Source organism: Sporosalibacterium faouarense (assembly GCF_016765695.1).
Lineage (GTDB): Bacteria > Bacillota > Clostridia > Tissierellales > VENL01 > Sporosalibacterium > Sporosalibacterium faouarense.
Genome location: NZ_JAETGO010000015.1, coordinates 1 through 55,786, shown reverse-complemented (window position 1 = coordinate 55,786; position 55,786 = coordinate 1). Strand labels below are relative to the sequence as shown.

The window sequence follows — 55,786 nt, the reverse complement described above, 5'->3', positions numbered from 1 at the left end:
TTTTTTCTTACTAGATATGATGGTACAGAGGTATATAAGCAAACTAATAAAGGTATAAATACAACATATAAAAAGGATGCTGAAGAAGTATCTCCAGGAGTATTTTATGACCAATTTTCAGTTGAAATACCAGAAACCTTAGAAGTTGGACAGGATTATTTGATTGTGTTTACTAATAAGGTGGAAGATGATAAAGATCCTGAAAGGGTAATAACAAAGGAAAAGCTCTTAGAAGGAAGGACCTTTACAGTTATAAGTAGAGATGACAATGTTCAGATATATAATATTGAGCCAGATCAAGGTCCAGATACTGGACAAAGTGTAGAAATAAATGGTAAGTATTTTGGAACGATTAATATTAATGACTTAATTATTGATGATATAGATTCGAGAGCCTTAAGCTCTGAAAATAATAAGACTGAGCTTGTTATGAATTATGGAACAGGCGAGTATAATGGAAAGACAGTTAATAATATAAAGAAAACCATAAGTGTATTTATTGCATCAGATGCAACCTTTGAAGATGGAAAAAACGATTTAGGTAACTTCTCAACCCACTCAGACACAATATTTGTAAAGACTCCATCTTTAACTCTTTATGACGATCTTCGAAGAGAAAATGTTATTGTAACAACGATTACAACATTTACAGAAGATGGAACGGGAGTTCCATATAGATTTGAGGAAAGGGAAGAATTCGATGGATTTACATTTATTCCAAGTAGAATAACACCAACCATAGATGAAATAAACCCAAATAAGATTATGGTTAAGGAAAAATCAGCTGTAGATGGCACGTTTGAAGTTAGTGAAGATATATATTTAGCTATTCATGGTAGAGACTTCTTAATTCATAGTTATAAGGATGAATCTAATCAGCAACATACTAGATATCCAGTAATTAATATTGAAGATGAACTAATAATAAACAAAAACGATAATACTATTACAGACCATGATGGAGTATCTAATGTAGATGTAGAACTTCTCGTATTGAATGATGAAGGTAGAATACTAGACGGGTCAATCGGTAATGAGATTGGATCTAAAATCATAGTAAAGATACCAAAGGGAAGTGTAATATCTGATTCAATTGTGTCGGAGGAATATGTTATAAAGGATATAAGGCTTAGGGTAACAAACCCAATAAGAAATACTGAAGATATAGAGCCTTGGGATGAAGGAACAGTTAACTTTATAAGAGTTGATGATGAAGATGCTCCTAAGATTGCAACTGTAGAGCCTTATATAGTTACGATAAATGGAGATGAAGAAATCATAGTAACTGGTAGTAACTTCAGAGAAGGAATTAAGGTATATATAGATGGTGAAGAAGTAAATGGAGTACAAAGAGAAGGAAATGGTAGGGGTCTAAACTTTATCTGCCCACCAGGTAGAGAAGGTAAAACTCAGCTTTTATTAATGAATGATGATGGTGGGATCGCAGTACATGACTTCATATATGTTAAAACCTATACTGACCCAGAGGTTATAGGCATATCTCCTGAAAAAGGTATGGCCAATACTCTAGTTATTATCGACGGAGATAATTTCTTGAAGCCAGATCCAACAGCTAATCCCCAAACAGAAATGGGAATGTATAAGCTGATAGGTACCAGAGTACTATTTGATGGAGAAGAAATAAATAAATATAATCGAGATGATATGACCGATAAAATAGTTCTAAAAGATTATATCGCTCCATCCGCTGAAAAACAATTGGTAACAGTTGAGGACGGTCATGTAAAGCTTGCTGACTATTATCATAGTATTGTTTTACAAGAGGAAGATGGGACAGGCACTCTAATTAATAATTTCTATACTATAGATGTAGAGGATGGACAAACACCTGTATTAACCGATGGAGTAGACAATAATTTCACAATTTTAGTTGAGAGTGGAAATCTTAAATTGAAGAAAGAATCTGAATCTAGTCAAGATGTAACTATAACTAATTCTCATATTGAACTTAATGATGGAACAAAGTTACGTATAAGAACACCATACGAGATAGCTCAGAATGAAGATGGTGATGATGTAATCATTGGTAATAGAGTTAAAGTAAAAAGTAAGAAACAAATATATGTTACAGTACCTATATTACCTGGTGAAGGATGGTATGATGTAACAGTAGTTAACCCTGACATTAAAAGGGTTGAAGTGGAAGATGGATTTTATTTTTCTGAAAGACCTTTAAACAAACCAGTAATAAATGAAATATCACCTTCAGAAGGGTCAGTGAATGGTGGATATGATATTGATATTTATGGTGAGAATTTTGAATATAAGGAAAAAGACGATACAGAAATAATTCAAAGTAAGGTTATTATCGATGGTATGGAAGTGCCTCAAGAAAACATTACAGTATGGTCAAGTGGAGATAGGATAACTGTTACAGTGCCCGAGTATCCCATTGATATAAAAGAGGAACTAGGATTAGACAGATTGACAGTTCCTGTAGTGGTTCTGAACTCTGATGGTGGTAGTGACAGTAAAGAAGATGGATTTACTTATGTGACGCCAACCAGTCACCCTGAAATTTGGAGTATAAATGAAATAGATAGAGGTAGTGTAGATGAAAGATATCTTCAAGTAATAGGGGATGATTTTAGATATAAAGAACCCTTTGATGATAAAAATGGAAATGCTAAATATGATAGTGATATATCTGCAAATGAGACTTATATAGATGTAAATGGCAATGGTCAATATGACGATTATAGCGATAGAATAGATCCAACTATATTAAACCCAGGAGAGACTTTAGAGGATATATTAGCTGTTTTACCTAAAGTATATATAGGTGAAACTGTTGCAGAAATAGTTGAATATCAAGAGGGATATATCCTTGTTAAAATTCCAACCGACTTGAGAGAGGATGCAGATGTTTATTTAACAAATAATGACCATGGAGTTTCAAATACAGTGAAATATACTTATATACCAAAGTTTCCTAAAATAAATAGAGTTGATCCATCTACAGGTACTAAGAAGGGGAAAACATATATGGAAATTCATGGTGAAAACTTTAATAATAGTGCTCTAGATATTTTAGAGGATGATGGATCGGGGAATATAGTAACCACAAGAAAGGAAATGGTACAGGTTAGATTTGATGAAATATCTGAAGAAGAGGATATTATGGTATCTCGTACAACGGAAATGACTGTTAGTGGTGGATTAACAGTTAACTATAATGGGCAGACACAACAGTTGACCATGAATATATCTGAAAAGATATCTGGAGAAACTGTGGAGTATGAAAGAAACTTTGATCTTAGTCATACAACAAACAAGATAACCAGATATATAGATGTAAGTACCTTGAAAAACACAGATGACCCAACAGAATACTATAATGGATACGAGTTAATTAAGGTTGTAGTTGATGATAAGGATAAGGCGATCTTTGTTGAGAGGGGTTATTCTCCTTCAACAGAGCTATTGAGGGCTGGACAACTTCAAGTTTGGTCACCTTCATACTATACAATATCACCAACGGGAGTAACAATTACAGTTATAAATCCAGATGGTAATACTGCAATTGCAAACCAAAAGTTCCAATATACAAATCCTATAGTAGAGCTTAGAATGGATGATATAACCGATGTTATAGAGAAGAAAGAGATTGATGATGGAGTAAATAGTTATTATATAATTGAATCTACAGTTGACGGTGGGATGACATTTACTATTGAAGGTAGCGGATTCCAAGAGCCATTAACAGTTAAAATCGGAGGACAGGAAGCAGAAATACTTCCTAATGGGATTTCAAGTGATAGTATTAGAGTGAGGTCAAAAGGAATTCCAGCTAACGTAGAACCAGACCAACCATTATTAATAACTGTGGAGGTTAGTGATGTAGGTTCAGTTACATCGGCAGACCCTACATTAGATAAACCAATATATTATGTATATAGGGATATTGGAGGAAGTACTCCTGAAATAGAAGAAGTTAAGCCAAATAAAGGTAGTGTAGAAGGTGGAGACATAATAACCATTACAGGTAAGAACTTTGCAGTAAATAATGGATTAAGCAATGTAATAGTTAAGATTGGTGATAAAGTAGCATCAGTAAGACGTGGTTCTACAATAGATGAATTATCAGTTAGATTACCATCCAGTGATGTACTAGGGCCAGTGGACGTATATATTATGAACAAAGAACCTTTAGGTGAAACGACCCTTGAAGGTGGATTCACATACTACTCAAGTCCAACAATCACTGATGTTTCTCCTAACCATATACATACAACAGGTGGAGAAGAACTAGTTATTAGGGGTACAATGTTTATGGAAGGAGTACAGGTAACTATTGACGATGAGACTGTACAAGAAGTAAATAGGATAAGTGATACAAGGATAGAAATAATAACTCTTCCTAATGAAGAGGAAGGACCTCAGACTCTAAAAGTAGAAAATACAGATGGTGGAAGTGCAACCTATAATATTAGATACATTTTTCCTTACCCAGATGTACCAACGGGCTTTAAGGCTGTAGCGGGAAATGAGCGTTCTATTATTCTTAAATGGAATGAATCGGAAAGGGCTCACAGATATAAGATATTTGCAGTTAAGGCTATAGAGGATAAGGATAGCTATTATAGGTATGATGATGAAGAATTTACATTCCTTGGAGAAACCTCAGGAACAGAGTATAGAGTAAAGGATTTAGAAGTAGATACAAAGTATTATTTTAGACTCTGGGCTGTAAATGACTATGGCGAGTCACCAAGATATGACTGGGCATATACAACCACATTAACAGCGTATCAAGACCAAGGTGATGGAAAGTATTCTGAGAGCAGAGAAACTAAAACGAAGATAGACTATTCAAATAATAACGTATCTGTAATACTTCCTAACTTCTATACTGAGGAGCAATATACTATAGACCTTAGGGATTCCAAATATAATGAATATGGAAATATAGAAGTAACCCTTCCTCTGGCAGTTACTAGAAGGATAAATGGAAATGTAGTTATTAAAACCCAATATATAGATGCTGAGGTATCTTTGCATAATATAGAAAACAGTGTTTTCTATAAGGGAGATGATTTAGAGGATACAAATGTTAAGATTAGGATAAATAGACTTAGTGATGCAGAGACTGATAGGATAGCAAAGAATATCAGTAGAAAGGAAGAAGCTGTGTCCTATGCTTATAGCATAGAATTTATTTTCCAGCAAAGGAAAACAGAAGAGGTATTTAATTTAAAAAATAGCATGGATTTCCAAATTCAGATTGATAAAGGAAATATAACAAGTGATAATCTATATATGGGTAGATATAATGTAGAAACCAATAAGATGGATGAAGAAAGCTCAACGGCGGATACTTTCTTCGACTACAAGCTAGTTAAATATATGCATAAGGTAAAGGCGACTATATTTAATTCAGGCAAATATGTAATTCTTAATAAAAAATAAAATATTAGATAGAAAGGGTGAATCAGATGAAAAAGGCCATATCAATAATAATGATTGTAACAGTTGTTTTAACTTTATTCCCAACATCTATATTTGTTCAAGGAGCGGTAGCAGAGGAAACCTATTATGGAATATCCACCTATAGGGATTTATATGGAAATATTAATTTTCCAGATATAGATGGACATTGGGCTCAAGACTCAATTTCAAGAATGAGTGCCCTTTCTATCATCAAGGGGATGGGAGACGGCTTTTATCCCAATACTCCCCTTACTAGGGACCAGGGAATTGCTTTATTAGTACGACTTATGGGTCTAGAAGAAGAGGCCCAAAAGTTAGGAGAAGAAAGCATTGCCAATGAAGATACAGGTGGATATGTGATTCTAAACCATTTTGACCAGTGGACTAAAGGATATACCACAGAGGCTCAAAATCAAAATATAATAACTCCTGAAGAAGTAGATTATATAACTACTTTAACCCCTGAAGAACAAGATGAAATTGATTATGAAGTGGAAGAGTCCTATGGTCAATATTTAGACGATGAAAATTTAACATTTAATCAATTAGATGCCATTAGAGCTGAATTGGAAGAAAAGACAGAAAAAAAATATACTTGGGAAAAGCCAGTAACAAGGGAGCAAATGGCCATGTGGATATATAGGGTACTAAATCTTGAGCCTATATATGGAGAAGATCAGCATAGCATATATAACTTAAATGACTACGAAGAGATTAAAACCACCAATATTCCTGCTATAGAAGCCATACTTCAAAAAGGAATTATGGATGGGAATGCTCAAGGGAATTTTAAACCTAATGGTACGATATCAAGGGGAGAGATGGCAAGGTTATTAGATAATATATATGAAAGCTTCCTACTAGACAGAGGATTTAAAATTGGGACTGGAATCGTTGAAGATAAAGATAAGTCAATTAAATCTCAAGATGGAGTAAAAATAGAAGAAATAGTATTGTCAATAGGGTCTGACGATGATACTTACATAAACGTAATAGCTCAAGCATCTGATGACTCACTTTATGATAATGGGTTTGTAGGTATAAAAAATAAAGAGCCAATATGGCCAGATGGGATAGAATCCCATGACTATGTAAAATATTATATCAATCCTGATAATCAAGCAGTATTTTTAGAGGTGTTGAATAAGCCTGAGACACAAATAGAGGGATTTGTTGAAAAAATTGATGAAGAAAATAATACCATAACTATTATGGATTATGATGACAATACATATTTGTATAAAATAAATCCTGCAGCAAAGATGAGTATAAATGGGTTACCTGTTGGATTAAAAGATATGATCTATGGACTTGAAGTTACTTTAGATATACGCAATGGTAATATAGAAAGCATAAGGGGAGAATTAGACACAGGAACTCCAGGATATATTGAACCTGGAGGTAGGATATATATAGGCAAGGTGTTGGAAACAGATCTAAATAATGATAGTATTATAATCATGGATGAGGACACAAGATTGGAGTTTGAAATATCTCCAAGCACATCAATCATTAAAGAAAATGAATATCTAAGTCTAAGAAGCATTAGAGAAGGAGACATGGTTAGACTAGAATTTGATTCATACAATGGAAATAGTCCTAGTAAAGTATACATTGCTAGTCCCGATAGACAAATGGAGAATTTTATTAAGGCAAGGCTAAATAGATATAATCCCAGTAGAGATGAACTACTTTTGACAGATATAGCTTACTTTAATTATTCTCAATGGAGTGATAGGGTTGGAGATATGAAGATGTCTTTAGGGGGCAATGCTGAAATCTATATTGATGGAAGAAAGGTTTCTGAGAATGATTTGAGTAATAATATCGGTAAAGAAATATATATAGTTACCAATAATAGGTTTGGCGAAGAGGAAGCATCAAAGATAGTATTTAAGAATGGATATGAGAAGCAGTTTTACAATAAGCTTCAAAGAATAACCTATGGTGATAATAAACTAAGGGTTGATTATAACAATATGGCCTTTGATGAAAGTACCATTATCGAAAAGAATGGAAGGTTAATTGACCCATATAACTTGAGATTAGATGAGGAGCTGTTTGTAATTACCCAAGGTAGCAATAATACCGCAGCTTTTATCTCAGTAGAGACTCCAAATGACATGGCTGCAAAGATATACAAGGGCGAAATTAAAGATATCTATAACTATGCCTTTGATTTAAAGAAATATGATATTTTAGAAAATAATAAATGGACAAGTAAATCTAATTATGCTAAGCTTCAAATCAGTGAGGAGACGAAAATCGTTGATACAAGAGATGAAGAACTTATAGAGGTTTCAGTTAATACCTTTAACAATAATAGATTTTATACAGGAGGCAATACAAGATTTGGTTATGATATGGAAAGAGATAATTTTCTAGAAGAGAACGCTTATGTTATAGAGTATGATAATATGGTATCAGCAATAGATATTGTTGATGACTTTAATGGAGAAGAAATAATTACATCTGCAAGGGTAGATAGTGTAGATTCAAGTAACAGTACAATAGCTATAAAGGAATTAAAGGATTGGAGTGACTTTAGACAGAAATGGAATATAAATACTTCAGAATTTGATTTAAAGGTAGAAAATGCTATACTCATTAAAAATGGCAGAAAAACAACCTTAGATAATATAGAGGACGATGATAGTCTATATATTATAAGAAAAGATAATGAGGGACATATAATAATAGCTGAGTAAAATATCATTGAAAGGAGGTTGACATATGAAAAGAAAATTTAGTGTAATACTGATTGCTTTAATGCTCATAATTCCAGTAACTGCAAATGCCACGATTAATAATGCTGGATTCGAAGGCGGAATTCATAAGAATGAACAGGATTATAATGATGTAAAACAATATAAGGAAGTGATATTTCTAACTGGACAACCTGTTTTACTAGAAGGTACAGTTGAAATAGATGTAGATGATGATGACCTTACCTATGAATATATACTATCTAATGATGATGGAACTGTTACGTTAGAAAGGGAAATAGAACTTGAGAGAATCATAGATGACACTTCTCATAGTAAGCAAATAGTGGAAACAAATAATATAGTTGATTATGATGAAGAGATAGTAACGAATGGACAAACCTATACATTAAATGATTATCAGTTCCATAATTCTTCAATAGATGATAAGCAACCTGTTGTTGACTATTATGCAGGAAACTGGTTAGGAACTAAAACCTACTCTGTAAACGAAAATCAAGGAAAAATCGTAGTTGAGATAACTGGAGAAATATATGGGTATGACCATTATTGGGGAGCAACAGAAGGACAAAAGCTCCATAAAGACATCTCATACCAACAGACTACTGGAGATGAGCCTGTTGAATGGTTTGGATATGCCGATGTAGATGTAGCTTTTAATAGAACCAAGAGAATGGAGTACTTCAACAACCTACCTTTTCAAACTAGCTTTAGTAGTGGATATACATTAACAGAGCAGGAAGAGACGATTATGTCCTATGATTATAATTTACCTACCTTTGATGAAGAAGGACTACCTACCATTTCAAGGGAACGGGGAAATGGTCAAGGGAAATTTGAGACCTTACCAACTCAGCAAAAACTATTTATACCTAAATATAACGATGTAAATGGTCATTGGGCAGAGAGTGATATAAATAGAATAGCTGGATTAAAAATAACAGATCAAAATCAACAATATTTTGGACCAGACACACCAACAAAGAGAATAGATTTCGCAAAATGGATTGCCAGTGCTATGAATTTAGTAGAGGAAGAAAAAGAGGTTAAAAGATCCTATACTAAGCCTAATGACGATATGGCTGTATTTAGTGATGTTAGTAAGGATGATCCAAATTATAAATATGTAAAAGCCATAAAAGAGAATGGCATTATGAATGGTGATGGTAGTAAGCTATATCCTGATAAGGAATTAACAAGAGGCGAAGCAATCACTATTGTAATTAGGGCTTTAGGCTTAGAAAATTTAGCTCCAAATCTCCCTTTTGAAACCAAGTTTAAAGACGATGCTAATATTCCAGTATGGGCTAAAAAATCAGTTTATGTTGCAGAAAAGCTAGGTATAGCTGAAGGGTATGATGGGTATATTCATGCCAATGATATTATGACGAAGGCAGAGGCTGCAACATTTGTTAATAGATTTATAAGCTACTTACAAGAGGATTTGAAGAAGGACTATGTAGACAATATTATTAAATACTATTAAGGGGGCAATTAAATGAAATTTGGTAAAAATTTTAAGAAAATATCAGCATTATTACTTACACTTATCCTGGTATCTCTAATTATAAGTCCTGTATATGGAGATGGAGAAGCTGATAATCCCGACGCTGAATTAGATAAACATATGATATATATTAAATCCATGATTAAAACTATGGAATCAAAATACGTAGATGATATAGATTTAGATGAATTGACTGAAGCGGCTATTAGGGGTATGTTTGATTCCCTTGATGAACATAGTAGCTACTATAACGAAGAAGAATTTAATGAACTCTTTGAGAATGTATCAGGAGATTTCGATGGTATAGGTGTTTATATTGTTGAAGAAGATGATTTTGTAACTGTGGTTACACCTATACAAGGATCACCAGCTGATAAAGCAGGACTAAAGGCAGGAGATAAATTAGCATCAGTTGATGGTCAGTATATAGAGGGCTATACCACTGATCAGGCTGCCAAATTAATCAAAGGTCCTTCAGGTACTGCTGTAAGGATTGGAGTTATAAGAAAAGGCTATGACAGTATGTTATACTTTGATATAACTAGAGAAACTATAAAAATTAATCCAGTATCCTATGAAATCAAGGAAGGAGACATTGGATATATTCAGATAACTCAATTTAACTCTCATACTGTATCCAATATGAAGAAAGCTCTAAAAGAGATGGACAATAAAGAAATAACAAAGCTAGTAATTGATTTAAGAAACAATCCTGGTGGATATTTAGATGAAGTTGTCGAGCTACTTGGATACTTCATAACAGAAGGTCCAGTAGTACATATAAAATATGCTGATGATGAAATAGAAACTCGAGAGTCTCATTTAAAGAAAGCAAAATATGATGTAGCTGTATTAGTAAATGAAGGTAGTGCCAGTGCATCTGAGATCTTTGCAGGTGCCATTCAAGATACGGGAGTGGGAACAATCATAGGAACTACTTCTTATGGTAAAGGAACAGTTCAAACTATATATCCATTATATAGTCTTCAAGGGATGAGCGGAATGAAGATAACTGTTGCGGAATATTTGACTCCTAAAATGCGCTCTATAGATGGTAAAGGAATAATCCCTGATATAGTGGTAGAAAACAAACCAGCTGAATTTGAAATAGACTTAAGTGACATACCTAAATATAGTAAGAAAAGCAAGCCAGAGCTTAATAGTGTAAGCTTAGATGTATTAGCGACTGAACAGATTCTTACTATATTAGGCTATGAATTGGAAGAGCCAGATGGAGTAATGGATCAGGAAAGCTTAAATGCTGTTAAGGAGTTCCAAAAAGAGCAAGGGTTATTTGCATATGGAATAGTTGATTATACAACTCAAGATGCCCTTGTAAAGGCCTTAGAAACTCATATAATTGACAATACTAAAGATATGCAATTAGAAAAAGCCCTAGAAGTATTAAAAAAATAAATAGATATTAAATAAATAAGCTAGAGACCTAAAATAAGAATATTTTGGGTCTCTTTTGTTGAAGATAGAAATATGATTGGGATACAACTTTTGACACCAGTTTTTGATTATTGACATGTGAGTATATTTGATATAAAGTATTATAAGTTGTGGAATTTGAAATCGGGAACAAAGAATTAATTATAATATAGATAATTTTTAAATTATATGAGAGGAGAGATGGCTTTGTCTACGAAGTATATTTTTATTACTGGTGGTGTGGTTTCATCACTTGGGAAGGGTATTACTGCAGCTTCCTTAGGACAGTTATTAAAGAGTAGAGGGTTAAAAGTTACTATTCAGAAGTTCGATCCTTACATAAATGTTGATCCAGGAACTATGAGTCCTTATCAACATGGTGAGGTATTTGTTACAGACGATGGAGCGGAGACAGATTTAGACTTAGGGCATTATGAAAGATTTACAGATATAAATCTAAGTAAAAATAGCAATGTAACAACAGGCAAGATATACTGGTCGGTTATTAATAAGGAAAGAAAAGGAGTATATCTTGGAGGAACTGTACAAGTAATTCCTCATATTACTAATGAAATAAAGGATAGAGTATTTAGAGTTGCAAAGGAAAAGGAAGTAGATGTAGTTATTACTGAGATAGGTGGAACAGTAGGAGATATTGAGAGTCTTCCCTTCTTAGAAGCTATTAGACAGATTAAGTATGATGCTGGTAAGGAAAATGTAATGTATATACATGTAACTTTAGTTCCTTATCTTACAAAGGCAGGAGAATTAAAGACAAAGCCAACTCAACATAGTGTTAAAGAGCTTAGAAGTATAGGTATTCAGCCTGATTTACTAGTATGTAGAACTGAGCATTCACTATCTCAAGAGCTTAAAGAAAAAATAGCGTTATTCTGTGACCTAGATAAAGGAGATGTAATTCAAAATCCCGATGCAGATACATTATATGAAGTGCCATTAATATTAGAAAAAGAAGGCTTGCCTCAAATGGTTATAAACCATTTAGACCTTAAATGTAAGGAAAAGGATATAAGTGAATGGGAAAGTATAGTTGAAAAGGTTAAAAATCCTAAGGGCAAAGTAAAGATAGCATTAGTTGGTAAATATGTAGAGCTTAAGGATGCATATTTATCAGTTGCAGAGTCATTAAGACATGCAGGAATATCTAATGAAGTTGATATAGATATTGATTGGATTCACTCAGAAAAAATTAATGAGAAAAACTGTGGAGATAAACTTAAAGGTGCAGATGGCATATTAGTTCCAGGTGGATTTGGAGATAGAGGTATTGATGGGAAACTATGTACTATCAAATATGCTAGGGAAAACAAAGTGCCTTTCCTTGGAATATGCTTGGGTATGCAAATGGCTGTTGTTGAGTTTGCTAGAAATGTTATAGGATTAAAGGGAGCGCATAGTTCGGAACTAGACCCAGAAACTCCATATCCAGTTATAGATTTAATGCCAGAACAAAGAGATATAGAAGATATGGGTGGAACTATGAGGTTAGGTTTATTCCCATGTAAGATAGCAGAAGGTTCGAAGTCGAAGGAAGCTTACGAAGAAGAATTAGTTTATGAAAGACATAGACATAGATATGAATTTAATAACGAATTTAGGGATAAAGCACTAGAAAACGGATTAATTATAAGTGGAATATCTCCGGATGAAAGACTAGTTGAAATTATAGAGTTACAAGATCATCCTTGGTTTGTTGCATCTCAATTTCATCCAGAATTCAAATCTAGACCAACTAGAAGTCATCCATTATTTAGAGAATTTATAAAGGCATCAAAGGAAAATAAGAAAAAATAAATAGAAAAATAACAAAAAATAATAAATTTAAACAATGTATATAGAGTGATAAAAGGCCCTGAAAATCCCATAATGGTAGGATTTTCAGGGCCTTTCCTTTTAGTGCTAAGGGAGTGTAATGTTATAGAAAAGAAATTGTAATACTACTGTAATGGTATTTTCATATCTTATCCTATATAATTACATATGTAATGAACGTGAAGGCAAGTTATATTACATTTTCATTACAATGAGGCTTGTCACGTTGACTGTTTAAGCAGTCAATGCTATAATATAGCGTAGGATGCAGATTTAGCCTTCAAAATCGGTCCTTTTCTTTTAGGCTGGTAGGAAGGGGTACGGCCTAGGAGAACATATTATTAACTCCTTCAAAAATTAAAACACACATTTCAAAAGGAGGTCTTTGAAAAATGAAGAAAGTATTGTCATTAGTACTTGTGATATCACTAGTACTAGGAAGTTTCGCGCCTGTTTTCGCAGCAGCAGATGAAAATGACTATGCGAACCAAGCAGAACTTCTTAAAAGCCTTGGTGTATTAAAAGGCGACGAAAATGGTAATTTAGATTTAAATGCTACATTAGACAGACAAACGTTAATGGTATTAACTGCTCGTCTAATGGGCGAAGAGCAAGTGGCTGAGAACTTTAAGTTCGAATCTCCTTTCTCAGACGTAGACCACCCTTACTTTGAGTCTTTCATTTCTTGGGCTTATAACAAGGGATTAACTAACGGTTATGGAGACGGAACATTTGGCCCTACTGACTTAGTAACAGTAGAGCAACTTCAAATATTCATGTTAAGAGCTTTAGGATATGACCCACAATGGGGAGTAGATAATATTCCTGAAATGGCTATCGAAGCTGGAATCATGGGTGACGTTGAAGCAGAAGGTAATGCGTCAAGAGGCATAATGGCTGCTATAGTTTATAACACTTTAGAAGCTGATATGGCTGACGGAAGCGGTACATTAGCTGCTTCATTAAACGTTGATATGCCAAAAACTGCTGTTTCAGTAGCAGCTGTTGAATTAGGAACTGTAGCTAATGGAGATGAATTAGATCTTCCAGAAACAGTAGAAGTTACTTTTGACAACGGAACTACTGAAGAATTAGCTGTTGATTGGGCAGACTATGATACAACTGTAGCTGGAGATTTAACAATTGAAGGTGTAGTTGAAGGAATTGAGTTAACTGCATTAGCTACAGCTATAGTTGATGAAGCTGATTTAGCTGTAGCATCAGTAACTGCACTTAACTTAAAGCAAATAGAAATCGTTTATACAACAAAAGTTGATGAAGATTCAGCAGAAGACGCTGATAATTATTCATTAGCTGGAACATATGAGCTTCAAGAAGATGGAATAACTGTTATCGGTACTTTAGATACTAAGGTTGATAATCAAACATCTAAAGAGCTTACTATTGAAAAAATATTAGATTTAAATGAAAATGAAATTGAAGAAGTTACAATTGAAGGAATTGACTTCCTTGATATGACTATTCCAGAAGTTGTAGACGCTGAAATAGTTGGCGTTGACACTGTTAAGGTTACTTTCACAGAGCCTGTTAACGTTGATGGATTATCAAGATCTGAACTAAGAAAAGGATTCTCACTTGAAAAATCTAACGGTAAAACTGTATACGTTAGTGATGTTACTTTCGAAAACAACAACAAAGTAGCAAAAGTTGAATTCTATTCAGATTTCGAAGATGGCGAAGTTTATTCATTCACTGTAAATAACGAGTATAAAGACTATGCTGGTTATACAGTTGTTAAAGAAGAATTTGAATTAGATGTAGTTATTGATGAAGAAGCTCCAGAAGTTATTGACTTCAAAGATGCTAAACCATACTCAGTAACATTAGTATTCAATGAAGATATTGCTCTTGAAGAGACTGATGAGGAAAACTACTATCACACTAATTCAAAGAACAAAGTAGAAGCTACACCTACAATAGAAGAGAATGAGCTTAAATTATCATTCAATCCTGCTGACAAAATGCCTTCAGGTACAGTATACGTTTACATTGCTAAAGAAGCTGTAAAAGACCTATGGGGCAATGAAAATGCACAACAAATTAGAGTAGAAATAGAAGTAGAGGGAGATACAGAAGCTCCATCAATCGTAAAGGTTGAAGCTACTTCACAAGACGAATTAAAAGTTACTTTCAGCGAAGAAGTATTAGGCGGAGCAGAAACTGAAGCTAACTATACACTTCTTGATAGTGACGGAGACGAAATAAAGAGCATTATCAGAAGAGCTACAATTACTGGAGAAGATAATGATCAAGTTAAATTAACTCTTAGAGATGATATCTCAGGAGTACACGCTTTAGTGATTGAAGATGTTGAAGATATTTATGAAAATGCTATGGGCGAAGAAACATATGAATTTGATGTTGATGATGTAACTAGTCCATTATTCGCTGATTTCTCAGCTACTTTATATGGAGATAAAGAGCAAACATTAGTTATAAACTTTGATGAGGCTATGTCAACTGATGGTGAATACTCAGTGCTTGACCTTGAAAAATATAGAGTAGAAGTATATGAAGCAGATGGTTCCGGATGGTCAGCAGTTAGAGAATGGGTATCACTTTCTGATATTGAAGATGGAATATCTATCTCAGCTACAGATGACGGTAAGAAAGTAGAAATCGTACTTGATACTGAAGATGCTGAATATAAATTTGCAGGTGGAGACGACAGCTTAGAAATAGCAAGAGTAGCAGATGCTTTTGATAATAAGACTGTAGAGCTTATGGATACATTAGATATTGGTAGTACTGGTACAATAGGCGTTGATACATTCGAAGCAGTATCATCAACTGAGTTAGAATTAACTCTAGAGGGAACACTTGATGATTTTGCAGAAGAAGACTATGTAATTGAAACAAGTGGTACTTTTGACCTTGGTGAAATTGCAATAGACGAAACTATTAATGATGATGGTGACAGTGTAATCATCTTCACATTATTAGACGAAGAGTTAAACCCAGAAGGTACAGTTGGTACTGATAATGAGACTATAACTATCTCAGTTAATGATGATTCAGATTATGAAGTAGTAAGTATGAATGATTATGGTGAAAAAATTGTATTTAATAACATAGGACTTGACGATGCAATTGCACCTGAGCTTAACCCAATCGACGATGAAGATGGAGTAGCTAATGACGGTCTTGTTGATAATGGTGATAACACAATCACAATCAACTTCAATGAAGAAATTTATGCTAAAAATGATAGTTACGCAGCATCTGACTTAATAGTAGAAGCAGATGGTGAAGAACTTGATGCTGGTATTGACTATTTACTTGCTTTAGAAGATGTTAATCAAGATGGTTCTGTTACAGAAGCGACATTAACGTTAATTGGTGACTATACTGGATTCGATGGTATGATTACTGTAAGTACAATTTCTGACGTGAAATACATTAAAGATATGTCAGATAATACTCTTGCAGAGATTGATGCAGAAGAAATCGAAGTTAATATGGTTTCAACAGTTGTAGATGCGGTTTATGGCGACTATGATGGAGTTACTAAAATAGTAATAACTATGGATGAAGAAATAGATGATGTAGTTATTGATACTAATGCATTTACTGTAAATGGTGTTGTTTCAAATCCAAATGTAGTTGATGTAGATGTTAATGATGATGAAGTAATATTAACTCTTGACGGTGATATATTAGATTCAGACGCACCTACATTGGATTATGATAATTCAGTAGCTAATCCTATGGTTGACTTATTTGGTAATGAAGCTAAAAGCTTCAGTAATCTTACTGTAAGTCCGAAGTAACAATAAGTTTTAATAATAAGAGGAACCAACCTATAAGGTTGGTTCTTTTTTTGGCTCTATATTAATAGTTTGGGCAGGTATTCTTTAGAATATCTGCTCAAATCTTGTTTCTGGACATTTTTTGCTTATGTAGAAAAAATGTAGAATTCTTTGAACTGTATGGGTAGAGAGATTGAGTCTATTAGCAACAGACTTTATATTATGATTTTGTTCAAGCTCTATAATAACTGAAGATACAAATCTAGAAGTTATTCTGTGGTAACGAAGGAGAAAGTTTAATTTTTCATGAAATCTCTTGCCACAAGAACAAGCATATCTTTGTTTTCTAAGAACAATAAAGGTATATTTCATTTGGATCGGTAAATCTTTAAAACGTTGAGTCCTGTAATCATGTATTTTGTCGTAATTTCACCACAGACTGAACAAGAATGAGGTTTTACCTTAGTAGATATGTAGATTTCAACATGATCATCAAAATGGTTAACTCTTTCTGTAAATACATATTTTAAATTTAGTAATTTATTGATATGATATTTATGCACTTGTGGCAAGCTTCCTCTAGGGTATTTGTCTAGTTAATAGTATTTTAGCAGCTTTTATAATGATTACATCTTTTTTTGTAAAGAATAAAATGCTGAAATTTTCACCAAAATGTTTGTTATAGAATCTCTTTTAATATAAAATTATATAGTATTAACTGCTGAAATATAAGAATGGAAGGTCTCGAAAAATAAATCTTTAAATGTTACCTCTTATTAATATTAAGAAAGTAAAGAGATTAAGCAGTCTATAAGAAAATTTTACATGTTTAAGTTGACGGATACCAAGTTATAATATATAATTTTTATTATCGACTGACCAGTCAGTCTTAAACTAATAGTGGCAAATCTTTATTAGCAGATGCAATATAAAATAGAGAAAGGATGAATATAATGAATAGAAAAAAGACTCTTATAGCATTAATTATTATGATTGCTCTAGTAGCCAGCATGAGTACATATGCTGAAGATGATAATGTGGTCTATGATCTTAAACAATTGACAGATAGATTACATGAAGAAAATTTAGATATATTAAAGATGAATAATAATACAAAAGTTATGAAGTTAAAATATGATAAGTCGCTAGATGATTATGATGATTTAGAAGAGGCCGTTGAAGATGTTGGAGATAGCTTAGAAATAGCCAAGATAAATAAAGAACAAGCTAGAGAAATTTATCTTAAAGCTAAGAAATCTGATAGACAATTTGAGCTTGCTAAACTAGATATGAGAGAGCAAATTTATGAGAGCACTTTAGATGCGTATAAGGATGTTGTTAAACAAGAAATGGGAGTAATTGGTACTATGGAGCAACTTAAGCTTCAGATAGAACAAGGAGATAGACAACAGGAAGTATTAAAGCTTACAGAAGAAAATGAGCTTAAAAATAGCTACTATAACTTATACATATTAAATCGAGAGATAGAGCTATTAAAAACAGATATTGAAAATATAAATAAACAGAAAGAAATAGAAAAGACAAGGCAAGAGCTTGATATGTCAACGGATGAGGAGTTACAAAGCATTAAAGATACTATCAACACAATGCAATTGACATTACAACAACTTGAAAATCAAAAAGAGCTGGCTAAGGAAAGCTTAAAGACTAAAATTAATATGCCAGTGGAGGAAGAGTTAAATATTGAATGGGAAATAAGCGATGTAGATGAAAGTGTGGATTATTCGTTAGCTGATTTAATTAGTGAGTTTAAAGAAAACAGTTTAGAATTAGCTTCCCTTGAAAAGAATATAGAAATTAAAGATATAATCTTAGAAAAAAGTCATGAAGCCTATGATGATGTTGAAGGAAATGAAGTTAATCTAGCACTATTAGAGTTAAAAAATTCTGAATTAGACAAGCAAATAAATGAGAGAGATATGGAGCTATATGTAAAACAAGCATATTTTGATTTTAAAACTAAAAAACTAGACTTATTTGTCAAAAAGGTAAGCAATCAGTACTATATAGAAAAAGAAAAAAATCTAGAAGCTAGATATGAACAAGGTTCTATCAGTGAACTCCAATATGATATGGAGATGCAACAATTAAAAAGGGATAAATTTGAATCAGATAAAGCCAAAATAAACTATTTACTTGCTAAGAGTAAATTAGAATTAATAAGTGAAGGTATAATGCTTATGGGAGGTTCAATGTAATAAAGTATCAGATGTATTTTAACTTAGGGAGGTCATGAATGTGGTAAAGAGACTAATAAAATTTCTAATTTTAATAACAGCAGTACTTACGCTTACTGTGGGTTGTAGTAGTGAAAGCAATAATGATGGAGCAAAGGAAGTTGAAAAAGAAGATTATGTTCCAGTTGAGATTGAAAGTGTAAAGACAGATACAATATTCCGTGAAGTTACGATAAGCGGTCAGGTACACCCTAACAAAGATATTATGATATTACCTAAAACACCGGGCAAAGTAGCCGATATAAGGGTAGAGCTAGGTGATAAAGTTTCTAAGGGGCAAGTGCTATTTACATTAGATAGAGAAGATATCCAAAAGCAGATTAATCAAGCAGAAGCAGCTTTAAATGCGGCGAAGAAAAGCTATGCTATTAATGAAGAACAGATTGAAAATGCAAAGACAAATCTTGAGAGAACACAAACATTATATGAACAAGGAGCAGTATCTAAGAGTCAGTATGAACAGGCTAAGCTTGCAGCATCAGATAAGCCATTGGAAGCAGCTCAGGCTCAAATAGACCAGGCACAAATTTCATACAATCAGGCAAAGGAAGCATTGGATAACACAGTAATCACATCTCCTATGAGTGGTACAGTATCATCTATGAATATAGATGAAGGAGAGTTTGCATCAAATGCTCAGCCTGCAATGAATATAATAGATGCAAATAAGCTATATGTTCAAATAAATGTTACTGAAGATATCGTAAGTAATATAGAAGAAGGTCAGGAAGTAAGAATAAGCTTTGATGCTTTATCAAGGGATACTGTTGGAACGATAGATCAAATATATCCAACAGCAGATGCTAGAACACAATTATATCCTGTTAAAATATATATAGATAATGAAGATAATAAAGTGATGCCAGGCATGTTTGCTAAAGTTAGCTTGAAAACCGATGTTAGAGAAAATGTCCTTGTTATAAAAGGAGATGCCTTGGTAGAAAAAGATAATAAAACTTTTGTATACGTAGTTGAAGATAATGCTGCAGTGGAAAAAGAAGTAGAAACTGGATTAGATGAAGGTATGTATGTAGAAATTAAAGCAGGATTAGGTAAAGCTGAGAAAGTTGTTATAAAAGGGCAAAATTATGTTGGGAATGGTAGTGAAGTTAAGGTAGTAAGAGGTGATAAATAATGAATTTATCAAGTTTGGCTGTAAAAAGACCTGTTACTATAGTCATGGTTACTTTAATAGTAATCCTATTAGGGGTGGTTTCTTTAACTAGGATTCCAATAGACTTGCTACCTAAAATGGAGATTCCTGTGGCTATTGTATCTTCATCCTATGATGGAGCAGGACCTTTAGAAATGGAGAATTTAGTAACACGACCAATAGAACAGAGTATAGCAACAGTAAGTAGCATAGAGTCGGTCAGCTCTATTTCCTCGGAAGGAAACTCTATAGTAGTTGCTCAGTTTAATTATGGTACAGATATGGATTTTGCAACCTTAGAAATGCGTGAAAAGGTTGATATGGTAAAAGGTTTTTTACCTGAGGATTCTAGTGATCCTATGGTTATGACAATAGACCCAAATGCAATGCCTATGATGCAAGTGGCATTATCTGAGGGAGATAGCCTAGAGTCTTTACAGACAATAGCTGAGGATACAATTAAACCAAGGTTAGAAAGGCTAGAGGGTGTTGCTTCGGTAGATATTGTAGGTGGATATGAAAAGGAAATAGAAATAAAGCTTAATGAGAGTAAGCTTAAGGGCTATGGGTTAAGCTTAGATTATATAGCCCAGATTATTGGAGCAGAAAACTTAAATATGCCTGTAGGTGAGGTAGGCAAAGGGACTAAGGATCTTACTGTTAGAACTGTTGGTGAGTTCCAGTCCATAGAGGAAATACGAGAATTGCCTATTGCTCTTCAAACAGGGGGTACTATAAGACTAAGTGATGTTGCAGATATTAGCTTTGGATATAAAGATGTAAGTAGTATGTCTAAAACTAACGGTGAAGAAAGTATAAACATCACTATACAAAAAGAGTCTGGATCAAATACCGTAAGTGTGGCAGATAATGTAAACCAAGAATTAGATAATTTAAGACAAGAAATATCTGGTATTAAAATTGATACAGTATTAGATCAATCTGAATATATCAAGCAGTCCATAGACAGTGTTCTTATGAATGGTTTATTAGGAGGTATACTAGCAATTTTAATCCTCTTTATATTCTTAAGGAACTTTAGAACAACTATAATCATCGGTACTGCAATACCAGTATCCATAATAGCAACTTTCACCCTAATATATTTTAATGATATTACGCTAAACCTTATGACACTGGGTGGATTAGCATTGGGTATAGGTATGCTGGTGGATAATTCAATAGTTGTACTTGAAAATATATATAGATTTAGACAAGAAGGGTATTCAAGAAAAGAAGCTTCGATTAAGGGGGCTAAGGAAGTTGGTATGGCTGTTACTGCATCAACATTAACGACTGTAGCGGTATTCTTGCCAATAGTATTTGTTGAAGGTATAGCTTCTATGATATTTAAAGAGTTAGCTTTAACAGTAACAATGTCATTATTAGCATCACTAGTTGTTTCTTTAACATTAATACCTATGCTTTCTTCTAAGTTCTTAAAGGTTGATATGCAGCAAGGTGAGAAGCATAAATCTAAATTCAGATTATTTTCATTCATATATGATATATTTGACAAATTATTCTTTGGTTTAGAAAAGCTATACAAAAGACTATTAGGGTTTAGTTTAAAACATAGATTGATAGTTATTATAGCAGCATTGGTAATTTTTGGTGGGAGTATGGCATCTATACTCAGCGTCGGCGCTGAATTCCTTCCATCAACTGATGAAGGACAGTTTAGCATTAGTGTAAATTTACCAGTAGGGGCTGAACTAGAAGAGACCAACGATATAATAACTGAAGTAGAAGGTAAACTTGAAAATATAGATGAAATAGATATATTAGTTTCAAATGTTGGGTCTGGTGGAAGCATGACCATGTCAGTAGGTGGCAGTGGATCTAATACAGGAACTATTGACGGAATACTAATACCTCTAGATGAAAGAGATAGGAGTGTATTTGAGGTAGCAGATCAGGTGAGAGACTTAGTAAGAGACATTCCTGGGGCAGAGATAAGTGTTAATGTAACATCTACTGCCATGATGGGTGGACTTAGTGGAGCGCCACTACAAATAAGTATAAAGGGCGATGAAATTGATACCCTTGAGGATATTTCTAAGGACTTCGTTGATATAGTGAATTCAGTAGAAGGAACAGAAGAGGTTGAATCAAGTATTGGTGAAGGAATTCCTGAAGTTCAAATTGTAATAGATAGAATCAAAGCCTCTCAGTATGGATTAACAGCTGCTCAGATAGCTTCAGCCGTGAAGAGTAATATAGATGGAAGAGTTGCTACTAGATACAAATATGAAGGCTCAGAGATAGATATTGTGGTAAAAGGTGATGATACATTTAGTCAAAGTATTTCAAATATGGAACAGTCGTCTATTACAACTCCAACGGGAGCCACTATTCCATTAAGTCAAGTTGCTAAAGCTCAGATAGAAAGGCAACCAAACTCAATTGACAGAGAAGACCAGGTTAGAGTTGTTACTGTAAGTGGTCAAATTAGTGGAAGAGACTTAAAGACAGTAAGTGATGAAGTTCAAGCTAAGTTTGATGAGTATGATATGCCAGCGGGATATAGTTATGAATTTGGTGGGGAAAATGAAGAATTAACTGATGCTTTTAGTGATTTATCATTGGCATTAATCCTAGCAGTAATTTTAGTGTTTATGATATTAGCGTCACAGTTTGAATCACTATTACATCCATTTACAATTATATTATCAGTTCCCATTGCCTTTGCAGGTGGTGCATTAGGATTATTTGTAACAGGTAAAACTCTAAGTGTCCCTGCAATAATCGGATTTATCGTGCTGGCTGGTATAGTTGTTAATAATGCCATAGTTTTAGTTGACTATATCAATACAAGAAGAGAAAGTGGAGAACAAAGGAATGAAGCAATTAAAAATGCTGGACCTATAAGATTAAGACCTATATTAATGACTACATTAACGACAGTTTTAGGCTTATTCCCATTGGCTTTAGGTGTGGGTGAGGGAGCAGAGATTCAAGCGCCTATGGCAATAGCTGTAATTGGTGGACTTCTACTTTCAACACTATTAACATTAGTATTCGTACCGGTTGTATATACTATAAGTGATGATTTATCAAGATTCTTTAATAGAAGAATTCTTAAAAGAAATGAAAAAGTAGAAGCATAGTTTAGCGTAAATCTTAGACTATTTAAAATGAAAAAGGTTCTTGATAGAAAGGAAAGGTATGTATGGCAAGTAGAGAAGAGAGAAGAAGAGATATATTATTTTCAGCCATTAAGATATTTTCTCAAAATGGATTTCATAAGTCTAAAATACAGGAAATAGCTGAAGACGCTGGTGTAGGTAAAGGGACCATATATGAATACTTTGACAGCAAGAAGAATTTGTTTCAAGAAATGATTAAGTATGTAATGGAGCTGCATATCGCTGAAATTCAAAAATCAATTTTGGGGAAAAATGGCTTTAGGGAACAGATAGAATCTTTCTTTAGACATAAATTAAAGGTTTTACAGGAGCACGGCGATGTATTTCAACAAGTGGCGAATCAGCCTGAAGTAATGTCAGAGGAAATGAAAAGACAGATGTTAGGGTTGAAGCTTGAAATATTTGGTTTGATGGAAAGTGTTGTAAAGGAAGGGATTGCTAGTGGCGATCTCAGACAAGATTTAAACTTAGAAGTTGCTACGGCTAGTCTTCTTGGTACAATGAATCAGTATAGTGTTAAGAAGATATATATTGAAAAATTAAAGTATAATGAAGTGGACTTAGAAGTGGTTATTGACACGTTGATGAAAGGCTTTAGTATATAAATAAAGATTAATGTATTAATAATTTGCAATGAGGATAGCATATATTATATAAAGTGGTAAAAGGAGGAAATTATCGTGAAGAAATTTTTCTTGCTTTGTATAATAGCTATCCTCATTTTTAATGTTCCATCTATAGGGGAAGCTGTTAGATTATCAAAAGTAGAAATAGACGGAAGAGAAATTCAGTATGAAGTACAGCCCTATATTATAAATGGTGAACTGGTTGTCCCTTTGGTACAAACCCTTGAAGCTATGGGTTTTAAGGTAGAAACTAAAGAAGATGGAAAAATTATTTTGGGTACTAAAAATAATATAGAGGTAAAGCTTATTGAATCAAGTAGATCCACATATATTAATGATGAAAAGTTGATACTGAATAGAGCAGTATATAGAAGAAGTGATTTGTTGGTAGTTCCTGTAAGTTTTTTAAGTGATGGATTAGGGGCTAAGGTATTATGGGATGAATCAGAACGTGAATTAATCATATCCAGTAAAAATGAATTATCAGTTCATTTTATTGATGTTGGTAATGGAGATTCTATATTTATCGACTATGGAGATTATGATATTTTAATTGATGTAGGAAATAAGGAGTCTGGAAAGGTAGTCGCTAATTATTTAGAAAGTTTAGATACTGATGATATAGAGATTTTAATAACTACTCATCCAGACGAAAATCATGTTGGAGGATTAGAAGATGCATTAAATGACATTGGAGTTGAAACTTTTATTCATTCAGGAACTAAAAATATTAGAGAGGTGAGGGAAGATTATTTTCCCTTTGTTAGTGGGTTAAAGGTCACAAGGTTTATGGAAGATGATGATCTCACCTTTGATTTAGGTAACGGAGTATATTTTCATATAATTGAAACGGGAGGTAGTGACCCGAATATAAATAATAATAGTGTGATAACTATGCTTGAACATAATAGCGTGAAAGTTTTGTTGACTGGAGATATGGAAGAAAAAACTGAATTAAGAAATTTAGATAAGTTTAGTGATATTGATGTTTTAAAAGTGGCAAATCATGGTTTGAACACTTCTACTAGCGGTGAGTTTCTCGATGTCACAAAACCAGAGGTTGCAATAATAAGTTCGGGATTAGCCTATGATATAGAAGATGGGGGTTTTGTAGACTCAGATGAATTAAATAGCTCCAAGATTGATGTTATTAATAGATTAAAAGATAGAGATGTAGAAATATATGATACATATGATAGTGGAAATATCGTAATTACAATAGATGGTGAAAATTATGAGGTGGAAAATAGAGAGATATCAGGTGTTTTGATTAGACAAATTGACTTTGATAATAAATTTATTGCTTTATATAATGGTTCTCAAAAAGTACAAGACTTATCTGGGTGCAAGGTTGTAGATAGAAATAGTAAGCTAGAATATTATATAGAAGAAAAATCTTTACTGAGCCCTGGTAAACAAGATATACTGAGATTAGTAAACATCAAAGCAGAAGAAGAGAAAGATGGGGAATGGATATTTAGAGAAGACTTTATAAGTGACAAAGGAACATTATTTGATAGAGAAGGAAATGTCCTTTGTAAGTTTTTTAAAATAAGAAATGACTAAAAAATGATTTGCAAGAGATAAATGACAGGAAACTAAATTTTATGTTAGATATATTAGAGGACCAATGGATAGTTTATTCTATTGGTCTCTTTGATATAAAAAATGGTAAATAAATTGAAGGAATTGTAAAATATATATAGAATACTATAAAATATGGTAGATGAAAAAAGGTAGTGTAGTCTAGGGTAAAAGGGAGAATTATTGGAGGGGTTTTATGGGTTGGGGATTCTTGATAATACCAATTGGATTTATAATATACACTATACTTTCTTTTAAATTTAAAGAACTTAATGACCCGAGAAATATGAAGACTGAGAAAAGAATTTATTATTCTCTGATTCTAATAGGATTTATATTATTTATGAATATAGAAAAGCCTGGAATAGAAGATGCTAGTTTCATTAGAAAGATAGGGATATCGGAACAATATTGGCCTGTCTTACTTTATGGTGCAGTTTTTATGATTATTGCTATAACATTAGATGTATTGTTGATCTCGGCCTATCCTATAAAGAAAATTGGTGGTAAAAACTTTTCGGCAGAATGGAGTACAGAAACTGTTGTAAGAAAACAAGTTAATATGCATAAAACTCATGTCAAGATGTATCAAGAAAAAATAAAGGCTTCATTAGATACTGTTGGAAAGCTAGATGAGATTGTGGATTTGATTGAGATGGATCTTGAAGAAGGAAAAGATGTATATCATGAAGATATATTAATTGAAGCTATCGAATTATATTATAACTTCCAAAATATAGCACCTATTATAACTGTAAGCAAATATTCGGAACAAAACTTATTAAGCTTAAAACAGGGTTTATGTGGTGATGGTTTAAAAACTTTTGACAGACTCATAAAACAACATTCAAGTTTTTTGCTAACGAGTAAAGAATTCGTGGGCAAAGATAAAAATAAACTAATACTTTTGGTTAGCTCATGCTTTTTGGGGGATATAATAATTGAGGTACAAGTTTCGAGTCAAGTTATTTTAGCTGATGAAGATGCTTTCTTGATATTATCCTTTCTTGATAATTTAGAGAATAGATTAATGGATGTTGCCGAGAACTGACAGATTGTAAAATCTTTTAAATTGATTATACTGGAAAAAAATGATATAATTGGAATGTATGGAGGAGCGTGAATGTATGAAAACTAAGCTATCTTTGAAGAAATCGCAAAAAGGATGCAAAGGAAAAAATAAGTGTAGTGATGATTATAAACTTCCAAAGTTTGCTCACGCCAGGGTTGTAGATAGACACAACGATATCTTCGATGAAGCTATAAAAGAAGGTAAGGAACTGATAAAGGCAATGTCAGTATCAAGTTAACTAATGACTAGGGATTCCCTAGTTATTTTATTTTTTAACAATAATTTGTATAATATCCTCTTTTTTAAAATATAATATTTATGGATTGGAAAGAAGGAGGCTTTCGAATGGGGAAGACTAAGCTAGTACTAAAGAAGAATAGGCAAAGTAACAAAGTTAAAGGATTGCGAAAGGACACAAAGCTTCCTAAATTTGCTCGAGCTAATATTGTAGATAGGCACAATGATGTTTTTGATGAAGCTGTAAAAGAGGGAGAACAATTAATAGAAATTTTAAATAAGCGATCTGATAAATAAAGGAGATGGGTCCATATATTATACTATTATACATATGTAGAATATATGGATTTTCTTTAGCTTGAAAAACATATATTGACATTTGTATATACGATGTATATACTTAATGAGAGGGGTGATGTTGTGTATACAAAAATTCAAAAGTGGGGAAATAGTCATGCTGTCAGACTTCCTAAGTCTCTACTTGAATCCGTGGAGATGAAAGAAAATTCTGAGGTTGAAATTAAAGTTCAGGATGGAAATTTAATTATCATTCCTATTAAAAAACATAAAACATTGGAAGAAAGAATAGCAGAATATCAAGGGGAATATAAATGTAAAGAATGGGACGTTGGAAAGACAAAGGGTAATGAGGTGTTATGATGAACTATATACCAAGACAGGGAGATATAATTCTTCTTGAATTTGATCCTCAGACTGGCCATGAGCAGAAGGGAAGTAGGCCGGCTTTTGTAGTTAGTAACGGTACTTTTAATCGGTTTACAAAAATGGCCATTGTCTGTCCAATTACAAATACTGATAGAGGGTTTCCTCTTCATGTGAATTTGGATGAAAGAACTAAAACAAATGGCGTAATTATGTGCGAGCAAGCTAAATCTTTAGATATTATAGCGAGAAATTCCTCTTATTTGGAAAAAGCTCCTGTGGATATCTTGGAAGAGGTAATAGATATCGTAATTGGTTCTGTTGAAACTACAGATTCTAGTAATTTGATTTATTGAATTTTAGATAAGAATGAAAGGCAATGGAAGAAAATTTCTGTTGTCTTTTTTGTTTATGAAAATGAAAGGTATTTTCTTCTAATGTCGCAAAACATGGATTTTGTAACATAAATAGAGTTAAGTGTTCTGCTATAATTTTGTAAGTATATTAAGTAGTTCACTGAAGTAATTATTCCGCAAACTGTTTATAAAGAAGTTGTTAAAGAAGGTCGAAATAGAGTGGGTAAGAGTGAGTTAGAACGAGCAGTTAATGAGGGTAAGATTAAGGTGTATGCTGTACAAGATGAGTTGTTTGTTAATCGTTTTTTTAGGAAGACTCCATAGGGGAGAATTAGAGGTTATTGCAGGTGCGAGAGAACTAGAAGTTGACTACTTATTAATTGATGATAGGTCGGTTAGAAGACTAGCTGAACAAATTCTTTTAGAGCCTACTGGATTAATAGGTTTATTGAAAATTGCTAAAATATTAGGAAGAGTCGACTCGTTGAAGAAATGTCTAGATATACTCATTGACAATAATTATAGAATATCGACGAAAATGTATAGGTATGTTCTTGGAGATGTTGGAGAAGATGACGGAAAGTTATAAATAAATATCAATATAAGTAGAGATGAATAAAGTTTATATAGCATAAAAAGCTCTCCTTTATATGTGGAGAGCTTTTGCTATTTGAAGTAATATTATAAAGTGAGTAGTTGAACTTTCTTTCATGTCACCACTCTTGCTGTATATTCACATCATCTAGTAAAGTTTCATTCAAATCATAAAAGAATACTTGTCCATGATTTATACCTTTTTTAAAATCCAAATTAGTTGGAAGATTAGACCCGTAGATACTTCCGTCATCAGTTGCCCAATCTGTTTCTTTCAATGTATAATCATAAGTTGCTCCTGTGTTTTTTTCGGCAGTGATATTTATTACTACTAACAACATATTATTGAATGTATTGTCATTAATCAAGTCAAGGTCTTCTCCTTGTTTTACTATTTTTGCTGTTGGGGGTAAGTAAATATTGAAATCCCATGTGTTCTTATTATCGTTCATTGGTTCGACTTCTGAATTTCTTTTGTTTAAGCCATTTAGTGAAAAAGCTTTAGAAACATTTGAATAGTCGCTATTTTGAAGAAGTTTATAATTAAACTCTTCATTGGGGACATATATATCCACTGAATGAAAGTGATTCTTATTATCCAAAGCATAATAATCAATATCTACGTGAATTTGATCCTCTGACTTATGCAAGCCAGTAGAATCTATTTCAAAATAGACCCTATAACCTAGCTTTATCCATTTATGTTTATCGTTTCTGTAAACTGGAAAATCTTTAGTATGTATGCCTTCTTCTTGTAGTGTTGTAGGAGTTCCATTTGTTTTTTCAAAATTATCTTGCCAGTTAAAATCTGCTATTTTGGTTATTCTTAGATTTTCCAGTTTCAAGCTTAAGCTCTTATAGTTTTTAGTCAAGGTTTCTGAATTGCCATTTGGTGTAGATGCTGTAAACTCTGCTATATAATTGTCATCCGGAATATCGCTTAATGGAACATAGGAATAAATCCAAATCCTTTTTTTATCACTAGTCTTAAGGGACATATAGTCTGTTGTTTCATATGGAGTATTTTTATATAATGTTATGATTACTTCATCGGCATATTTTGAGGTTTTAGCTTCGATGACATTTTCTTCTTCAGTCATAAACTCGGTAGGCATTTTGGTTATCGACAGATTTACAGGAGTACTCACATTTATCCTTTTAATATCTATTGCTGTATTCCCGTTCTCAATTTCTGCAATTATTTCTATCTCATAGTAATTTTTATCAGGTTTCACTGAAGGAATTGTTAATGTATTGTTGTACGTTTCAATGTCTCCTGAACTATCTATATGATTTAATATTGTTTCGCTTTCACCCTCCAATTTAGCTTTAACACTTGTTATATTGATAGGCGTTTCAACATCAACGGTCACTTCAATGTCTTCGCTGGCTGGAATTCCTGTTGGATAATTAGGGGAAATAGTTGCATTAATTTTTAAAGGTGTATTTACCGTTACGTTAAAGCTTTTTTCATCTATTTTGGTAGGGTCACTTGTATCAATAGCTTTTATTTTTAGAATATATAGACCATCAGAAAAGGTTGATGGTATTTCATAGTCTATATTATCCCAATCTATAGTATCGTCATTTTTAGTCCCTGTATAGTAATTTATAGTTTTCATTGGTAATAATCTTGTGTTGCCATCACTACTATACAATGCCACTTCTAACATATGGGGATTTGCGTAAATAGTTTCAATATTATATAGTTCTAAAATTTCACTTGCTGGAATAGAACTTGTTGAATATCTGCTATTTTTAGCCCTTAGTTTAGCACTTAGCTTCAATGGCATAGGTGGTAAGGCTTTAGGTGTTTCTATCTTTTTAAAGGCAGGATCACTCCACACTCCTTCCTCATCCTTGACTTTTAAGCTAATCATATATACAGAATCATCTTCTACATCTGAATCATCTAATAATCCCATATTCCAGTTTCTATCATTTTTCTTCCACTTCCATTCCCATTCGGTTATACCCTTGTTTGGTTGGGATTCATGATCTAAATCGTAGGATAAGTCTTCATAATACAATCCTTCTTCATAAAGTTCAATAGTGAAATCAGCTATGGGCTTTCTATGAACTATAATTCTGTAGTTCATATCATCTTCCGACCACTTTCTATAGTTACCAAATCTGTCATCGTCTTTTGGATTATCCCTTACCTTTGGCTCTAAATCATATAACCCAACCTTATCTAGAGTTAGTGCATCCTTTTCATTTAGAGCTTTTGTTATTCCACTGTCAGCATATATACCATTTGAATTTTCAAAGTAATATGGATCAATATGGGTTAATGTGTATCCTGCTGAAAACATAGGGTCATTTTCATAATCCCAATAAAAGTTTTCAAAGGTTACTTCTCCTTCGTTAGTGATATATATTTCATTTGAATTTACTTTAGTTGACTTATCTTCAACTGTATCAATAATTTGTGTTGCTAAATCATTAAGAGCATTTATTGACTTACCATCATTTAGTCCTATTTCTTCATCAATAGCGTTGGAATTACTGACAGCTATTATAGGGATATCTTTACTTAATGTGCTTTCAGCAAGAGTATCTTTATAATTAGGTCTTCTGCTATATAGGGTCAAGTCATTATCTAATAAGATGTATACTGATTTGTTCTCTGTTTCTACTTGATTTATATATTTACTTACGTTATCTGTTAATCTGTAGACCTCTAAATACATTTTATCGTAAGTATATTGATCTCCTATTCTATGTCCATTTACTAAAACTGTACGGTGATAATCTCTATCAAGATTATAGCCTATAGTAAACTTATTGGTCTTAGGTTCAGGATATATCCATGCTATATAATAGGAATATCCATTAAATTTACTCGTATCTTTTTCATCATCGTAATAAATACTATGGTAAGACATGTAATCGAAAATTTCAATATCTTCGTTCATTAAATGATCCATAATATATAGTTTTTCATATTTTTTTAGATTTCTTTCATACTCAGGTGAATCATCTTCTTCTGTTTTGTATTGGACTATTTTTTCATCTCCATAACTATAATTGTCTCCTCCAATATAGAATATATCATTTACACGTTTATAGGTTCCTTCTTCTAGTTCTACCTTTTCAAAAGAAGTATCCTTTGGAATTTCAAATCTTTCTATTTCATTACCGTCATAATCATCCTCGATTAAAAGAACACCTTCCTCATAACTGATATCATAATCATATTTGTCTTTTTTACTACTGGATATATCTATATCTATACGGTCTATTATTTCTTCACCTGTATATAAATTATGTACCTCTAAAGATGTAGTATAGTCATCAAAATAGCTTGAATAGCGATTAGAGAATTTAGCTACATAGTTATCGAAATAATAATAATACTTGTTACTACCTTCAGGAACATAAATCGGTGCTGGCTCAGAAGATGCTCTTCCAGTTTCTTTATCATAATAATAATGATAATATCTGTCTACTTCGTCATTCCATCCCCTATAAAAGAACTTATTAGGGTTTGATTTTATATATATTATTTCCTCGATATCGTCAGCGCGAAAGTCACCATCCTGTGATGAAAATGTTTTTGTTTTCAGAGTTTCTAAATTTACTATATCTACTCCATGATCTTCATTATTCATAAAGTATATATTTTCATTTGGAATTTTCGGTTCTCTATATAAATTATCTATTCTAACTCCATTACGATATTCATAACCTCTCATCGGACCAGTAGTCCTATTATATTTATCATTATAGGTTCGATTGCTTTTTTCAGAAATAGCAACTTGTTTTATAGCTTCATCAATTATATTATAGCTATTAATAACAAAGCCCTTTGACTCTAATTGAGGTTTTATATTGTTTTCTATATAGCTCTCTAATTCTGCTTTTGTCATATTATAATTTGCCAGTTGAAAATGTAAATCTAGGGGTTCACTTTTTTTGGATATATCTAAATTCATAGAAGGAGCTATGTTATCAACTTCAACTATACACTCTTCTAAGGGTTTATCACTTGTATTATCATTTTTATATACTGCAATATCTTCATATCCTGCTAATGTTTCATATGTTTCTGTGACTTCCATATATATTTTATACTTGCCAACCTCAAATACATCAATTTCTATTAGCTCCTTAGGTAAACCTGTGTAAGCTAATTTCGTATCTTCATCTAAAAAATTACCATCATTGTTAGAATCATATTGATAATACACTTTTATATTTCCTATTTTGTCATTATCAGGAGAATATGACTTGTTAAAGACATTTATAGTTGCTTTACCACTTTCAGAAGGATTTCTGTATATTACTCCAAGGGAAGTGAAATCTGCAACTGGTTCTTCATCGGGTTGTATATCAATTATCTTTCTCACAGTATCGTTATAGCCTAAAGTGTTTTCTTGGTATAACTTTAAATCTACAGTTCCAGTTTTCTTAGATATAAAGTCAAAATTACTATGTCCATCTATGCCCAAAGGATTAGAGTGCAAATCAGTATCTAAAAGCCCATTTGAAGTTTCAATGGTCCAATCGGTTAAGCTTTCTACTATAGGATATTTCTCAGGTGAATCACTTCCAATATTATCAACACTTATTTTTCTATAGGGTTTAAAAACTCCTTTTATATTCATTCTCCCATCGACTGTAGGGGGAAGTACTTCTACTTCCTTTTCTCCATGACCTTGGTTGCCTAACTGATCCTCAGCTATTAATTCTATTGTCTTAATTCCTTCCGATTGAAATTCATAGTCGTTAATCCATTTTGTATCGTTATATTCAGGCTTATAGTCAGAATCTATTTCCCAATAGTATTTACTAATATCTAACCCTGAAGGAGATGTAGCACTTCCGAATATATCTATTGTATCTCCTAATTTTACTTTATCATTTGCACGTATTCTTACAATTGGAGGCTTAACACCCCTAACTATTGTGGTCCTTAATAAATCTTCTTTTGTTAATGTTTCTCCATCTTTTAGAACTACTTTGGTTTTTACATTCCATTTCTTTTCCATTGATTCTAAAGTTTCATTTTCATCAAAGGCACTACAGTCAATAGTAAAGTCAAATCTGTTATTAAGCTTTATAACCTTTGATGCAGGCATTGTTTCATCATTGACCGATATAGTGAAACTTTCAACATCATTAGGGTTTACATTAAATACTTCGCTTGCAACGTCTACATGGGCGTTTATATCATTGCCCTTCCACTCTTTAGAAATAGGGGTTACAGAATCGGTCATTTCAAGAACAGGACTTGGTACCTCAGGTACTGGATCGGGATCTGGCTCATGACCAGATTGTGAGTCGCCATAATCTTCAGGATAGTATGGTTCCTTGACGATTACTTTAATATCCTTTTTTATCTTTTCGCTATATTTATCTCCATAAACCGATTCAATAGTAACGGTACCGAATATCTCAACATCATGTTCTCCTACTCCATAATCTGACCTTTTAAAATTTAATTGGTCACTTACTGAAAGAGTTGTAGTTTCTTCCTCGACTTTTTTCTTATTATAAAGTTCGACTTTTAATTCTGCTATATCCTGTACAACTAACCACTCATTACCTAAAATAGCTTGTCCAGTAAAATTAACATCTAAAGTACCTTGACTATCATTAGGGTATATAACTACTTGATCCTTTGACTCTAAATCTCCTGTTAATTCTAAATCTCCACCAAAACCATCACCATACCATACCTGATAGTATTTTCCCATATTGGTACGGACAGAAAAGCCTGTTTTCCATGTTGCATGGGTTTGTAGGTATGTTTTTGAATAACTGGAAAGACTTCCATTGTCATTAAATCCATACCCTTCATTTAATCTCTCTACATTCCAGTTATTCTCATTACCCCAGTCACCACCATTATTCAAGCCATGACCCCTTAAATTAGCTACAGTCATATAACCTTTTTGACGTGAGGTGAGCAAAGAACTATTCCAAGTTTTATTAGCCCCTGATACATTAGTAAATCTTGATAACCAAGTCCGAGGGTCTGTTCCAGTTGAACTGTCATGGGGAAATTTTTCATTTGCTACAATTTCACCTTCATAACTAAAACCTAAGTATCTCCATTCTCCATTCTTCTCAGCCTGAGAAGGCATACCAGAAGGTTCATATCCTACAACATGCTCAGGAGAGCCATAAATTAGCTCACCATAGTCCAGTTGTCCTTGATAATTTTTATATGAGTTCCAACTTGCATCTAGCTTCCTTCCGTAATGGTTTATATATGCTTTTTTACCCAATACATCAGTGATATATGTCAAAAAGTCCTCATGACTTCCCATAGGGTCTAGGGATTCTGCATTAACAAGTTCAATCATAGGTGTAACCATTGATAATATTAATATAGCTGATAATATAATAGATATACTTCTTTTCATTTAGTTCACCAACCTTAATACTTCTAATTTATTCTAATGAAAAATAGAATTCTAAGCGATTGTATGGATTCTTAGGTACATCAATTCTATAGCCTGCTACATGATATGTCTTTCCGTAATCTTTATAGGCACTTCTGCCCCATACCCATTCTACATATTCTTCGAACATAAATTCAAATAGTTCCTTACCCTTTTCTTCGCCAAAACATACAACAAGACTTTCATGTAACATTTCCTTATATTCATCTTGATAGAACCTTTCATCATATTCATCGGGCATTAAATCAATTACCGAAATCATCATAAAGGCTTTTTTAGATAAGTTATCATTCACCTTATAATCTCCGTATGACACATCTTCATAATTTGGGAAAAAGTAATATCCAATATATTCATCATTTAATGCACCTACAGCATTTCTATGGAAAGCCAGTCTTATATATTTTAATTCCTTCCCATCTTCCGATTCTCCCCGAACATCAATATATTTGTCCTTTTCAACTGCATTATCTACAAAGAAGGATAATAGGTTATTTACTCTTTTACTGAAATCAGGAATATTATCCTCCTTTAGCTCCATAAAGTTTGGTTCAGTTTCATTCCAAAACTTACCGTCATATTCTAGCATATATTCAGCATCTTCTTTAATCCTAAAGTGGTTTAATCCATTGGTTTTTTCTGAGTAATCTTTATAATCTTCTTTAAAAAGTCCAGTTTCTAAATCTACAGCACTTTCATAGAAGTGCCACCAGTACATATCCACACCATCTTCATTAGTATGTTCCTTATGAAGTAAATCAGATAGCTTTATATCTTCTGTGTCTTTATCAGGTTTGGTTATTTCTATACCTTCAGGTATTTGCCTTATGTCAGGGTCTAATAACCTTGTTATTACCGTTGAAGCTTCTGCCCTTGTGGCAGTGCCTTGAGGGTCAAAGAATCCCCCATCTTTACCTGTAATAAGACCTAGTACATATGAATCTATTACTGATTCTTTGTAATAATCTGATATTGAATTATAGTCTTTTATAAGCTTTTTAATCTCTGTAATATTAATGTTCTCATTTTTTTCTTCATTTAAGTAAGTGGCATTAGTTATTATCTTAGCCATTTCTTCCCTGTTAATTGGTACGTTATATTTATCGAATTCATCTGATTCTATAAGTCCAAGGTCCATAGCTTTATTGATATAATTAGTAGCCCAATAGCCTTCTGCGTTCCCTGGACTATATCCAAGAGCTGTAACTACAAGTTTGATATATGAATCCCTTTGTATGGACTGGTTAGGTTTAAATGTTCCGTCGGGATAACCATCTATAATCCCTTTGTTAATTAGTTCTCTTATGTATGATTTAGCCCAGTGTTGACTTATGTCGGTTATTTCTCCATCTCCAAATGCTACAACTGGCAGTACTATTGCAACCATCAATATAATAACCAAAATTTTCTTCATTTAACATATACCCCCGTAAATATTTTTATATTTTACTTTATTATACACTTTTTGAAGAAATTTGTCGTCATATCTAATTGCTATTTATATGATTTGGCATATTGTGGGACAAAACATAATACAAATAAAATATTTATTTATATTTTTAAATATTATTAATTAATTTAGGTCAAAATAATTAAAATCAAATATATAATTAAAATTATTAATAAAAACATTAAATAAATCAATAAAAAAGGTTGACATTAGATACTACTAACCATATAATGTAATTACAAAGGAATATTAAATAATTTAATTAATAAATTAAATATATTAAGAACAACAAATAAATAATTAAATATTTACTTGCATTCACATAGAGATTTAACTTGAATAATAGTGGCTATAAATTCCATGAAAAATTATAATTAGGGAGGGAATAATAATGTTGTTCGATCAAATCAATAAAATGGAAAGAATATTTAATAAGAGGAAAGATGGATACGAAGAATATAAGAAGTTAGAATTAAGGAGGTTATAGATATGTTTGAAAATATTATGGATACTAAACCTATATTTAATAAGAATGTAGACAAAGGACTAGATGAATATAAAAAACAGGAATTAAGGATGAGATAATATATTAGAGTTCTTAATTGAAAGAAGAAATTTTCACTCCCCATAAATGTTGAAGAATTTGAATCATATAGAGGAAGCTAACTAGGGAAAAGATAATAAAGGAAAAGGGGAAAGTTAACTTGATAAGCTTAAATATAAAGCAATATGATAAGGATTAAGAAACTCTGGAAAACATAATGTTTGAAGGAGTTTTTTGTTGTCATCTAATATCATGTTAAGTGTCACATTAATAATCTTTATGAGTATAAGTAATATTGTTTAAGACTTAACATGATAAAAGATGATAATTCTATTATGTAAATATTAAAGCTTTACCCTAAGAATATTGCACCATAGGTAAGAGCGGCAACAATTAAGATAATAGGGTGAACATTGAAAAAGAAGATAGCTACAGCTGCTATTGCTGCAATAATTCCAGTCTGAATATTAGGAAAGGACTTTTGAGACATAGTCCAAACTACATATGCTATAAGAGCAACGACAACAGGTCTAACACCTCTCATCATTCCTTGCATCCACGGTTTATCTTTGAAGCTTAAATATACCTTAGCTAAAAGTAATATTGCTACGGTTGAAGGTATAAGCATAGCTAATAGTCCTATCAGTGATCCCAATAATCCACCAACTTTAAAACCAACTAAAGTAGCCATTTTTGTAGCTAGAGGGCCTGGCAATGTATTTGCTAAGGCTATAGCATCTGTGAATTCTTGTACAGACAGCCACTGGTATCTCTCTACTACCTCCTCTTGGATAAGAGGTAAGAAGGCAGGACCGCCACCAAAACCAAAGAGTCCTGGTCTTAAAAATGCTAAAAAAATCTTCCAATAAACACTCAAATTAGGTACCTCCTTTATTTATTCTATAAAATTTTAATATGCAATTTTCTTATTTGCAAATTAAATATAATTTTACTTTAAATTTTCCATGCAATCTCATTAAGTATATATTACTATTATATCCATATTTAAGAAATTGTCATGTAAGGTGATCTTTCTATTCATCGAATTCACTAGAATTAAAGCTCGAGATTATCTCGAGCTTTAATTGAAAATCATGTTATTTACTTAAATTTTCTAAAACCTTAGAATATCCATTTTTACTTGTTACATGAATTGTATTTAAGAATAATACCTCTCCGATATTGTTTTTCTCAATCAAATTGAATATATCCATATCAAAATGTCTAGGGTCTACTACATATATTTCTTCAAAATGAGGAATTAGAAATGGTGTAAAAGCATTACCGTAGGAATCTTTTATAATAAGAATCTTTCTACCGTTCTTGTTGGATGAAATTATTTTTGCTAAAGGTCTATCTCCACCAAGGAATATCCCATACTTACTCCCCTTTTCACCATCTTCAAAGCTCATATCAAATAAATCCGCAGATTCATAGTTATTAGTCTCCATGTTGTAAACTGAATATTGATACTTATCTAAATCCTTATGCATAAATACTTGAACAGTATCAGGATTAGAAGCAAGCTCTTCATTTAAAGCGTATCGCGTTCCTAAGAAATTATCTATGTTAATTACTTTATACATACTTAAATCAACGGGAGTTTCGCCTAGCTGTTTTATAAATCCAGTATAACCGTAGTAAGCACCCAGATCCGTCCAATGATGATCAGTTTTAAAATATAAATATTTATCACTGTTATTTTTTAAACTGTCATATATGTTTATAAACTCAACATTATCTTTGAGTTGCATATTAACATACTCTAAAGTAAAATCTTGTGGATCAGATAGACTTTTATATTTTTCATCTTTAATAAATTCAATCTGGTCAGGGACGAGTAAAGAGTATACTCTTACGCCATCATTTAACTTATTTCTAAACTTATTTATTGCATTAGCATAATTCTGTGCTTTTTCTGGATAGAATTTATGCAATGTTAAAGCTCTATTATCTTTAAAGAGAATCGTAACAGGGTCTTCATTTTCAGCATTCACATCAATTTTATCTAAATTATCAATTTGAGCAATATTATCCCCATAATTAGTAATAAGCTTTATATTGTCATCGCTTTTGACACCACGATAGGTATTGACAGTTTTGCTAAGCTTTACAAATGATTCTCGAAAAATAAAAGTATCTGCAAAATGTTCATCATATTCTTTTAAAAATAGGCCTTCTCTCAAAGCTTGAAAGGAGAACTCTGGCATCGGTTTTAAAACCCTACGCTCAATTTCTGAGATTTTGGGCTTATGAGGGTTTAGAATATTAACAATTGATAATGAAAAGATTATTATAATAAATACCACAATATTTAATCTATTTGCTTTCATAATATCACCCTTTAGAATCTAAAATATAAAAATGGATTATAGGTCTGTCCTACCAACAAAGCTGTTGACAAAAGTAACAATCCAGCATTTACAATTGTTCTTATATAACTAGGATCAAAGTTAAGAGTATCCGAATTCTTAACATAAATTGCAAAGCTTTTGACTAGGTTTTTAATTATAGGAGTACTTAGTACTATAGCTATAATGGCGAAATACAAGTTGTTCATGATGTAAATTTTCGTTTCAAGATTTATCAAATCAAAATTACCTAAGCCAAACATAATTTTTAATATATTTAAAGCATCACTTAAATTTGTAAAATAGAAGAATACCCATCCGACTAAAACTATTATGACGAAATAGAAGATTGAAAAAATCTTTGGTAATTTATTAAGTAGATTTGATAGGAATACTCTCTCGATAAATATCAGGATACCAAAATATAATCCCCATAATACGAAATTCCAACTGGCGCCATGCCATAAACCTGTTAAAAACCACACAATGAGTAGATTTCTAATATAATGTTTTCTATTCCCGCCTAGAGGTATATAGACATAGTCTCTAAAGAAACTACCAAGAGATATATGCCATCTTCTCCAAAACTCAGAAGCCGATTTTGAAATATATGGATAATTGAAGTTCTCTTTATAATCAAAGCCTAAGATCTTTCCTAATCCAATAGCCATATCTGAGTAACCTGAGAAATCAAAGTATATTTGGATTGCAAACATAAATATACCAAACCAAGCTCCTGCCACGGTATATTCCATCATGGTTCCACCTAGGAATTTGTCACTTAGCTCGCCAGCTATATTTGCAATAATAACTTTTTTAGATAGTCCTATTATAAATCTATTAATGCCTTTACTAAAGGAGCGAGAAGTAATCTTTCTATTGTCTATTTGTTTAGCTATATCTGTATATCTAACTATTGGCCCTGCAATCAATTGAGGGAACATTGACACATAGAGGAGCAGTTTAAAAGGAGACCTTTGAGCTGGTATTTTATCCCTATAAACATCAATCACATAGGATATAGTCTGGAATGTATAGAAAGAAATGCCAATAGGTAGATTGAAGGCATGAGTTTCTATATTTAGATTAGTCAGCATATTAAAATTATCCATGATGAACCCAGAGTACTTAAAGAAGCCAAGTAATCCTAAATTAACTATCAAAGAGGAAATAACGGCACCCTTACCTTTCCAATTATCTCTATGTTTCTCGGCTATTAATCCATGAAAATAATCTACAAAGCTACTAAAAAGAAGTAGAGAAACCCATACAGGCTCACCCCATGCATAAAAAGTTAGAGATATGAATATTAGAATATAATTCTTATACTTAATATTCTTTATGGAGAAATATAGAATTAAGCTAAGGGGTAAAAATAAATATAAAAAAGTTAAGCTTGAAAAAACCAGACTAATCACCTCCTTGATTACTGCTATTAACCTACGTAGTATTAATTTAAAAGTCCTTTTCAATTTTATCAAATATGTTACTTTTATTCAATTTGTATATTTATATAAATTGTTTCCAAGTATGAGAAAATGTAAAATTGTTCAGTAGAATAATTATGAATATATTTACTGAAGAGTCATAATTAATAATATAAATGCAGAAAATGGAACAAAAGAAATAAAGAATACGTCATATAATCAAGGGGTATATATTATTGAATTTAGTAATCATAGATAGTAATAGTTAGTTCGTCAATATAGAATATAGCAATGGTGAATGTCCATTGCTATATTTATTTAAAACATAGAAGGAGTTAGAGACATTTAATAGAAATATGATAGTATAGAATAAAGGTAAAAGTTATAATTAATGGGTAATAGATCTAAAAACAGGGAGGGTAATATGAATAAAAGAATATTTTCCATTTTATTAATACTTATGATAACTGTGAGTTTTTTCACTCCGCAGTTAGTAAATGCAGAAGAAAAATACGATGTAGCTATAGACTCTCAAAATGAGTTTTTAGATGCAGTTAAGGAAGCAATGCAGTCCTTTAAAGAAAAAATAAGCATTAAAGTAAATAATTATGATGATAATAAATTTGATTTTGAAAATGCAATTAATGAAGTAGTGATGCAAAACCCTGAAATTGATTATAACTATGGCGGAGCGTCAATAAGTATGAGAAGTTATTATACATATCAGAAGTATAGAGTCATAGATATATATTTTAGATACCGTGGCTCAGAAGAAGATCTGGATAAGATGACTGACACTAATGATTACATTGAGTTTAAAGAGGCTATTGTGAAAGGACTAAACAATTTTGATGACAAGATGTTAATTAAAGTTAAGGACTATAATGATGAAATATTTAATTTAGATGATGCAATTTATACAATTTTAAGTGAAGTTCCTGACCTAGATTATGGAATTCTGAGCTGGTCTAATACAATGTATGGAGAAGGTAAAGATAAGCTCTTAGAGATATATATGAATTATAGCTATTCTAAAGAAAAAATGGAAGAGATGAGAGCCGCTGTTGATAAGAAGGCGAAATTTATAATTGAAACCGTTATTAAGCCTGATATGAATGATTTTCAAAAAGAATTGGCTTTACATGATTATGTTATAAACAATACAGTTTATAATACAGACTATGAAAAAGATGTTATTTTACCAGAGGATGAACATACGGCTTACGGAGTTCTAATAAAAGGTAAGGGCGTATGCTCTAGTTATGCTAAGGCAATGCATAAGCTTCTAGATATGGTAGATATTGAAAGTTATTTTGTTACGGGAACAGGATTAGGAGAGCCTCATGCTTGGAATATAGTTAAAATCCAGAATAATTACTATCATTTAGATGCAACATGGAATGATACTGTAGACCCTAATAAAATAAGTCATGATTATTTTAATCTAACTGATGCTCAAATGTCAGTAGACCATAATTGGAATACATTAGATTATCCAAGGTGTACTAGCACATTATTTTCTTACAGTAATATTGAAAAAATACTTTCAGGAGAGATTGAGTTTACTACCCCTGAGACTAAAGAATCTAATAAAACAGTAAAGGAACTGCCTAATAATACAATAGTTATTGGAGAAAAAGCCTTTGATTTAGATTTTGCCAATAATACTGACAATTTAAGTGTGATGTATAACGCATTGACACAAGAGGATAAAACCAATATATATGTGAAGATTAATAATAATTGGTTTAAATTAGATGGATCTGATGCTACAGTATACAATCTTACCGACTTAAGCTATACAATGGATGGTTTTAACTATGTGACATACAAGTCTATTGAAGATACTAAACCATATCAAGATGAGAAGGATAAAGTAGTAGTTAGCCTTGAGAATCTTATAGCTGGCAGTAAAATCACAATTGATTTAGAGAATAGGGGTAAGGTTGACTATCCAAATGCAGATAAATTTAGTTTGATAAACACAGATGAAATTGCTAATCTTGGAGAACCTTTATTTGTATTTCCCAGTAGAGAGGCTGGTGATTTAATAAAAGTCCAATTATATACAAGTTCAGATGAAATTATTACCACTCTAAATGTAGCGATTATTGAAGATATACAAAGACCAACCAACCTGAAGGCAGAGGCCATTTCTGATAATGAAATGCAGCTTAGCTGGGATAAGGTTGAAGGAGTAGATTATTATCACTTATATGAAAGCGAATCTGCAAATGGACCATATGTACCATATACTGATAGTGAAGGGAATAAGGAAGAATACTATTGGTTTTCAGACTATTGCGTGAAGATATACGATATAGCTCCAGATACTACTCTTTATTTCAAGGTTACAGCTGTTAAAAATGGAGAAGAATCAGATTTTAGTAATATAGACAGTTCAACTACTTTTTCTAACATGGATGAAGATGCCATATCAGTTATAAAAGATGGACATTTTTATCAATATCCACAGCTAACTATAGAAGAAGCTTTTGATAATTATTTCAATAATCCTAATTGGGAATACTTTAAGTCCGATGATGATTATGATGTAGTGGAATTTAAAGGGGAATGCTATTACAATAATGAATTAGTTGAGATATTATTACAATTTACGGTTAATGTTGATGATGAAACTTTTTATGTAAATTATAAGGAAATGGATGGAGATGGAATGACAAATGATAATTTTTTAGAACTTCTAGAAAATATATATAAATAAACAGCAAAAAAATTGATTAACTGGGAAGATAATACTATTTTTGATATGATAGAAGGATTTACTTAAAATATATAGAATAACTATCATTATAAAACAACTTAAAGGAGGAGGAAAAGATGAATTTTAGAAGTAACAAAATGACAAAAGTGTTCACAGTATTATTAGTTATTACTATGGTGATTTCTACTATGTCTTCAGTATTTGCAGCACAGAGATTTACAGATGTACCTGATGGTCACTGGGCTAAAGAACATATAGAGAAAATGCATGAGTTGGGTATCATGACAGGGGATGAGGATTTTGCTACCTTTAAGCCTGATGAAAAAGTAGGAGAATTAGAAGGTATAGTAGCTATTGCTAAGCTAATAGATGTGGATGTTGAGTTAGCAAGCAAGGCCATTGAATATAATAAAGATTTTTTAGAAGAGATGAACATATCTAATGAAGATAAAAAATCAGTAGCTATCGCACTATCTGCTGGAATTATTTCTAAAAGTTCTTTGAAACAAATTTTAGATGATAAATCTTCAGAATATATTACTAAAGTAGATGCATGCATATTCTTGGCTAGGGCCATGAATCTACAAGAAGAGGTTGATGACAAAGAATTAGTATTCCTTCCTTTCACTGATGTAGAATTAATTCCTAAAAACCAAGAAGCATATATAGAGGTTATGATGGATCATGGCATAGTAAGTAAACAAGGGGATGAAGAAGGCAAGTTTAATCCAGAATCCTCTGTTAGTAGAGCTGTAATGGCAACAATGCTTTCGAGAGCCTATGATTACATACAAGAAAATAATATAAAAATTTCACTTGGAGAAGATAATCAGCAAGGTGACAGTGATAATGGAGATAGAAATTCTGATGAAGATGAGGATATAGATAATAATCAAGACGAGGAAGATGAGGATGTTAGTGAAGATGAAGATAATTCTTCTAACGAAGAGGAAGTAGAAACATTTAAGATCACTGGAACAGTAACAGGAACCTTGAAAACTAAAGATACTATAAATATAAAGATACTAAGGGATAATGGAGAGGAAATATTATATCAAGCTAAATCAGATATAAATACAGTATTGGATGGAGAAGAGATAGATGTTTTAGATATCACTAAAGATGTAGTGGTTGAGGCGGAAGTAACAGAGCATAATGAAGTACTTTCAATTAATGGTACAAGCTTTGAAGGTCAATATACAGGTAAAATTACATCTCTTGCCAATGTATTGGTGCCATTTGTCATTATAGACACAGAAAGTGGAGATGGAGAAATGGCATTCTATGGTGCTGATGATATGATTGTTCTTTTAAATGGAAATGAGGTAGATTTTAATGACCTTAAAAGAGGAGATTATGTTGACATAAAAACTACAGATGATGAGGTAATTAAGATTGTTGCTCAGAGTAAAAATAAAAATTTCCATGGAATATTGCAAAGAGTAGACTTTGAAGGGCAACCTTTAATAGTCGTAAATGATAATGATACACTAAAGGAATTTAAATTTGATGATAACACTCAAATTATTAGGAATGGTAAGGAAATTCCATTTATTGACTTAAAGCTAGGTGATGACATTAAGGTCTATACAGAGTATAACAAAGTAACTAAAGTTGTGGCAGAAGTAGTTAGAACTCAGACCAGTGGAATTCTAAGCTCGATTTTAATTGCCAATACTTCTAAAGTTACTATAACTAATAATGAAGGTAAAGAAACCGAGTATATAGTAGCAAGTGGAGCAGATATAAAAATTGAAGGCAAGTATAAGGCGATTTATGACCTTAGATTAGGACATAAGGTTAATATGGAGCTAGAAGGAAATGTAATAGTTAGCCTAAGTGCAGAAAAGATTGAACAAGAAACTAGGTATATTGGTCACTTGATATATACTAATGAAGATTCGCAAGTCATTGTAATAAAAACTGATGATGGACAGAATAAAATGATAAATACTACAAAGGATACACGTATTATAGATGTTGAAGGTAAGAATAGAGATATGGATTCATTAGATATAGGAGATGAATTATTGGTAGTTTGTAACCATGACGAAGTAACATTTATTGCTAAAAATATTGTAATCATGAGAAAAAATGAAGATTAAATAAAAGATAAAGTGGAACGAAAAAAATTATCTTTCGTTTCACTTTTGTTTTAAATTATTGATAAATGGTATAATTAATATGAGACAAGCCATGAATTTAACTTTAAAGGAGGAATTAACTTTGGTAGAGATTTTAACAAGCTTATCGGTACCAGCTAAGATAATTATAGTTGCAATATTAGCTATAATGGCAACTTCTTTTATATCAACCTTATCAATCAGAAAGAGATATAAGAGAATTGGAGAAGATTTAAAGAATGAATTAAATATAGAGAGTGAATCTTTTAATTATGAAGTACTTAATTCGTCATTAGAGGATTATAAAACAGCAGCGCAATCAAACCCTAATGAAGTTAATACTCAAGCAATAATTGAAAAGAATTTCCATGAATATCATAATGGATTGAGCTTAGGAGAAAGATTTGTAAAAAGCTCAGTGTCAATAATGATCATTTTAGGATTATTAGGAACATTTTATGGACTTACCCTTTCAATAGGTGATTTAGTAGACTTCCTTAGTGAAAGTGCTAGTACAGAGGTATTAAACAGTATTGATGCATTGGTTCAAAAGCTAATTAGCTCAGTACAAGGTATGTCAGTTGCCTTTATCACTTCTTTATTTGGTATAGCTTCATCAATAATAATAACACTAATCAATATTATTATTAGTATTGAGGACTCTAGAGAGTCAGTAATGGTGAAAATAGAAGAGTATTTAGACAACAATATAGCATTAAAATATGCAAGAGTAAGCTCCGGATCTGGACAAGCAAATGGTATGAATACAGATTTTGCAGATAAATTTGCTGAAAAAGTGGAAGAGAGACTTAAAGATGTGTTTGATAATTTAGGTAACCAGTTAATAGCTGTAACCTCATATAATCAAAACTCATCAGAAGGATTACTCAAGAGTGTTGAAAAATTTGATAAGTCATTGCAGACTTTTAGTGAGAACACAAGAGACTTTACAGAGTTTAACTATAATTTAAGAACAAATATTGAAAGAATGGATATTAGCTTTGCTGACTTAGTGCAAGACTTAAAAAGGAGCACTAGAGACTTTGCAAAGAGTCATGAAACAATTAAAGAATTAAGTGAAAATATTGATAAACTAGCCAATAAACTATAGAAAACTACTACCCAATTGACGATAAAGGGGAGATAATATATGAAAGCAAGAAAGAGAAGGTTTCAAAAGAATGGAGAAGCCCAAAATTTCTGGCCTTCCTTCACGGATATGATATCTACTATAGCCTTAATCTTATTTTTCCTCATGATTCTTGCATATGTACAAAACATGGTTACAGGGAGTAATTTAGATTATGCAAAGCAACAACTTGAGGATACACAAGACCATCTAGATAATACATTAGGTCAACTACAAGATACACAGCAAAGACTAGAAGAATCAAATTCTGAAATAAGTAGAGCTGAAAAAAATCTACAGCTTCTAGAAGATAAGATTGATAAGGTTAGAGCAGAGGTAGAGCGTGGAGAAGATGCATTGAAACTATCAGAACAAAAAATAGAAGACCAGAAGGAAATTATAGCTGAAAGTAATCAAGAGCTAGGAAGACTTAGGAGTAAACTAGAAGGTATAGCATTACTTAGACTTGATGTTTTAACTAAGGTAAAGGATTCAATAGAAGAAGAATTAAGTAAAAATAGAGATAATGATCAAGATTTAGTTTATATAGCAGATAATGGTAATATAATAATTGATGAAGGCTTAGTTTTTGATTTTAACTCTGCTGAAATTAAAAATGAAGGTAGAGACCTTTTAGACGAGTTAGCTGTAGCCTTTGAGAATGTTTTGGATGAATCTGATGTTAGAGAAAATATTGATGCTATAAGTATACAGGGACATGCAGACAGCAACGGTACAGCAGAACATAACAGAGAGCTATCATCATTAAGGTCAGTTTCAGTTGTAGATTATTTACTTAATGCTAATTCTCAGCTTGAAGATAAATACGCTAGCTATTTTGTAGCTAGTGGATATTCTGAATTTAGACCTATTGCATCAAATAATACTGAAGAAGGCAGAGCTAAGAATAGAAGGATAGAGATATCGGTAATTCTAAAGGATTCTAATATAAGGAATATACTTGATGACTACTTAGAAGACTCAATGGATGTATTTGATGATAATTAAAAGTTATAGATTTAAGATTTAAAGATAAGAGTTTTAGAAGTGACTAGCTTACCCTAGTCATTTCTTTTTTGAAAAATTATATAAATGGCTATATGGTATATATAAAGAGGGTTAATGGAGATAGTTAAAGTTAAAGATTAAGTTAAAGCAAAACCATTAAATTAGCTTAAATATGAAGTAGTAACTTTAAGTTATTATCTCCCCTTGTTTTCTATTTGAATTATTATGTATAATGAGAATGGAATATAATTGTTGGTAAAAGTATCTAATTTTGAATTTCATTAAATTAATAAAGGGGTGTGTGAATATGGAAAAATTAATAATAACTGCTGCTTTAACTGGAGCTGAGGTAAATAGAGAGGTACAACCTAATCTTCCCCTAACTCCTGATGAAATAGCAGAAGCGGCTTACGAAGCATATAAGGCAGGAGCATCTATAGTACATATACACGCAAGAGACGAAGAAGGGAAGCCTACACAAAGCTATGAAGTGTATAAGGAAATTAAAGAAAAGGTAGAAGCAAAATGTCCTGTAATATTTCAACCATCTACTGGAGGAGCGACATGGCATTCTCCAGAAGAAAGATTACAACCAGTAGATTTACAACCAGAAATGGCAACATTAAGCTGTGGAACCTGCAATTTTGGGTCAGATGTTTTTATGAACTCTCAGGAATATATGGAGAAATTTGCTCAGAAGATGAAAGATCTGGGAGTTAAGCCTGAGGTAGAAGTATTTGAAAGAGGTATGATTAATAATGCTTTAAGGTTAGTAAGAAAAGGTTTTCTTGATACTCCTATTCACTTTGACTTTGTAATGGGTGTTCCAGGAGCAATAACTGGAGAAATAAGGGACTTATTATATCTAGTTGAAAGCATTCCTAAAGATTCCACATGGACTGTTGCAGGCATTGGAAGACATGAACTTCCTTTAGCCAATATGGCAATTCTTTTAGGAGGACATGTTAGAGTAGGATTTGAAGATAATATTTATTATAATAAGGGAGAGCTTGCGAAATCAAACGCTCAATTAGTTGAAAGAATAGTAAGACTAGCTAAAGAATTAGGTAGAGAAGTTGCTACACCTGATGAAGCAAGAAAAATACTAAATATTAAATAATCTATTTTAAATGAGGACTTTTCAGTCCTCTTATTTTTTTGAAATTCTTTATTTTATTTTTTAATTTAAAATGAAGAAGGAATTTTTTATAAAGTGAAGAAGTGGTATATAGTAGGGAGGTGCTGAGGTGTTAATTAATACAAATATAGCATTTGCAATAAGATGTGACGTATGTAATAGATTAGAAATTCGAAATATTTCCATATTTGATTTAGCTAAAGGGAAAAGTATTAAATTGAGCTGTACTTGTTGTCACACAAATGCTATAGTAAAGAGTGAAAATAATAAAACATTTAGGATTGAAGTCCCTTGTTTTGCTTGTCAAGACACCCACGTCTTTACTTATAATGTTAAACAGTTTTTCAAGGGAAATATAGTTGCTAGATGTATAGAAACAGGAATGGAAATAGGATTTATAGGAAAATATAAGGATATACAAAGAATAATTGCTGAATACGAAACCAATTCTTTTGATGCCATAAATGAGCTTGGATTCTTTGACTATTTCGATAACTGTGATATAGTTATGAAAGCAATAAATAAAATAAGAGAGCTTGAGTTGGAGGATAAAGTTTATTGTGATTGTGATATGGGCAATGTTAAAATAGACTTATTTCCTGATAGAATAGAGCTTACTTGTATAAATTGTAATAGTGTTCAAATGATATATGCTCAAAATGAAGACGATTTAAAGAATTTATTAGGTAAAGAAAGAATTGTTTTACATAATAATTCTCTTAGATGTATTGATGCAATAAATTTGAATAATGACAATTATAATAAATAAAACAACCAGTATTTATAATATAATAAAACGAGAGTTGTTTATTAAATAAAAATGTATTTATGTACAAAAGGAGGATAAAGAAAATGTTAGTAACAGGTAAACAAATATTAGATCATGCTAATGAAAATGGATATGCAGTAGGTGCATTCAATGTAAATAATATGGAGATAGTACAGGCTATAATAAATGCTGCTGAGGAAACTCAATCACCAGTTATATTACAAGCAAGTCAAGGAGCTCTTAAATATGCAGGTGTAGAATATATATCTGCAATGGTAAAGGTAGCAGCTGATAATGCATCAGTACCAGTAGCTCTACACCTTGACCATGGTACAGACTTTAAACAAATCATGCTTTGCTTAAGAAATGGATTTACTTCTGTTATGATTGATGCTTCAAAGCATTCTCTAGATGAAAATATCAAAATAACAAAGGATATTGTTGATATCGCCCATGCAGTTGGAGTTTCAGTGGAAGCTGAGCTTGGTAAAATTGGTGGAACTGAAGATGATATAACTGTAGCTGAAAAAGATGCTACTATGACAGATCCAGATGAAGCTGCTAAGTTTGTAGAGTCAACAGGATTAGATTATTTGGCTATAGCAGTAGGAACTGCCCATGGACCATATAAAGGTGAACCAAAGCTAGATTTTGATAGAATTAAGACAATTAAAGAGAGACTTAATATTCCATTAGTTCTTCATGGATCTTCAGGAGTGCCAGAAGAAAGTATCAAGAAAGCAGTTGCTAATGGAATAAACAAAATCAATATAGATACTGATATAAGAATGTCATTTAACAAAGGTGTAAGAGACTTTGCTAATGAAAATCCAGATGTTTATGACCCAAGAAAGCTTTTAGGACCAGGAAGAGAAGCTGCACAGGCAGTTATAGCTGAAAAAATGAACATGTTTGGATCTGCTGGAAAGGCATGGAGATAGTTGAAAATAAGACTCTCGCTATTCCGGTTTTTAAGTGATTTAACTTATTAAATAAATGAAAAATCACTTAAAAAAGTCACAGCTCAAGAGTTATTTTCAATTTGGAGTAAGAAGAGTTATTTTGGTTTTGATAGTTTAAAAGGAGGCTTTCATCTATTATGAAGCTATTTATTGATACAGCTAATGTTGATGAAATCAGAGAGATTAATGATTGGGGAGTAATCTGTGGTGTTACAACTAATCCTTCTCTTATAGCAAAGGAAGGAAGAGATTTCAAAGAAGTCGTACAAGAAATCACAGAAATTGTTGATGGTCCCATAAGTGCAGAGGTTATTGATCTTAAAGCTGAAGGTATGGTAAAAGAGGCTGAAGAGCTAGCTAAGATACATGACAATATAGTTATTAAGATACCTATGACGAGTGAAGGCTTGAAGGCTGTAAAAGAGTTATCCAATAAAGGAATCAAAACTAACGTTACATTAGTATTTTCTGCAAATCAAGCTTTGTTAGCAGCAAGAGCAGGAGCATCATACGTAAGTCCATTTATAGGACGAATGGATGATATAGGTAATCCTGGAATGGAAATCGTAGGAGATATAGCTGAAATATTCTCCATTCATGGTATTGAAACAGAAATAATAGCTGCAAGCATAAGACATCCGCAACATGTAATGGATGCAGCAAGAGCTGGGTCCCATATTGCAACGATTCCTTATAAAATATTTAATGCTATGACAAAGCATCCCATGACTGATAAAGGAATAGATAGATTCCTAAAAGATTGGGAAGGTGTAGGAAAATAAAAAAATATATAAAGTTTTAATTAAGTATACTATATTAAAACAAAAGGTGTTTCTTAAGCTTGAGAAACACCTTTTATTTGTATTAAGAATATCACCCGTTGAGCGGGTGACTATAATTTTAGTATCCTGCCCTTGAAATAATTTTTTTCATTTTAATCTTACTTTCTGCAATGATTTTTTCTTCATCTAAAGTAAGAACCTCACGATTTTTCATGACAATCTTACCGTTTATTATGGAATCTGTTACATCGTGACCATCTGCTGCTTCCACGATAGTGTTTACTAAGACTTGAGAAGGAGTTATATGTGGTTGATCAATATTTATTAGAATTAGGTCTGCTTTTTTTCCTACTTCTATTTTACCTAAGATATCTCCATGCTGGATTGCATTAGCTCCGCCTTGAGTAGCCATTTTTAGCAGAGTAGAACAAGTAAGAACAACAGGGTCAAAAACAGTTAGTCCCCAATAAGCCATTGTTCCATAACGCAATACTTTCATTTCATCAAATAGGTTCAAGTTAGATGGAGCTGCACCATCACATCCTAGACCTACTGAAATACCTGATTCTAATATGCGTGGTGTTTTAGGAAAACCATGATTGGCTAAGTTTGCTCTTGGGCAATGAATAACCTTAACTCCTTTTGTTGAAAGTAATGTAATATCATGTTCTGATAACACTACATTATGAGCAGTTAAAAGATTTGGTCCTAATGCACCTAAATCATTTAAGAATTCTGCAGGACGTTTTTTATAGTTTTGAAGACAAAAGCTGACCTCATCTTTATGTTCACACAAATGAGCATGAATTCCTGTATTATATTCCTTTGCTTTTTCAACAACTGTACGTATTAATTTTTCAGAGCAAGTCATTACTTGACGAATTGCAAACCAAACATCTATTCTTCCATCTCCAGAACCCTGATATGATTTGTATAATTCTTCTGTATGAGAGATTGCTTCATTTGCTGTTTCCTTCATCGTACCTATAATGGAGGAACCCATATCCATAGTAGACTTAGCGATAGCAGCTCTCATGCCAGATTCGATTACTGCATCTGCCACCCTATGCATATGTACTCCGCCAGAGTCTGCAAAAGCAGTTGTACCGGATTTTATCATTTCTAAACAAGATAGCTGTGCACTTATGTAAGAATCTTCTGGATTTAAGTTACTTTCAAAAGGTACTAAATATCTAGTCCAAACCATAGGATATTCATCTGAGACTCTTCCCCGTAATAATTGCTGACAAGTATGAGTATGTCCATCAATAAACCCTGGCATTAGCAGTTTTCCTTTGCCTGCAATTATTTCTATTGGTTCATATTTTTGTTCTATTTCTTTGATTTTTCCGATATCAACAATTATAGTATCATTTATTGCTACAGAACAATCAGTAGAGATAGTAAAGTCTGGATTCAAAACTTGACAATTTTTAATTAAAATATCACATTTCATAAATTATCGCCTCGATTTTTAAAAGTTATATAGCTCCAGTAAGCCTTAGTACTACTTGAGCTACTAGCGCAGACCCTAAAAAAGTTCCTGCTATAATAAATATTGTTAAAATTACTAGTTTCCACCCCATCTTTGCAAAACTTTTTATATCTTTTCCTAGAGAAATCCCTGCAAATGCACCTAAAGCAGTGGTAGGTGCTAAAAAAGCAGCTTGAGATGTTGAATTTATAATAAAATCTTTTATCGGTGAGATAGGAGAAGCTAATAATAAGCCTAACAATGAAATATACATCATAGAGGGTAGTTTAACAAATTTGCTCATAAATTTGCTCACAGTAAGTCCAGTTAATGCTATGATACTTAAAATTCCTATACCGATAATGGAATTTTTTATTGTCATATTATAGCCTATGATATTTGTTAGGATAATAATTATGGATACTATAAATAATAGACCAAGTTGCTGAACAAAATATTTTCTTACCAACTAAGCCACCCCCTTTTTCTTTCTAAAATGTTCTAGTTTTGGTTCTAGAATCTTGTACAATTTTGTGGTTATAGGTAATGCGATAAAAGTTCCTATATAGATACCTGTAATACCTGTTAACATATCACTAGCTCCACCTAAAACCAATATCTGATCAGAAAATTCAGGATAAATAGTACCTAAGGTTCCTGCTCCAGCTGACATCATCGATCCACTCCCTATACCAGATGCCATTCCAAGAGCTAATGGATGGAAAATCCCCCAAGAAGCAACTATGTTTACAAAAAGGCTCATAAAGATTGTACCAATTACTGAGCCCACAATGTATACTGCAAATGTTCCCTTTGTTTCAGGCGCATCTGGTCCATAGATATCTGTTGTTAAACCAAGATTTGAGTCTCGATTGATAGAATAACATGCACCGATTGATTCTCTCTTAAGTCCTAGTAAAAGTGCTAATGGTAAAGAAATAACTATAGTAGCTAAATTACCGAATTCTTGGAGAATTAATGCTGGACCAACTTCTACTAGTTTTGATAAATTTGCTCCTGCAGATACCCCCATCTTGGCCATAAATGGTGCTAATGCTACTAAAACAAGGCTTCCTCCTAGTTTTGATTCTTTCAAATCAAATAGTTTTAATGTATCTGGCCCTAATAATCCCCCAACAATTGTTGCAAAAACCATTGGAAGAATGGTGAGTGTTCCTAAACCTATGTTAAAGCTTAATGTTCCAATGGAATCTAGGATAATAGAAATTACTACTGCAACTACGTATACTTTCCAGTATTTTCTTACGACACTTTTTATAAATGTCAATTTTTCCCCCTCCTTAATATAAATTTAGAATAATACTTTTGGAGAACGTTTTCTCCAATCTTGGAATTTTTCTTATTCACCCCCATTGAAAAATTATTTTTGATGAATCTTGGAAATCTTATAGGTAGTTGAAACAATATTTGTATAAACGATATGAATATTTATGTAAAAAATTGTATATATAAAGGATGTGTTTTTTTATGATTAGTTTTTATGATGAGGTATAAACGCTGTTTGTTAATTTAAAGTCATTATAACATAAGTATATTTATTAAAAAACGACAAAAAAAAGATACATACCCATCGATTAAATCGATGGGTATGTATCTTTCAAAATAGCATTTTTAAGAAATAAGTATATTGTTGAAATATACCTGATATTTTGAAATTGCTTTTAGTAATCCAGCCAATATCAACATTAGATTCATCTTGTATTGGTATGGTGAGTATGTCATCGTTAAGGTTATATCCACTTCCAACTAGATAAGCATCTGTGGATTTTATAATTGAATATACAGCTGCACGATCGTTTGCATATATAATTTTTCTCATGTTATGATGATTAGAATTAGACTCTGTAAATATTGTAGTGCTATTAATAGCTTGATCGTAAGTAATAAATGGATATTTTTCTATTTGTTTAATATATACTGAAGTTTTTTCACATAGAGGATGTCCTTTTCTCACATATATATGAGGTTTTTGAAAAGTAATATGATTAAAGCTTAGATTTTTTGTTTTTAGTTCCTGTTCCATAGCACTTTTACTTCTTTCTGTATAGTAAATAACACCTATATCAGAAATACCCTTTTCTACATTTTCCAATACCTCTTGAGTTTTGCATTCCAAAAAACCTAATCTGTAATCCAAGTCTTTTATGATATTAAAAAGCTTTAAGAATGCATCTAGGCTATTAATATGATGTTGAGATGAAACACAAAATCTTTGACTTTTAATATTTTTTCTAGAATATTTTTCTTCGACAAGCTGTGTCTGATACAATATGCGTTCTAAATCAACTAACAGCTCTTCTCCTTCTCTAGTTAAAACAACTCCTTTACTGGTTCGCCGAAAAATAGTAATTCCGTATTCGAACTCTATATTCATGATTGCATTAGATATACTAGACTGGGATACATATGATTCCTTTGCAGCTTTGCTAATAGAGCCTAAATCTGCTACGCTAAGTAAATATCGTATTTGTTGTAGCTTCATATTATACCTCCATTTATCAAAGAAATATTATTTTAAATTAATAGTTGACCTAATTTTATTTTGCCTTAATTCAAGTTATTTTGCAAATAAAAAATAAAACAATGATGCAGAATTAGTATATGTATTTGCAGGAGAGCTCTTGCTTTCAGATTCATTTTTTTATTGTCTAGGAAAATATGAGATTTTTGATATAATAAGTATGGTAATAGCCCTTGAAATAAAAGAACTAAAGTTTAAATGCAAACTTGGACTAGTTAGTAAATGGAAGAGTAACGATTTATTATGAAAGAGATGAAGATAGTAACAGAGTAGAGAAGGAAATGGATGCACTTGAGATTATTTAACAAGGAGAATATGATAGAATTAAGAAGCGGGGATTTCTTTCTCTGCCTTTTCTTGTGAATAAAAGCCAATAAGAAGCAAATTATAAAGGGAGAACACTCTATTATTGACATAGTAGTAAGCTAAAACCATATAAAATATTAGAGTTTTGAAATGAGATTAACAACATAAGTGAACTACTCACCACTTGCTCACGCAGAAGTGGGAGCTTCTAGAATCAAGTGCTAGAACTT

Annotated in this window: 36 protein-coding genes; 26 read left to right on the top strand and 10 right to left on the bottom strand. The window is 32.2% G+C overall.

Translation table 11 applies throughout. The features are described from left to right. The 6 genes from JMO20_RS01730 to JMO20_RS01705 form a co-directional block, all read left to right on the top strand. Positions 1-5,430 (top strand): IPT/TIG domain-containing protein (locus tag JMO20_RS01730; RefSeq protein ID WP_202707565.1); only part of this gene is annotated, 5,430 nt, incomplete at its 5' end. Between the two features lie 26 nt (positions 5,431-5,456). Further along, positions 5,457-8,159, top strand: a complete 2,703-nt coding sequence (locus JMO20_RS01725; protein ID WP_202707563.1) for an S-layer homology domain-containing protein — start codon at positions 5,457-5,459, stop codon at positions 8,157-8,159. A 25-nt stretch (positions 8,160-8,184) separates the two neighbouring features. Next, on the top strand, positions 8,185-9,663 hold the full coding sequence (locus JMO20_RS01720) for an S-layer homology domain-containing protein (RefSeq protein ID WP_202707561.1): 1,479 nt from the start codon (positions 8,185-8,187) through the stop codon (positions 9,661-9,663). 12 nt (positions 9,664-9,675) lie between these two features. Continuing rightward, on the top strand, positions 9,676-11,100 hold the full coding sequence (locus tag JMO20_RS01715; RefSeq protein ID WP_202707559.1) for a S41 family peptidase: 1,425 nt from the start codon (positions 9,676-9,678) through the stop codon (positions 11,098-11,100). A 225-nt stretch (positions 11,101-11,325) separates the two neighbouring features. Next, entirely contained in the window at positions 11,326-12,933 is a 1,608-nt protein-coding gene (locus JMO20_RS01710) for a CTP synthase (protein WP_202707557.1), read from the top strand. 410 nt (positions 12,934-13,343) lie between these two features. Further along, entirely contained in the window at positions 13,344-16,742 is a 3,399-nt protein-coding gene (locus JMO20_RS01705; protein ID WP_202707555.1) for an Ig-like domain-containing protein, read from the top strand. Between the two features lie 84 nt (positions 16,743-16,826). Here the strand turns inward: JMO20_RS01705 and JMO20_RS20725 are convergent, their stop codons facing one another. Further along, positions 16,827-17,138 carry a helix-turn-helix domain-containing protein gene (locus JMO20_RS20725; RefSeq protein WP_424141316.1) on the bottom strand — a complete coding sequence of 104 codons (312 nt, stop codon included), beginning with the start codon at positions 17,136-17,138 and terminating at the stop codon, positions 16,827-16,829. A 536-nt stretch (positions 17,139-17,674) separates the two neighbouring features. Between JMO20_RS20725 and JMO20_RS01695 the strand changes: the two genes are divergently transcribed. The 12 genes from JMO20_RS01695 to JMO20_RS01645 all read left to right on the top strand — a co-directional run bounded on the left by JMO20_RS01695 (position 17,675) and on the right by JMO20_RS01645 (position 28,408). Next, on the top strand, positions 17,675-18,940 hold the full coding sequence (locus JMO20_RS01695; RefSeq protein WP_202707553.1) for a TolC family protein: 1,266 nt from the start codon (positions 17,675-17,677) through the stop codon (positions 18,938-18,940). Positions 18,941-18,980: 40 nt separating this feature from the next. After that, the gene (locus tag JMO20_RS01690; RefSeq protein WP_424141315.1) at positions 18,981-20,114 is read left to right on the top strand and encodes an efflux RND transporter periplasmic adaptor subunit; all 1,134 of its coding nucleotides are present in this window, start codon (positions 18,981-18,983) and stop codon (positions 20,112-20,114) included. Beyond that, the gene (locus JMO20_RS01685) at positions 20,114-23,242 is read left to right on the top strand and encodes an efflux RND transporter permease subunit (protein WP_202707550.1); all 3,129 of its coding nucleotides are present in this window, start codon (positions 20,114-20,116) and stop codon (positions 23,240-23,242) included. Before JMO20_RS01690 ends, JMO20_RS01685 begins: the two co-directional genes overlap by 1 nt. Before the next feature lie 62 nt (positions 23,243-23,304). After that, entirely contained in the window at positions 23,305-23,886 is a 582-nt protein-coding gene (locus tag JMO20_RS01680; RefSeq protein WP_202707548.1) for a TetR/AcrR family transcriptional regulator, read from the top strand. Between the two features lie 75 nt (positions 23,887-23,961). After that, complete coding sequence (locus tag JMO20_RS01675; protein ID WP_202707546.1) at positions 23,962-25,473, top strand: stalk domain-containing protein; 1,512 nt, start codon at positions 23,962-23,964, stop codon at positions 25,471-25,473. Positions 25,474-25,687: 214 nt separating this feature from the next. Beyond that, positions 25,688-26,542: a hypothetical protein gene (locus JMO20_RS01670; protein ID WP_202707541.1), complete on the top strand. Its 855-nt coding sequence runs from the start codon at positions 25,688-25,690 to the stop codon at positions 26,540-26,542. Positions 26,543-26,618: 76 nt separating this feature from the next. Beyond that, complete coding sequence (locus tag JMO20_RS01665) at positions 26,619-26,801, top strand: hypothetical protein (protein ID WP_202707539.1); 183 nt, start codon at positions 26,619-26,621, stop codon at positions 26,799-26,801. 107 nt (positions 26,802-26,908) lie between these two features. Then, positions 26,909-27,097 (top strand): hypothetical protein, encoded by a 189-nt coding sequence (locus JMO20_RS01660; protein ID WP_202707538.1) that lies wholly within the window; start codon positions 26,909-26,911, stop codon positions 27,095-27,097. Between the two features lie 123 nt (positions 27,098-27,220). Then, positions 27,221-27,460: an AbrB/MazE/SpoVT family DNA-binding domain-containing protein gene (locus JMO20_RS20240; protein ID WP_202707536.1), complete on the top strand. Its 240-nt coding sequence runs from the start codon at positions 27,221-27,223 to the stop codon at positions 27,458-27,460. After that, positions 27,460-27,819 (top strand): type II toxin-antitoxin system PemK/MazF family toxin, encoded by a 360-nt coding sequence (locus tag JMO20_RS01650; protein ID WP_202707534.1) that lies wholly within the window; start codon positions 27,460-27,462, stop codon positions 27,817-27,819. The genes JMO20_RS20240 and JMO20_RS01650 overlap by 1 nt, the downstream gene beginning before the upstream one ends. A 168-nt stretch (positions 27,820-27,987) precedes the next feature. Then, positions 27,988-28,143, top strand: a complete 156-nt coding sequence (locus JMO20_RS20800) for a hypothetical protein (protein ID WP_481133356.1) — start codon at positions 27,988-27,990, stop codon at positions 28,141-28,143. After that, positions 28,103-28,408, top strand: coding sequence for a PIN domain-containing protein (locus tag JMO20_RS01645; RefSeq protein ID WP_207753406.1), 306 nt, complete (start codon positions 28,103-28,105; stop codon positions 28,406-28,408). The genes JMO20_RS20800 and JMO20_RS01645 overlap by 41 nt, the downstream gene beginning before the upstream one ends. 124 nt (positions 28,409-28,532) lie before the next feature. Here JMO20_RS01645 and JMO20_RS01640 read toward each other — a convergent pair whose 3' ends face one another. The 5 genes from JMO20_RS01640 to JMO20_RS01620 form a co-directional block, all read right to left on the bottom strand. Then, positions 28,533-34,787 carry an Athe_2463 domain-containing protein gene (locus JMO20_RS01640; protein WP_202707530.1) on the bottom strand — a complete coding sequence of 2,085 codons (6,255 nt, stop codon included), beginning with the start codon at positions 34,785-34,787 and terminating at the stop codon, positions 28,533-28,535. 28 nt (positions 34,788-34,815) lie between these two features. Next, positions 34,816-36,240: an S-layer homology domain-containing protein gene (locus tag JMO20_RS01635; RefSeq protein WP_202707528.1), complete on the bottom strand. Its 1,425-nt coding sequence runs from the start codon at positions 36,238-36,240 to the stop codon at positions 34,816-34,818. Between the two features lie 932 nt (positions 36,241-37,172). Continuing rightward, positions 37,173-37,697, bottom strand: a complete 525-nt coding sequence (locus tag JMO20_RS01630; RefSeq protein ID WP_207753405.1) for a chromate transporter — start codon at positions 37,695-37,697, stop codon at positions 37,173-37,175. A 220-nt stretch (positions 37,698-37,917) separates the two neighbouring features. Then, entirely contained in the window at positions 37,918-39,153 is a 1,236-nt protein-coding gene (locus JMO20_RS01625; protein WP_202707526.1) for a DHHW family protein, read from the bottom strand. A gap of 11 nt (positions 39,154-39,164) precedes the next feature. Further along, complete coding sequence (locus JMO20_RS01620; protein WP_279380033.1) at positions 39,165-40,334, bottom strand: MBOAT family O-acyltransferase; 1,170 nt, start codon at positions 40,332-40,334, stop codon at positions 39,165-39,167. A gap of 688 nt (positions 40,335-41,022) precedes the next feature. Between JMO20_RS01620 and JMO20_RS01615 the strand changes: the two genes are divergently transcribed. The 8 genes from JMO20_RS01615 to fsa all read left to right on the top strand — a co-directional run bounded on the left by JMO20_RS01615 (position 41,023) and on the right by fsa (position 51,234). Continuing rightward, the gene (locus JMO20_RS01615; protein WP_202707525.1) at positions 41,023-43,323 is read left to right on the top strand and encodes a fibronectin type III domain-containing protein; all 2,301 of its coding nucleotides are present in this window, start codon (positions 41,023-41,025) and stop codon (positions 43,321-43,323) included. 116 nt (positions 43,324-43,439) lie between these two features. Further along, positions 43,440-45,428 carry an S-layer homology domain-containing protein gene (locus JMO20_RS01610; RefSeq protein WP_202707523.1) on the top strand — a complete coding sequence of 663 codons (1,989 nt, stop codon included), beginning with the start codon at positions 43,440-43,442 and terminating at the stop codon, positions 45,426-45,428. Positions 45,429-45,549: 121 nt separating this feature from the next. Beyond that, a complete protein-coding gene (locus JMO20_RS01605; RefSeq protein WP_202707521.1) occupies positions 45,550-46,557 on the top strand; it encodes a MotA/TolQ/ExbB proton channel family protein in 1,008 nt (335 codons plus the stop codon). 39 nt (positions 46,558-46,596) lie between these two features. Then, the gene (locus tag JMO20_RS01600) at positions 46,597-47,583 is read left to right on the top strand and encodes an OmpA family protein (protein ID WP_202707520.1); all 987 of its coding nucleotides are present in this window, start codon (positions 46,597-46,599) and stop codon (positions 47,581-47,583) included. Positions 47,584-47,890: 307 nt separating this feature from the next. Beyond that, positions 47,891-48,703 carry a 3-keto-5-aminohexanoate cleavage enzyme gene (kce, locus tag JMO20_RS01595; RefSeq protein ID WP_202707519.1) on the top strand — a complete coding sequence of 271 codons (813 nt, stop codon included), beginning with the start codon at positions 47,891-47,893 and terminating at the stop codon, positions 48,701-48,703. A 127-nt stretch (positions 48,704-48,830) separates the two neighbouring features. Beyond that, the gene (locus JMO20_RS01590) at positions 48,831-49,490 is read left to right on the top strand and encodes a hypothetical protein (RefSeq protein WP_202707517.1); all 660 of its coding nucleotides are present in this window, start codon (positions 48,831-48,833) and stop codon (positions 49,488-49,490) included. Positions 49,491-49,573: 83 nt separating this feature from the next. Further along, on the top strand, positions 49,574-50,431 hold the full coding sequence (locus JMO20_RS01585; RefSeq protein WP_202707515.1) for a class II fructose-1,6-bisphosphate aldolase: 858 nt from the start codon (positions 49,574-49,576) through the stop codon (positions 50,429-50,431). 158 nt (positions 50,432-50,589) lie between these two features. Beyond that, a complete protein-coding gene (gene fsa, locus JMO20_RS01580) occupies positions 50,590-51,234 on the top strand; it encodes a fructose-6-phosphate aldolase (RefSeq protein WP_202707513.1) in 645 nt (214 codons plus the stop codon). Positions 51,235-51,352: 118 nt separating this feature from the next. Here the strand turns inward: fsa and JMO20_RS01575 are convergent, their stop codons facing one another. The 4 genes from JMO20_RS01575 to JMO20_RS01560 all read right to left on the bottom strand — a co-directional run bounded on the left by JMO20_RS01575 (position 51,353) and on the right by JMO20_RS01560 (position 55,211). Beyond that, positions 51,353-52,690, bottom strand: coding sequence for an amidohydrolase family protein (locus tag JMO20_RS01575; RefSeq protein WP_202707511.1), 1,338 nt, complete (start codon positions 52,688-52,690; stop codon positions 51,353-51,355). A 25-nt stretch (positions 52,691-52,715) separates the two neighbouring features. Beyond that, positions 52,716-53,177 (bottom strand): hypothetical protein, encoded by a 462-nt coding sequence (locus JMO20_RS01570; protein WP_202707509.1) that lies wholly within the window; start codon positions 53,175-53,177, stop codon positions 52,716-52,718. Further along, positions 53,178-53,996, bottom strand: a complete 819-nt coding sequence (locus JMO20_RS01565) for a DUF3100 domain-containing protein (protein WP_202707507.1) — start codon at positions 53,994-53,996, stop codon at positions 53,178-53,180. A 330-nt stretch (positions 53,997-54,326) separates the two neighbouring features. Continuing rightward, the gene (locus tag JMO20_RS01560) at positions 54,327-55,211 is read right to left on the bottom strand and encodes a LysR family transcriptional regulator (RefSeq protein ID WP_202707506.1); all 885 of its coding nucleotides are present in this window, start codon (positions 55,209-55,211) and stop codon (positions 54,327-54,329) included. Positions 55,212-55,786: the final 575 nt, after the last annotated feature.

Bases quoted from the DNA above. Each gene is read 5' to 3' on its own strand.
- JMO20_RS01725 (WP_202707563.1), top strand. From the start codon at position 5,457: ATGAAAAAGGCCATATCAATAATAATGATTGTAACAGTTGTTTTAACT.
- JMO20_RS01720 (WP_202707561.1), top strand. From the start codon at position 8,185: ATGAAAAGAAAATTTAGTGTAATACTGATTGCTTTAATGCTCATAATT.
- JMO20_RS01715 (WP_202707559.1), top strand. From the start codon at position 9,676: ATGAAATTTGGTAAAAATTTTAAGAAAATATCAGCATTATTACTTACA.
- JMO20_RS01705 (WP_202707555.1), top strand. From the start codon at position 13,344: ATGAAGAAAGTATTGTCATTAGTACTTGTGATATCACTAGTACTAGGA.
- JMO20_RS01695 (WP_202707553.1), top strand. From the start codon at position 17,675: ATGAATAGAAAAAAGACTCTTATAGCATTAATTATTATGATTGCTCTA.
- JMO20_RS01685 (WP_202707550.1), top strand. From the start codon at position 20,114: ATGAATTTATCAAGTTTGGCTGTAAAAAGACCTGTTACTATAGTCATG.
- JMO20_RS01680 (WP_202707548.1), top strand. From the start codon at position 23,305: ATGGCAAGTAGAGAAGAGAGAAGAAGAGATATATTATTTTCAGCCATT.
- JMO20_RS01670 (WP_202707541.1), top strand. From the start codon at position 25,688: ATGGGTTGGGGATTCTTGATAATACCAATTGGATTTATAATATACACT.
- JMO20_RS01665 (WP_202707539.1), top strand. From the start codon at position 26,619: ATGAAAACTAAGCTATCTTTGAAGAAATCGCAAAAAGGATGCAAAGGA.
- JMO20_RS01660 (WP_202707538.1), top strand. From the start codon at position 26,909: ATGGGGAAGACTAAGCTAGTACTAAAGAAGAATAGGCAAAGTAACAAA.
- JMO20_RS01650 (WP_202707534.1), top strand. From the start codon at position 27,460: ATGAACTATATACCAAGACAGGGAGATATAATTCTTCTTGAATTTGAT.
- JMO20_RS01645 (WP_207753406.1), top strand. From the start codon at position 28,103: ATGAGTTGTTTGTTAATCGTTTTTTTAGGAAGACTCCATAGGGGAGAA.
- JMO20_RS01640 (WP_202707530.1), bottom strand. From the start codon at position 34,787: ATGAAAAGAAGTATATCTATTATATTATCAGCTATATTAATATTATCA.
- JMO20_RS01635 (WP_202707528.1), bottom strand. From the start codon at position 36,240: ATGAAGAAAATTTTGGTTATTATATTGATGGTTGCAATAGTACTGCCA.
- JMO20_RS01625 (WP_202707526.1), bottom strand. From the start codon at position 39,153: ATGAAAGCAAATAGATTAAATATTGTGGTATTTATTATAATAATCTTT.
- JMO20_RS01615 (WP_202707525.1), top strand. From the start codon at position 41,023: ATGAATAAAAGAATATTTTCCATTTTATTAATACTTATGATAACTGTG.
- JMO20_RS01610 (WP_202707523.1), top strand. From the start codon at position 43,440: ATGAATTTTAGAAGTAACAAAATGACAAAAGTGTTCACAGTATTATTA.
- JMO20_RS01600 (WP_202707520.1), top strand. From the start codon at position 46,597: ATGAAAGCAAGAAAGAGAAGGTTTCAAAAGAATGGAGAAGCCCAAAAT.
- kce (WP_202707519.1), top strand. From the start codon at position 47,891: ATGGAAAAATTAATAATAACTGCTGCTTTAACTGGAGCTGAGGTAAAT.
- JMO20_RS01585 (WP_202707515.1), top strand. From the start codon at position 49,574: ATGTTAGTAACAGGTAAACAAATATTAGATCATGCTAATGAAAATGGA.
- fsa (WP_202707513.1), top strand. From the start codon at position 50,590: ATGAAGCTATTTATTGATACAGCTAATGTTGATGAAATCAGAGAGATT.
- JMO20_RS01575 (WP_202707511.1), bottom strand. From the start codon at position 52,690: ATGAAATGTGATATTTTAATTAAAAATTGTCAAGTTTTGAATCCAGAC.
- JMO20_RS01560 (WP_202707506.1), bottom strand. From the start codon at position 55,211: ATGAAGCTACAACAAATACGATATTTACTTAGCGTAGCAGATTTAGGC.